53 protein-coding genes and 1 riboswitch (2 of these 54 cut by a window edge) are annotated in these 57,671 nt (G+C 61.3%); of the genes, 24 read left to right on the top strand and 29 right to left on the bottom strand.

Features of this window, described 5'->3' with window-relative positions:
• Positions 1-546 carry the 5' end (the start) of a Rieske (2Fe-2S) protein gene (locus VMA09_09895; protein ID HUA33905.1) on the bottom strand. Its footprint begins 1,212 nt before the window's first position, so 546 of the gene's 1,758 nt are visible here — the first part of the coding sequence; it begins with the start codon at positions 544-546; the stop codon falls past the left edge of the window.
• A 105-nt stretch (positions 547-651) separates the two neighbouring features.
• Here VMA09_09895 and VMA09_09890 point away from each other — a divergent pair, with 105 nt between their 5' ends.
• Positions 652-1,287, top strand: coding sequence for a metalloregulator ArsR/SmtB family transcription factor (locus tag VMA09_09890; GenBank protein ID HUA33904.1), 636 nt, complete (start codon positions 652-654; stop codon positions 1,285-1,287).
• Here the strand turns inward: VMA09_09890 and VMA09_09885 are convergent, their stop codons facing one another.
• Positions 1,288-2,289 (bottom strand): D-2-hydroxyacid dehydrogenase, encoded by a 1,002-nt coding sequence (locus VMA09_09885; protein ID HUA33903.1) that lies wholly within the window; start codon positions 2,287-2,289, stop codon positions 1,288-1,290.
• Positions 2,290-2,389: 100 nt separating this feature from the next.
• Between VMA09_09885 and VMA09_09880 the strand changes: the two genes are divergently transcribed.
• The 7 genes from VMA09_09880 (at position 2,390) to uvrA (ending at position 13,463) form a co-directional block, all read left to right on the top strand.
• Positions 2,390-3,190 carry a PDZ domain-containing protein gene (locus VMA09_09880; GenBank protein ID HUA33902.1) on the top strand — a complete coding sequence of 267 codons (801 nt, stop codon included), beginning with the start codon at positions 2,390-2,392 and terminating at the stop codon, positions 3,188-3,190.
• Positions 3,191-3,298: 108 nt separating this feature from the next.
• Complete coding sequence (locus VMA09_09875; GenBank protein HUA33901.1) at positions 3,299-4,090, top strand: PDZ domain-containing protein; 792 nt, start codon at positions 3,299-3,301, stop codon at positions 4,088-4,090.
• 6 nt (positions 4,091-4,096) lie between these two features.
• On the top strand, positions 4,097-4,879 hold the full coding sequence (locus VMA09_09870; GenBank protein ID HUA33900.1) for a PDZ domain-containing protein: 783 nt from the start codon (positions 4,097-4,099) through the stop codon (positions 4,877-4,879).
• 119 nt (positions 4,880-4,998) lie between these two features.
• The gene (gene mfd, locus VMA09_09865) at positions 4,999-8,577 is read left to right on the top strand and encodes a transcription-repair coupling factor (GenBank protein ID HUA33899.1); all 3,579 of its coding nucleotides are present in this window, start codon (positions 4,999-5,001) and stop codon (positions 8,575-8,577) included.
• 4 nt (positions 8,578-8,581) lie between these two features.
• On the top strand, positions 8,582-9,595 hold the full coding sequence (locus VMA09_09860; protein ID HUA33898.1) for a peptidylprolyl isomerase: 1,014 nt from the start codon (positions 8,582-8,584) through the stop codon (positions 9,593-9,595).
• Positions 9,596-9,633: 38 nt separating this feature from the next.
• Complete coding sequence (pdxA, locus tag VMA09_09855; GenBank protein HUA33897.1) at positions 9,634-10,629, top strand: 4-hydroxythreonine-4-phosphate dehydrogenase PdxA; 996 nt, start codon at positions 9,634-9,636, stop codon at positions 10,627-10,629.
• Positions 10,629-13,463: an excinuclease ABC subunit UvrA gene (gene uvrA / locus VMA09_09850; protein ID HUA33896.1), complete on the top strand. Its 2,835-nt coding sequence runs from the start codon at positions 10,629-10,631 to the stop codon at positions 13,461-13,463. The genes pdxA and uvrA overlap by 1 nt, the downstream gene beginning before the upstream one ends.
• Positions 13,464-13,485: 22 nt before the next feature.
• Here the strand turns inward: uvrA and VMA09_09845 are convergent, their stop codons facing one another.
• From VMA09_09845 to VMA09_09835, 3 genes are read right to left on the bottom strand one after another with little or no spacing between them, the layout of a single operon-like run.
• Positions 13,486-14,007, bottom strand: coding sequence for a DUF488 domain-containing protein (locus VMA09_09845; GenBank protein ID HUA33895.1), 522 nt, complete (start codon positions 14,005-14,007; stop codon positions 13,486-13,488).
• A gap of 55 nt (positions 14,008-14,062) precedes the next feature.
• A complete protein-coding gene (locus VMA09_09840) occupies positions 14,063-15,448 on the bottom strand; it encodes a pitrilysin family protein (protein HUA33894.1) in 1,386 nt (461 codons plus the stop codon).
• Positions 15,445-16,872 (bottom strand): pitrilysin family protein, encoded by a 1,428-nt coding sequence (locus tag VMA09_09835; protein ID HUA33893.1) that lies wholly within the window; start codon positions 16,870-16,872, stop codon positions 15,445-15,447. The genes VMA09_09840 and VMA09_09835 overlap by 4 nt, the downstream gene beginning before the upstream one ends.
• Before the next feature lie 132 nt (positions 16,873-17,004).
• Here VMA09_09835 and VMA09_09830 point away from each other — a divergent pair, with 132 nt between their 5' ends.
• On the top strand, positions 17,005-19,083 hold the full coding sequence (locus VMA09_09830) for a VWA domain-containing protein (protein HUA33892.1): 2,079 nt from the start codon (positions 17,005-17,007) through the stop codon (positions 19,081-19,083).
• A gap of 215 nt (positions 19,084-19,298) precedes the next feature.
• Here VMA09_09830 and gpmI read toward each other — a convergent pair whose 3' ends face one another.
• The 11 genes from gpmI to alr all read right to left on the bottom strand — a co-directional run bounded on the left by gpmI (position 19,299) and on the right by alr (position 32,252).
• Positions 19,299-20,831, bottom strand: coding sequence for a 2,3-bisphosphoglycerate-independent phosphoglycerate mutase (gene gpmI / locus VMA09_09825; protein ID HUA33891.1), 1,533 nt, complete (start codon positions 20,829-20,831; stop codon positions 19,299-19,301).
• Positions 20,831-22,129 carry a phosphopyruvate hydratase gene (eno, locus tag VMA09_09820; GenBank protein HUA33890.1) on the bottom strand — a complete coding sequence of 433 codons (1,299 nt, stop codon included), beginning with the start codon at positions 22,127-22,129 and terminating at the stop codon, positions 20,831-20,833. Before eno ends, gpmI begins: the two co-directional genes overlap by 1 nt.
• Before the next feature lie 159 nt (positions 22,130-22,288).
• A complete protein-coding gene (locus tag VMA09_09815) occupies positions 22,289-23,299 on the bottom strand; it encodes a DUF4331 family protein (protein ID HUA33889.1) in 1,011 nt (336 codons plus the stop codon).
• A 77-nt stretch (positions 23,300-23,376) separates the two neighbouring features.
• Complete coding sequence (locus VMA09_09810) at positions 23,377-24,090, bottom strand: peptidase E (protein ID HUA33888.1); 714 nt, start codon at positions 24,088-24,090, stop codon at positions 23,377-23,379.
• Between the two features lie 99 nt (positions 24,091-24,189).
• On the bottom strand, positions 24,190-25,401 hold the full coding sequence (locus VMA09_09805) for a CoA transferase (protein ID HUA33887.1): 1,212 nt from the start codon (positions 25,399-25,401) through the stop codon (positions 24,190-24,192).
• Positions 25,402-25,599: 198 nt separating this feature from the next.
• Entirely contained in the window at positions 25,600-26,235 is a 636-nt protein-coding gene (locus tag VMA09_09800; protein HUA33886.1) for a histidine phosphatase family protein, read from the bottom strand.
• 4 nt (positions 26,236-26,239) lie between these two features.
• On the bottom strand, positions 26,240-27,526 hold the full coding sequence (locus tag VMA09_09795) for a DUF1015 domain-containing protein (GenBank protein ID HUA33885.1): 1,287 nt from the start codon (positions 27,524-27,526) through the stop codon (positions 26,240-26,242).
• Entirely contained in the window at positions 27,523-28,179 is a 657-nt protein-coding gene (locus VMA09_09790; GenBank protein HUA33884.1) for an L-threonylcarbamoyladenylate synthase, read from the bottom strand. Before VMA09_09790 ends, VMA09_09795 begins: the two co-directional genes overlap by 4 nt.
• Before the next feature lie 25 nt (positions 28,180-28,204).
• The gene (purD, locus tag VMA09_09785) at positions 28,205-29,539 is read right to left on the bottom strand and encodes a phosphoribosylamine--glycine ligase (protein HUA33883.1); all 1,335 of its coding nucleotides are present in this window, start codon (positions 29,537-29,539) and stop codon (positions 28,205-28,207) included.
• A 3-nt stretch (positions 29,540-29,542) separates the two neighbouring features.
• Complete coding sequence (gene purH, locus VMA09_09780; protein ID HUA33882.1) at positions 29,543-31,111, bottom strand: bifunctional phosphoribosylaminoimidazolecarboxamide formyltransferase/IMP cyclohydrolase; 1,569 nt, start codon at positions 31,109-31,111, stop codon at positions 29,543-29,545.
• A 13-nt stretch (positions 31,112-31,124) separates the two neighbouring features.
• Positions 31,125-32,252, bottom strand: a complete 1,128-nt coding sequence (gene alr / locus VMA09_09775; GenBank protein HUA33881.1) for an alanine racemase — start codon at positions 32,250-32,252, stop codon at positions 31,125-31,127.
• A 177-nt stretch (positions 32,253-32,429) separates the two neighbouring features.
• Here alr and VMA09_09770 point away from each other — a divergent pair, with 177 nt between their 5' ends.
• Positions 32,430-33,416 carry an SDR family NAD(P)-dependent oxidoreductase gene (locus VMA09_09770; GenBank protein HUA33880.1) on the top strand — a complete coding sequence of 329 codons (987 nt, stop codon included), beginning with the start codon at positions 32,430-32,432 and terminating at the stop codon, positions 33,414-33,416.
• Positions 33,417-33,456: 40 nt separating this feature from the next.
• Here the strand turns inward: VMA09_09770 and bla are convergent, their stop codons facing one another.
• Positions 33,457-34,326 carry a class A beta-lactamase gene (bla, locus tag VMA09_09765; protein HUA33879.1) on the bottom strand — a complete coding sequence of 290 codons (870 nt, stop codon included), beginning with the start codon at positions 34,324-34,326 and terminating at the stop codon, positions 33,457-33,459.
• A 76-nt stretch (positions 34,327-34,402) separates the two neighbouring features.
• Between bla and VMA09_09760 the strand changes: the two genes are divergently transcribed.
• The 4 genes from VMA09_09760 (at position 34,403) to VMA09_09745 (ending at position 36,561) form a co-directional block, all read left to right on the top strand.
• On the top strand, positions 34,403-34,633 hold the full coding sequence (locus VMA09_09760) for a type II toxin-antitoxin system prevent-host-death family antitoxin (protein ID HUA33878.1): 231 nt from the start codon (positions 34,403-34,405) through the stop codon (positions 34,631-34,633).
• 58 nt (positions 34,634-34,691) lie between these two features.
• A riboswitch (TPP riboswitch) is annotated at positions 34,692-34,798 on the top strand.
• A gap of 60 nt (positions 34,799-34,858) precedes the next feature.
• Positions 34,859-35,077 carry a sulfur carrier protein ThiS gene (gene thiS / locus VMA09_09755; GenBank protein ID HUA33877.1) on the top strand — a complete coding sequence of 73 codons (219 nt, stop codon included), beginning with the start codon at positions 34,859-34,861 and terminating at the stop codon, positions 35,075-35,077.
• Positions 35,078-35,118: 41 nt separating this feature from the next.
• Positions 35,119-35,895: a thiazole synthase gene (locus tag VMA09_09750; GenBank protein HUA33876.1), complete on the top strand. Its 777-nt coding sequence runs from the start codon at positions 35,119-35,121 to the stop codon at positions 35,893-35,895.
• Positions 35,896-35,898: 3 nt separating this feature from the next.
• Positions 35,899-36,561 carry a thiamine phosphate synthase gene (locus VMA09_09745; protein ID HUA33875.1) on the top strand — a complete coding sequence of 221 codons (663 nt, stop codon included), beginning with the start codon at positions 35,899-35,901 and terminating at the stop codon, positions 36,559-36,561.
• Here VMA09_09745 and VMA09_09740 read toward each other — a convergent pair.
• The 8 genes from VMA09_09740 to VMA09_09705 form a co-directional block, all read right to left on the bottom strand.
• The gene (locus VMA09_09740) at positions 36,527-37,354 is read right to left on the bottom strand and encodes a redoxin domain-containing protein (GenBank protein HUA33874.1); all 828 of its coding nucleotides are present in this window, start codon (positions 37,352-37,354) and stop codon (positions 36,527-36,529) included. The two genes, VMA09_09745 and VMA09_09740, sit on opposite strands and share 35 nt — an antisense overlap.
• 65 nt (positions 37,355-37,419) lie before the next feature.
• Positions 37,420-38,058, bottom strand: coding sequence for an isochorismatase family protein (locus tag VMA09_09735; GenBank protein ID HUA33873.1), 639 nt, complete (start codon positions 38,056-38,058; stop codon positions 37,420-37,422).
• Complete coding sequence (locus tag VMA09_09730; protein ID HUA33872.1) at positions 38,058-39,494, bottom strand: RtcB family protein; 1,437 nt, start codon at positions 39,492-39,494, stop codon at positions 38,058-38,060. The genes VMA09_09735 and VMA09_09730 overlap by 1 nt, the downstream gene beginning before the upstream one ends.
• 17 nt (positions 39,495-39,511) lie before the next feature.
• Positions 39,512-39,934 (bottom strand): archease, encoded by a 423-nt coding sequence (locus tag VMA09_09725; GenBank protein ID HUA33871.1) that lies wholly within the window; start codon positions 39,932-39,934, stop codon positions 39,512-39,514.
• Positions 39,935-39,937: 3 nt separating this feature from the next.
• Positions 39,938-40,843: a cation diffusion facilitator family transporter gene (locus tag VMA09_09720; GenBank protein HUA33870.1), complete on the bottom strand. Its 906-nt coding sequence runs from the start codon at positions 40,841-40,843 to the stop codon at positions 39,938-39,940.
• A gap of 77 nt (positions 40,844-40,920) precedes the next feature.
• Positions 40,921-41,442, bottom strand: a complete 522-nt coding sequence (locus VMA09_09715) for an adenine phosphoribosyltransferase (GenBank protein HUA33869.1) — start codon at positions 41,440-41,442, stop codon at positions 40,921-40,923.
• Between the two features lie 82 nt (positions 41,443-41,524).
• A complete protein-coding gene (locus VMA09_09710) occupies positions 41,525-42,244 on the bottom strand; it encodes a M23 family metallopeptidase (protein ID HUA33868.1) in 720 nt (239 codons plus the stop codon).
• Between the two features lie 85 nt (positions 42,245-42,329).
• Positions 42,330-42,977, bottom strand: a complete 648-nt coding sequence (locus VMA09_09705) for a protein-L-isoaspartate(D-aspartate) O-methyltransferase (protein ID HUA33867.1) — start codon at positions 42,975-42,977, stop codon at positions 42,330-42,332.
• 262 nt (positions 42,978-43,239) lie between these two features.
• Here VMA09_09705 and VMA09_09700 point away from each other — a divergent pair, with 262 nt between their 5' ends.
• Both VMA09_09700 and VMA09_09695 read left to right on the top strand, forming a co-directional pair.
• A complete protein-coding gene (locus tag VMA09_09700) occupies positions 43,240-43,560 on the top strand; it encodes a hypothetical protein (GenBank protein HUA33866.1) in 321 nt (106 codons plus the stop codon).
• Positions 43,561-43,609: 49 nt separating this feature from the next.
• Positions 43,610-43,936 carry a hypothetical protein gene (locus VMA09_09695; GenBank protein HUA33865.1) on the top strand — a complete coding sequence of 109 codons (327 nt, stop codon included), beginning with the start codon at positions 43,610-43,612 and terminating at the stop codon, positions 43,934-43,936.
• 362 nt (positions 43,937-44,298) lie between these two features.
• Here VMA09_09695 and VMA09_09690 read toward each other — a convergent pair whose 3' ends face one another.
• Positions 44,299-44,691 carry a nuclear transport factor 2 family protein gene (locus VMA09_09690; protein HUA33864.1) on the bottom strand — a complete coding sequence of 131 codons (393 nt, stop codon included), beginning with the start codon at positions 44,689-44,691 and terminating at the stop codon, positions 44,299-44,301.
• A gap of 309 nt (positions 44,692-45,000) precedes the next feature.
• Between VMA09_09690 and VMA09_09685 the strand changes: the two genes are divergently transcribed.
• The 6 genes from VMA09_09685 (at position 45,001) to VMA09_09660 (ending at position 52,902) form a co-directional block, all read left to right on the top strand.
• Positions 45,001-45,810, top strand: a complete 810-nt coding sequence (locus VMA09_09685) for an FAD binding domain-containing protein (GenBank protein HUA33863.1) — start codon at positions 45,001-45,003, stop codon at positions 45,808-45,810.
• 1 nt (position 45,811) lies between these two features.
• On the top strand, positions 45,812-48,541 hold the full coding sequence (locus tag VMA09_09680; GenBank protein ID HUA33862.1) for a molybdopterin cofactor-binding domain-containing protein: 2,730 nt from the start codon (positions 45,812-45,814) through the stop codon (positions 48,539-48,541).
• Between the two features lie 9 nt (positions 48,542-48,550).
• The gene (locus tag VMA09_09675; GenBank protein ID HUA33861.1) at positions 48,551-49,510 is read left to right on the top strand and encodes an antibiotic biosynthesis monooxygenase; all 960 of its coding nucleotides are present in this window, start codon (positions 48,551-48,553) and stop codon (positions 49,508-49,510) included.
• Positions 49,511-49,541: 31 nt separating this feature from the next.
• Entirely contained in the window at positions 49,542-50,027 is a 486-nt protein-coding gene (locus tag VMA09_09670; GenBank protein ID HUA33860.1) for a nucleoside deaminase, read from the top strand.
• A 167-nt stretch (positions 50,028-50,194) separates the two neighbouring features.
• Positions 50,195-51,901 (top strand): amidohydrolase family protein, encoded by a 1,707-nt coding sequence (locus VMA09_09665; GenBank protein ID HUA33859.1) that lies wholly within the window; start codon positions 50,195-50,197, stop codon positions 51,899-51,901.
• A gap of 101 nt (positions 51,902-52,002) precedes the next feature.
• Positions 52,003-52,902: an alpha/beta hydrolase gene (locus tag VMA09_09660; protein ID HUA33858.1), complete on the top strand. Its 900-nt coding sequence runs from the start codon at positions 52,003-52,005 to the stop codon at positions 52,900-52,902.
• Between the two features lie 99 nt (positions 52,903-53,001).
• Here the strand turns inward: VMA09_09660 and VMA09_09655 are convergent, their stop codons facing one another.
• Both VMA09_09655 and VMA09_09650 read right to left on the bottom strand, forming a co-directional pair.
• On the bottom strand, positions 53,002-54,147 hold the full coding sequence (locus VMA09_09655) for an amidohydrolase family protein (GenBank protein HUA33857.1): 1,146 nt from the start codon (positions 54,145-54,147) through the stop codon (positions 53,002-53,004).
• An 18-nt stretch (positions 54,148-54,165) separates the two neighbouring features.
• Positions 54,166-54,621 (bottom strand): cupin domain-containing protein, encoded by a 456-nt coding sequence (locus tag VMA09_09650; protein ID HUA33856.1) that lies wholly within the window; start codon positions 54,619-54,621, stop codon positions 54,166-54,168.
• Positions 54,622-54,791: 170 nt separating this feature from the next.
• Between VMA09_09650 and VMA09_09645 the strand changes: the two genes are divergently transcribed.
• On the top strand, positions 54,792-55,475 hold the full coding sequence (locus VMA09_09645) for a YafY family protein (protein HUA33855.1): 684 nt from the start codon (positions 54,792-54,794) through the stop codon (positions 55,473-55,475).
• 165 nt (positions 55,476-55,640) lie between these two features.
• Entirely contained in the window at positions 55,641-56,030 is a 390-nt protein-coding gene (locus tag VMA09_09640; protein HUA33854.1) for a cupin domain-containing protein, read from the top strand.
• Here VMA09_09640 and glgB read toward each other — a convergent pair.
• On the bottom strand, positions 56,027-57,671 hold the 3' portion of the coding sequence (gene glgB / locus VMA09_09635) for a 1,4-alpha-glucan branching protein GlgB (GenBank protein HUA33853.1). It continues 593 nt past the right edge of the window; only the last 1,645 of its 2,238 coding nucleotides appear in the window; its start codon lies off the right edge, out of view; the stop codon is at positions 56,027-56,029. The two genes, VMA09_09640 and glgB, sit on opposite strands and share 4 nt — an antisense overlap.

Below are 57,671 nucleotides of genomic sequence, written 5' to 3'. Positions count from 1 at the left end.
CGGCAGCAGGTTCATCATGCAAGTCAGGATCGTGAGCCCGCTGCCCCATCCTGCGCGGCGGTTGCGCGTGCCGAATTGAAGACCGGCGCGAAACGCCTGGCGCGCGCCTGTTTGATCGCGATCGAGCGCGATTACCGACTTCGCGATCACGAGCGGAATGTCGCGCTCGAGGCCGACGCCGAGGCGTGTGAGATGACGCCGGCGGGCGTCGCCGCGCTCGGCCAGGTCGATCCAGATCGCACCATTGCGGACCTCGACCGGATACACGCGGACGTCGTCGGCCCATTGATCGAAGGTGCCGCCGCTGGCGAGGTCGAAGCGCGCGTGATGCCAATGGCAGGTGAGAATACCGTCCTTGACGCTGCCGCGGTCGAGCGGGAACCCCATGTGCGGGCATCGATTATCGACGGCGAAGATTCCGACAATGGTCTGGAACACGACGATCACGCGGCCTTCGAGCGTGATCGTGCGGCAGCCCGCCTCGGGCAGGTCGCTCAGCGCAAAGGCGCGCACGAAACGAGACTCGGCTTTGTCTTCCTGGTTCATCGCCACGGCCTCCCATTGCTCGAATAATTTGTAAAGTACTCGCTTTATTAATTAAGTCAAGCCGACACTTGCGTAATGGCGCCGCGCCGTTCAGATTGATCTTCTGTGAATGAAGACGTGCGCGCCGAAGAGGGCGTTCTCTACCAGCTCAAGACCCGCGGTCCGCAGAGCGCGGCCCAGATCGCCAAGCGCCTCAAAGTAACGCCGATGGCGGTGCGGCAGCATCTGTATCGCCTTGCCGAGCGCGGCGAAGCGTCGTTTGCCGACGAACGGCGCAAGGTCGGACGCCCCGCGCGCATATGGCGGTTGACATCGGCGGCGGCCTCGCGCTTTCCCGATTCGCACGGCGATCTCACCGTCGAGATTATCAGCGCCGTGCGGAGCGCCTTCGGCGAGACGGGGATGGACCGTCTGCTCAGCGAGCGCTCGAAGATTCAGCTCGAGCAATACATGCGTCGAGTGAAGCGCGCCGGCAAGTCGCTATTCGCGCGTACGAAGGCTCTCGCCGAGATTCGGCGCGAACAGGGATACATGGCCGAATGCACGAAGATGGATGACGGCTCGATCCTGCTCGCGGAGAATCACTGCCCGATCTGCGCCGCCGCCACGATGTGCCAGGGGCTCTGCCGCGAGGAGCTCAGTCTCTTCCGCGAGGTGCTGGGCCCGCAGGCCAGGGTTGAGCGTATCGAGCACATCCTCTCCGGCGCGCGCCGCTGCGCGTACCGGATCGAGGGCGTCTGATCAGTATCCCTGTGCCGGATCGACGACGTTGAGCAGCGGCCGATCCGAGCTGAGGCGGCGCAGGTTCTCGGCGAACAGATCGCACGCGAGATCGGTGTAAGCGCGAAAATCGCCTGACACGTGCGGCGTCAGGAGCGCTTCTTCGATATCCCACAGCGCGCTTTCCGCCGGCAGCGGTTCCTTCTCGAAGACATCGAGGCCCGCACCGCCAATTTTTCCGGTCTTCAGCGCTTCGATTAGCGCCTGCTCGTCGATCACCGCGCCGCGCCCGATATTGACGATGTAGGATCCCGGCTTCATCGCGGCGATTTCCTTCGCGCCGACGAACTTCACCGTATGGGCGGTGTTGGGCAGCGTAACTGACACGTAGTCACTCTGGTTCAACATCTCAGCGCATCCCTCGCGCCCGAACCATCGCTCGGGGATGCGGCCCTCGGGATCGCCGAGGCCCTCGGGGCACCATCCGGGATCGCGACGCTCGTCGGGATTGCGCTTGAGCGCGAGCACGCGCATCCCGAACGCCGCGGCGAGGCGGCCGGTCTCGCGGCCGATCGAACCGTAGCCGACGATGCCGATCGTTTTGCCGCGGATCACGTCGAGATTGTTCATGACAGCGCGGCGCGACCATTCGTGCCGCGATTGCGCGCGAATGGTGACGTGAAAGCGCCGCGCCCACGCCAGCATCGACGCGATCGTGTACTCGCCGATGGGAGTGGCATGGATACCGCTCGAAGTTGTGAAGGGAATTCCGGTGCCTTTGAGAGCGGGCAGCGCGTGATCGGCACCGGCGCTGAGCAGCTGAATCCAGCGCAGCGCGGGCGCCTGCTTCGGCAGATCGTTCGGAATGAGAAAGGTGAGCAGCACGTCGCATCCGCCGCTTACCAGCGCGCCCGCTTCTTCGCGCGAGCGGCATTGCCGATCGACAATATCGGCGCCCGGCACGGCCGCCGCGATCTTGCTGCGCTGATAGTCGGTGAGCGGGACTGTGGCTACTATCTTCATGTGATTTTCGGAAACTTTCGCACGATGGTGCGGCGGCATCAAGTTTCGGCTGCCGCTTGAGAGTGTCAAAAGCACGTCCTATCATCATTAGCAGCGAATCGTGTCGAAGCTCGCGAATATAGCCATAAGTGGAGCGCTGGCGATTGGCCTGCTCGTAGCGAACGGTCCTGTATGTGCGCAGGATGACTCCGCTCCCGCGCAGGTGAGTTCTCAGGGCGGGAGCAGTGCGCCGCCCCCCGGCATCAGCGGTCAGGGCCGCGAGGACGATCGCACGCTGGAAATCGCGCCGCAGCCCGGGCTTCAGCAGCCGAGGCCCGCGGTGCAGGAAGTTCCCGATGAGCGCCAGTTTCGTCAAAACGATACTTCATCGGTCGAGCCTAATTTCCAGCCGCGCTCCAATGGGGGCGATTCGTCGCGCCCGCCTCATCGTCCGCTGCTCGGCATAACCGCGAAATACACCACCATGTGTTACAAGGGTTCGGAGGAGCACGGCCTTGAAGTCCTGACCGTCGATCCGAATAGCCCGGCGCAAAAGGCGGGGCTGCGCCCTCCGACTGACGCCACTGGCACGGGAGCCGCGGCGGCGACGATAGCTGGAATGGTTCCGATTTTCGGCACGCTGACGCAGCACTTGCTGGAGAAGAATGGCGACCTTGGCGAAGGCGGTGATCTCATCGTCGCGATCGACGATCGACGCGTGCGCAGCCAGGAAGATCTCGACTACGCGATGAGCCAGCTCAAGCCAGGCGACACGATGTACCTGACGGTGATTCGACCGCTGCCCGGCGGGAACCATCAGACCGAGAAAATCGCGGTCACGCTCGGCGACTCTGGCGTTCCAGTCGCCAGCAACTCCGACCCATACGGCTCTCAGGCCGGCACCGAAAGCTACACGCACTAAGCCGCATTCGTCAGCCGCTCGCGCGAGCTAGGCACTTTTCGACTTGTGACAGGTGAACCTCAATCCTAGGATTGCGGTTGAGCCAGACAGTTCGCGAGGTGATCGGCCATGCACACGCGCCCGAGCCTTCTCGCTTCAATCACGCTCACCGTCATTCCGTTCGCGGTTGCGCGAGCGGCTTTCGCCGAACCGCAGATCAAAGCGGCGACGCCCTCGATCGCGTCGCAAGCCGAGGCCTCGCGCGAGCTGCCGATGATCGCGCCGCAATCGGCGCCGTCGCCAAATGCGATGCTCGAGCTGGAGCCGCAGCCTCGCGAGGCGAAGGCGCCAGAGATAGATCAGCTCCCTGTCGATCGTATCTTCAAGCAGGCGCAGGCCGAGTCCGCGCCCAAGCCTGAGACAGCAGCGCATCAAAGCGGAACGATTCGGCGCCCGTATCTCGGCATCCGGGTGCAGTACACGACCAAGTGCTACCTCGGCATGGAGGAGAACGGGCTCGAAGTGATCAGCGTTTATCCCGGTGGTCCTGGCAGTGTCGGCGGGCTCAAGGGGATGACGCCGGTCAGCCCGCTCGGTGTGGTCGGTGGCGCACTTCTGGGACCGATCGCAGGTCTGCTTGAGCCCACTGGCGCGTTCGGCATGGATGGCGATCTGATCGTCGCGGTGGACGACGAGCGCGTGCGGAGCAAGGACGATCTCGACGCCGCGATGCTCAAGCTCAAGCCCGGCGACACGATGTACCTGACGATCATCCGGCCGCTGCCGGGTGGCAATCACAAAACGATGAAGATCGCGGTGAACATCGGGCGCGAGACGTTTGAAGTCGCGGCGAGTGCGCCGCCGCCTTCAAAAGTGTCCACGCCAGCGCCGGAATCCGAGGCGGAGAACTACGTGTACTGAGCGGCGATGCCAACACGCGGGCAAATCGTGATGAGCTTTGCGATCGCAAGCGTGCTTGCCGCGGCGAGTGGAGCTGCGCGCGGAGGCTCGGCGCAGAATCCCGCGCTGCCATCGATCGCGCCGCAATCGGAAGCCGTTGCGAAGGCGATCGCGCCCGCGCCGCAAGCCTTGGCGACTTCAGCACCGACGCTCGAACTTGAGCCGCAACCCGCGGTCTCTCCAAGGTCCGGAACTCGTGGCGAGCTAGCGGTCGATCGCGCGTTCAAGCAGTCGCAGGAGCGCGCCGCGCTCGATCGCAATTTCCATCCGCATCTCGAAGAACAGTTTGACCGGCAATATCGCGAATCGGCGCCGTACCTCGGTATCGAGGTCCAATACACCGCCAAGTGCTTCCGAGGGATGGAGGAACACGGTCTTGAAGTAATCAAGGTGCAGCCAAACGGTCCGGCAGCACACGCGGGCTTGCAGGCGCAGGATAACCAGCCGAAGATCCCATCGGATGATTTGATTGACCTTCTTCGACATACGATGGGTGGTGCGCAGGAGGGAGATCTAATTGTCGCGGTGGACGACGTGCGAATCCACGGCCGCGAGGATTGGGAAGCAGCGATCAGAAAACTGAGGCCCGGTGATACAGTTTACCTAACAGTGATTCGGCTTGTTCACCCAGGCGATCATCGCACCCTGAAAATCGCGGTGAGAGTGGGACGCACGCGCGTCGCAAAGCCGGTGAAGCCCGATAACCTGGGGCTCGGCAGACTCGCCGAGACTGGAACGTTCTCATACTGAGTCAAGACTCGCGGTCACGATCTTCACCACAACAATCCTGCTACTATGTGGCGTTGCCGCTGGCGATACGTGTCCGCGCGTGTTGCCCGCAGGCGGTTTTGCGTTTGGAGCTCGGAAATTTGCTGCGAAGTTTGAAAGATGCCGCCGGCGAATTAGTCGCTCGCCTCGATTCGAATCGGGAGCGGCGCTTCCCGATCATGGGACTGCGCGGCACGGCCAACGTGCTGATGCTGCGCGAAGCTGCGCTGAAAGTGCAGCGGCCGATCCTCGTCGTGACGTCGCTCGCGCGTGAGGCCGAGGCGCTCGCTGGCGAGGCGGCGCTCTTCCTCGACGAATCGCTGGAGAGCGATGCGGCCACGCGCCGCGTGCATCTGTTGCCGGCGTGGGAAGTGAAGCCATTCGCGCATCTGTCGCCCCCGCCTGACACTCAGGCTGAGCAACTCGCGGCGCTGTACGCCATCCTTCGCACCGAGGCGCCGATCGTGATCACGTCGGCTGAAGCGCTGATGATGCGGACGATGCCGCGCGCGATCTTCAACGACTCCGTGATCAAAGTCGCGGCGGCAGATCGGCTCGACCTCGAGCTGCTGGTCGAGATGCTTGCCAGCGCTGGCTATCAGCGCGTGCCGCAGACCGAGGAGCCGGGCGACTTCAGCGTGCGCGGCGGACTCCTCGATGTGTACTCGCCGCTCTATCGCGATCCGATGCGCATCGAGTTCGAGGATGACATCGTGACCTCGATTCGACATTTCGAGGCTGGCAGTCAGCGCTCTGCCGGCGAAATCAAGGAAGCGATAATCATCCGCGCGCGATTCGTGCCGCAGGCTGTCCTGCGCGATAAGCGTCTGCGCGACGACGTCGCGGTGCGTGCTGCCGATATCGGCATGGTACGCAAGGAAGCCGAGGAGATGGCCGAGACGTTGGAGAACGGGCTTCTCTTCCCAGGCGCGGAGTTCCTGATGCCGTTCGTGTACGGGCGCGCGCTCGACACGATTTTCGACTACCTGCCGCCGTCGACCATCGGATGGCTGATCGATCCCGGCCGCGTGGTCGCCGAAGCTTCGCGCTTCGAGGACACGATTTCCAAAGAAGCAGCGGCGGCGGCGGAGAAACCGCTCTTTCATCCGGCGCCGGAGTCGCTCTTTCTGGACACGGAGGAGATCGAGCATTCGCTTAATCAACTCACGGCGATCGAGGTCGGCTCACTCGTAACGATCATGTCGCCGCGCGAGGGATGGGCGCCGCCGATTGAGATCAGTTCGTCACCGAGCACGAAGCTCGGCAGCAATCATCTGTCCGGATCGCGCGCGCCGATCAGCTTCGAGCCGTTGGCTGATCAGCTCAAGGAAATTCAGCGCGGGCAGGGCAGGGCGCTGATGGTGGTCGAGGGACCGAACCAGGTCGCGCGGCTGCGGCGCCATCTCGAGGCCTACGACATCGCGGTCAACACTGAATGCCGCAGCTTCGCGGCGCTGCTCGAGTGGCCGGATTTTCGTCCGGCGATTTTCGAGGGCGAGATATCCGCAGGCACGGTGCTGCCCGAGGACGGTATCTTCGTCTACAGCGAAGAGGAGATTTTCGGCGAGCCGCGGGTGCGGCGCCGCTCGCGACCCACACCGAAGGCCGCGCTGCTCAACCTTGAAGAGCTGCGGCCCGAAGATTTCGTCGTTCATATCGATCACGGCATCGGGCGCTTCCGCGGCCTGAAGCATTTGAAGGTGGCCGATACCGAAGGCGATTTTCTTAATCTCGAATACGCCGGCAACGACACGATGTATCTGCCGGTCGAGCGCATCAACCTCGTCCAGCGTTACATCGGCTCGGATTCTGAGCCGCCGAAGCTCGATCGCCTGGGCAGCGGTTCGTGGGACAAGGTCAAACGCCGCACCAAGGAAGCAGTGCTCGCGATGGCGTCGGAGCTGCTCGAGGTTTACGCAGCCCGCGAAGTGCTCGAAGGGCACGCCTTTCCGCATCCGGGCCGCGACCTCGACGAGTTCAATGAGCGCTTCGAGTTTGAAGAGACTCCCGATCAACAAGCGGCTATCGACGACGTGCTGCGCGACTTGACGCGCAGCAAGCCGATGGATCGCCTGATTTGCGGCGACGCCGGCTTCGGCAAGACCGAGGTCGCGCTGCGCGCGGCGTTCGTCGCGGTGAACGACGGACGCCAGGTCGCCGTGCTGGTGCCGACGACGATTCTCGCCGAGCAGCACTGGAACACCTTCCGCGAGCGCTTCAAGGATTACCCGGTGCGAGTCGATATGGTCTCGCGCTTTCGCACCAGCAAGGAAATCAAGACGACGATCGAGGACCTCGCGCACGGCAAGGTCGATATCGTCGTCGGAACCCATCGCCTGCTCACGTCCGATGTGCAGTTCCCGCGCCTCGGCCTGCTCATCATCGACGAGGAGCATCGCTTCGGCGTCGCCGACAAGGAGCGGATTCGCAAGCTCAAGAAACTCGTGCCGGTGCTGACGATGACGGCGACGCCGATTCCGCGCACGCTGCACATGGCGATGCTCGGGATCCGCGATCTGTCGGTGATCCAGACGCCGCCGCCAGCGCGCCAGGCGATCCGCACCTTCGTCGCACATTTCGACGATGACACGATTCGCGACGCGATCCTGCGCGAGCTCAACCGCGGCGGACAGGTGTTCTTCGTTCACAATCGCGTCGAGAATATCCAGTACATGGCGCGGCATTTGCGCGCCCTCGTGCCCGAGGCCAAAACCGCCGTGGCGCACGGCCAGATGAAGGAGCGCGAGCTCGAAGACGTGATGCGCGACTTCATCGAGAAGCGCGTCAATGTGCTGGTGTGCTCGGCGATAATCGAATCGGGCCTCGACATTCCCAACGCCAACACGATGATTATCAACCGGGCCGATCATTTTGGGCTCGCGCAGCTCTACCAGTTGCGCGGCCGCGTCGGTCGCGCGCGGCAGAAGGCCTATGCCTACCTGCTGATTCCGGGCGAGCACATCATCACGCGCGACGCCAAGCAGCGGATCGACGCGCTGCGCGAGCTGGTCGAGTCGGAGAACGTCGGCGGAGGATTCAAGCTTGCGATGGCGGACCTCGAGCATCGCGGCGCCGGCAATCTGCTCGGGCGCGAGCAATCGGGGCAAATCGCGGCGGTCGGATTCGAGCTTTACACCGAGATGATGGAGCAGGCGATTGCCGAGTTGCGCGGGCAGCCGCCGCGTCCCGACTTCGAGCCCGAACTTCGGATCGGCGTACCGGCGTACATCCCCGACAGTTACGTCGAGGACGAAAACGAGCGCCTGGTGCTCTATCGGCGGCTCGCGCGCGCCGAAAACGAGACCGATCTCGACGAGCTCAAGGACGAGATGCGCGATCGCTTTGGTCCCGTACCCACACTGGTCGAGAACCTGATCGCGGCGATGAATATCCGGCGCCAGATGAAGCAGCTTCTCATCACGAGCGCGATCGCCAAGGGCAATCAGCTCGACGTGCGGTTCCATCCCGAAGCGCCGCTCGACACCGAGCGGCTGGTGAAGCTGGCGGAGCAGAATCGGCGCACGATGAAGCTGACGCCGACGTTCCAGGTTATCGTGCGAGTCGAACCCGGCGATTACGAGCAAACCTTCGCGCAGATGAACGGTATCTTGCAGGCCCTGGCAGCGTGTGAAAAATTGGAAAACTGGCCGGCGCAGCAATCTGGGCCGGTCCTCAATTGAATCGATGCCGTTAAATCGTAAGTGCTCGAAGCGTTGGTATCGCGCCGCCGTCGGCGTCGCTGCTGTCATTTTCTTTTTGGGTAACTATGCGCCGGTTCGCGCGCAGCAGGTTGTGAACGAGGTCGTCGCTTCGGTCGATGGCGATCCGATCACCGAGCGTGATGTCGAGGAATTCCTTTCCCAGCATGGAGAGTCGGTTGGCACCGATGATTTTCTCGATTCACCGATCGCACGCAAGGCGCTGAAGGCGCTCATTGACGAAAAGCTGCTCGAGGAAGAGCAGAAGAAATACGAGGACAAGGTCGATGAAGCGCAGGTCGATCGTTACATCGATCAGCTGCGGCAGGGGCAGCACATGACCGAGCAGCAGATGCGCGACTCGCTGCAACAGCAGGGCATCAGCTACGAGGATTTTCGCAAGCGCGCGCGCGACAACCTCGTCAAACAGGAGATGATCGAAGGTGAAGTCCGCGAGAAGATCAAGGTGAGCGACGCGGACATCGTGGCTTTCTACAATGAGCACAAGGAAGATGTCACCGTTAAGACCGAGCGCCTGCGGATTGCGCAAATTCTCGTTAGCGTGCCGGCCAACGCGACCGCTCAGCAGGACGCGGCCGCCAAGCGCAAAGCCGACGCAATTCGCGCGCAGATCATGAAGGGGATGGACTTCAACGACCTCGCGCTCAAGTACTCCGACGATGATTCCAAGACCAAGGGCGGCGAGCTCGGATGGTTCGAGCCGGGCGATATCAACGACGCGATCTTTGCCGCCATCAAGAACCTCAAGCCCGGCGACGTGTCGCCCGTGGTCCGCACCAAGTTCGGCTACCACATCATGAAGCTCGAGGCACACGAGATCCCCGGTCCGCGGCCGCTCTCCGAGGTTAAAGACAGTATCCGCGAAGAGCTGCAGAATGAGCGCATGCAGGCGCAACTGCAGAACTGGACCGAGACCGAGCTGATCAAGAAGCATTACGTCGAAACCGTCGACCCCAAACTCTTCGCAACCACCAAGTGAGCCGCGCTCGAAATGCTTCTCCGCTTATCGCGATCAGCATGGGCGATCCGGCGGGGATCGGCGCCGAGGTAATTCTCAAGGCCGCCGCCGCGCTCGAATCGAAACCGGGTGCGCCGCGCCTCGCTGTAATCGGCGATCTCGCGGCTATGCAATCCGCGGCGGAAAAACTGCGCGGCGTTCCCGAGCCGGTGGAAAATCAGAACGGCACGCATAACCAAAAGCATGGTCTGAGCGTTATCCCGATGAGCGAGCTTTCTTCGCGTGCGATGACGCCAGGCATGCCGACTGTTGAAGGCGGGGCGGCTTCGTTCGACTACGTCACGGCGGGAGTGAAGATGGCGCTGCGCGGCGAGGTCGATGCGCTCGTGACCGCGCCGATCAGCAAGGAATGGTGGGATCGCGCGGGGCATCATTATCCCGGTCACTCTGAGCTGCTGGCCGATCTCTCGCGGTCGAAGCGCTGGCGCATGATGTTTGGCGGCGGTCAACTTCGGGTCGCGCTGGTGACGGTGCATATGGGACTCGCCAAGGTTTCGGGGGCGCTGACGCAGAAGGGCGTGGCCGACACGATTCGCCTGCTCGCGGCGCATTTGCAGCATCCGCTCGGGCTCATGGGCCCGCGCATCGGGGTGCTCGGCTTCAATCCGCATGCGGGCGAGAACGGGCTCTTCGGCGACGAGGAAACGCGCATCATCGCACCCGCAATTCACCGCGTTCGGCGCGAAGGAATCGACGCCTTCGGTCCGCTTGCGCCTGACACGGCATTTATCCGGCATCAAGGAAAATTCAGGTTTGACGCGGCTGTGGCCATGTATCACGACCAGGGCTTGATCGCGCTCAAGACCTTGGAGTTTGATCGGGCGGTCAACGTGACGATCGGGTTGCCATTCATTCGCACTTCGCCCGATCATGGCACGGCGTTCGATATCGCTGGAAACGGGCAGGCCGATCCCTCGAGCATGCTCGCGGCGATCGAATACGCCGCGCGGGCTGCCACCAGCGGCGAGGCGCGGCGCGCGATTCAGAGGGCGTGATGGCGGACCGGATCATCATCAAGGGCGCGCGCGAGCACAATCTCAAGAACATCGACCTCGAGATCCCACGCGATAAACTCGTTGTCATTACCGGGCTCTCCGGCTCGGGCAAGTCTTCGCTCGCCTTCGACACCATCTACGCCGAGGGCCAGCGGCGCTACGTCGAATCGCTGTCGGCCTATGCGCGTCAGTTCCTCGAGCAGATGGAGAAGCCCGACGTCGATTCGATCGAGGGACTGTCGCCCGCGATTTCGATTGAGCAGAAGACGACCTCGCGCAACCCGCGCTCCACGGTCGGCACGATCACCGAAATATACGACTACCTGCGGCTCCTGTTCGCCCGCGTCGGTCACGCCTTCTGCTACAACTGCGGGCGCGAGATCACGCAGCAGAGCGTTCAGCAGATCGTCGATCGAATCATGTCGTGGCCCGACGGCGCGCGCCTGCACGTGCTCGCGCCGATCGTGCGCGATCGCAAGGGCGAGTACAAAAAAGAGCTGAGCGAGCTGCGCCGCGCGGGTTTCGTGCGGGTAAAGATCGACGGCAAGCTCACTGAGCTCGGCGAAGAGCCGGCGCTCAACAAGAATCTTCGTCACACGATTGAAGTCGTCGTTGACCGGCTCGCGATCCGATCCGGCATCCAGAAGCGGCTCGCCGATTCACTCGAAGTGGCATTCAAGTACGGACAGGACCTGCTCAAGGTCGAACGGCTCGACGGTCCCAAGAACGAGAGCGAGATCTATTTCAGCCAGCGCTTCGCCTGCGTCGAATGCGGCATCTCGTATCCTGAAATCACGCCGCGAATGTTCTCGTTCAACAGTCCGCACGGCGCATGCACCGAATGCTCCGGCATCGGATCGATCATGTACTTCGATCCCGAGCTCGTCGTGCAGAACGAAGAACTCAGCGTGTCGGACGGCGCGATCGCGCCGTGGGCGACGATGAACTACATGCAGCCGGTGCTTGAGGCGCTCGCCGCGCACTACAAGTTCAGCCTCGACCAGCCGTGGAAAACGATTGCGCCCAAGGTCCGCAAGGCGCTGATGAATGGCTCGGGCAGCGAGGAGATCGAGTTCGCGTACCAGCGCGGACATCATCGCGCCGAATACTCGCGCCCGTTCGAGGGCGTGCTGCAATGGCTCGACCGCCGCTACAAGGAGACGGAGTCCGAAGGTATCCGCGAGGTGCTCGAGGGCTACATGAACATGCGGCCCTGCCCGAGCTGCGGCGGCGCGCGCCTCAAGAAGGAAAGCCTGTTCGTCAGGTTCAATAACAAGTCAATTTCCGAAGTGACTGCGATGTCGATAAAGCTGGCGCTGCAGTTTTTCTTGGAGCCCAAGCTGAGCGCGCAGGAAGCGGAAATCGGCCGGCTAATCCTGAAGGAGATTCGCGAGCGGCTCAATTTTTTGGCTGACGTTGGCCTCGATTACCTGACACTCGATCGCACTTCAGGCAGTCTCTCGGGCGGCGAGGGCCAGCGCATCCGGCTGGCAACGCAGATCGGCTCGTCCCTGGTGGGCGTGCTCTACATTCTCGACGAGCCGTCGATCGGACTTCATCAGCGCGACAATCAGCGCCTGCTCTCGACGCTGAAGCGGCTCAAGCAGCTCGGCAATACGGTGCTGGTGGTCGAACACGATCGCGACACGATGCTCGAGGCGGATCACCTCATCGACATGGGTCCCGGCGCGGGAATCCACGGCGGCTACGTCGTCGCGGAGGGCACGCCCAAAGAAGTGATGCGCAACGCCGATTCGCTCACGGGAAAATATCTAGCGGGCACAGTTGAGATTCCCACGCCGTCGCGCCGCCGCCAGTTATCGTCGCGATGGCTGACAGTTAAGGGCGCGCGCGAAAACAATCTGCGCGATCTCACGGTCTCGGTTCCGCTCGGCGTTTTCACCTGCGTCACCGGAGTTTCGGGCTCGGGCAAATCGACGCTCGTCCTCGACACTATCTATCGCGCGCTCTCGCAGAAGCTGAATCACAGCCGCGAGCGCTCGGGCGCGTTCAAGACGCTCGAGGGTATCGAGCATCTCGACAAGGTGATTCACGTCGATCAGAGCCCGATCGGCCGCACGCCGCGCTCCAATCCTGCGACGTATACCGGCCTTTTCACCCATATCCGCGAGCTGTTTGCGCAACTGCCCGAGGCGCGCATGCGCGGCTACGGTCCCGGGCGTTTTTCGTTCAACGTCAAGGGCGGGCGATGCGAGGCGTGCGAGGGCGACGGCATCATTCGAATCGAGATGCACTTTCTGCCCGACGTTTACGTGACGTGCGAGGTATGTGGCGGCAAGCGCTACAATCGCGACACGCTCGAGATCCAGTACAAGGGCAAGAACATCGCCGAGCTGCTCAATATGACCGTACTCGACGCGGTTGAGTTCCTGGGCTCGGTGCCGCCGATTCGGCAGAAGCTGGAGACGCTGCGCGACGTCGGCCTCGACTACATCCACCTCGGCCAATCGGCGACGACGCTCTCAGGCGGCGAGGCCCAGCGCATCAAGCTCGCCAAAGAGTTGTCGCGCCGCGCCACGGGCCGCACACTCTACATCCTCGACGAGCCGACGACGGGTCTCCATTTCGACGACATCAAGCGCCTGCTCTCGGTGCTTGGCCGCCTCGCCGACACCGGCAACACGATCGTGGTGATCGAGCACAACCTCGATGTCATCAAGACCGCCGATTATGTGATCGACTTGGGCCCCGAAGGCGGCGACCGGGGCGGCACGATCGTGGCGAAGGGCACGCCGGAAGAAATCGCCACAGTGAAGGCCTCGCATACGGGCGAATTCCTGCGCCAGGTACTCAATCACAGAGCTGCGGCATAAGAAAAAGATCACCACGAAGGCACTAAGAAGAACCTTCGTGACTTTGTGTCTTTGTGGTGAGTATCCGCTGACTCGTCTGATCGTAGATAATTTTCTCGCCTACGACGCGTGCGAAGGTTGCCAGCACGTGAGGCTTCAGCTTGCCGTCGGGCAGGATGTGTTCGACGGTCCATCCGCGGATTGACATGTAGTCCGAGATGATTCTGCGGTGGCATCGCCACCACAGGCCTTCCGAGCACATGTATGCGAGGCGAACCTGCGCGGCTTTCTCACGCAGCTCGCTCAGGCCGCCTTCGAAGTCGGGTGTGTCGGCGTAGTCGGCGTACGATCTGAACGCCTCAAGTTCCCATGCGATGTGCGGTGAATCGTCGCGCTTGCTGTGCCGGCGACCGCCGAGCTGCTTCATCCAGACGTATTCGATCTGCGCGCGCGCGAGCGAGGCGGCGAGCTCCGCCTGATTGAACTGCGGCCAGCGGCGCGAGCTTGGATACGAGCGCACGTCTGCGACGCACGCGATGCGATGCTCGCCAAGCAGTTCGAGCAAGCGCTCAATCGGATGCGTCGAGTGACCGACGGTGAAAATCGTGCCGGCCGCTAACTCATTTTTGGGTTGCCGGCGCGTCGACGTTCTCCAGCTTCGCGGCTTTGATATCCGCCTCACTCTGATTCGCGACGACGATCAGATCGGCCGCATCGGGATGCAGATACTTGCGCGCGACATTCTGCACGTCTTCCTTCGTCACACCGCCGATCAACTTCGGATACTGGTCGGCATAGTCGAGGCCAAGGCCGTTCAGCTCGATGCCGAGCATGAAGCCTGTGATCTCGCTCTGGCGATCGATCGAGAGCGGGAAGCTGCCGATAAGAAATTTCTTGGCGTCCTCGAGCTCGGAGTCGCTGACGGGCTTTTCCTGGATCTCGCGCAACTGCTGCAGGATGATGCTGATTGTTTCGGTCGCGGTCTTGTTCTTGGTCTGCACGGAGATTCGGTATGAGCCCGGGAATTTGCCGGCATCGAGGTCGCTGTCGATCCCATACGCGAGGCCGTTTTTGCTGCGGACGATCTTCATCAGGCGCGATGAGAATTCGCCGCCGCCCAGGATGTAGTTCATCACCTTGAGCTTGTAGTAGTCGGGATTGGAGCGCGCGACGCCGTCGAAGCCGAGAATGATTGTGGCCTGCGCGACGTTGCGGTCGATCAGGCTCGGATGCAATCCGGCTGCGATCGGCGGGACGGTTGGCTCGGGCTGCGGCGTGACGGCGCCGGTTGGTCCCGTGAGATCCTTCTCGAGCATTGCCTTGATATCATCGGCAGTCACATCGCCCGTCACTGCAATCACCGCGCTGCCGAGCTTGTAGTGATCGCGATAGAAGCTGCGAACGTCGTCGGGCGTGAGCTTGGAGGCCGATTCCTCGGTGCCGTTGATCGGATGGCCGTAGGGAGTGTTACCGAAGACCGCTTTTTCGAAAGCGACGCTCGCAACGTAGTTAGGCTGCTCCTCGGCGGCGCGAATCTGCGCGACAGTTTCGCCGCGCCGCCGCTCGATATCGGTTTCACGCAGGCCGGGAGTCGCGATGGCTCCCGCGAGCAGTGCGAGGGTTTGGTCGAGGTACTTTTTGAGCGTCGTCATGCCCGCGATCGCATAGTCGCGGTCGGCGCTGATACCGATCGAGCTGCCCATGAAATCGACCTTCTGGTCGAACTGCTCGACGGTAAGATCCTTAGTGCCCTGCGAAAGCGAATGCGCGGTCAAAGCCGCAAGCCCGGCCTTGCCTTCAGGATCGCGCCGTGCGCCGGCGTCGAACGCAATCGAAATCGTCACCATCGGAAGCTGATGCGATTCCGATACGAGCAGCACGGCGCCGTTGCTCAGCGTCATCCGCTTGATTTCGATCGCATCGGCGCGTGCCGACAGCATCAGCAGTGTCAGCGCGGCGAGAGCCGCGAACGTGGTCTTCATCGTAATCGATCGCACGCCGCTCATTGCACCACCTCGCCCGCCGCCACCGGGAAGCCCGGCGCATGACGCAGCTGACCTCCGCTCATTCCTCCGCCACCGTGCGGCAAGATGCCGGTTGGCACGAGTTGACCGTTGGTCCGATTAGTCGCGACGAGGTACTGCTTCACCACGCGTTGAACATCGGCGGCAGTGACCTTGTCGATGCTCGGCAGATACTGATCGATGAGATGATAGTCGCCCATCAACTCGTACCGTCCGAGCAGCATCGCCTCGTTGAGCACGGAGTCCTGTCCGAAGACGAATTCCGCCTGCTCGAGGTTCTTGGCCTTCTGCAGCTCGTCGGCCGCGGGCATTGCCGCCGCCAATGCGCTGAGCTGGTTTTCAGTCTCGGCCATCACGTCATCGAGTTTCACGCCGGGCCGAATCTGCGCGCTGACAACGAAGAGCCCCGGGTCGAGTGACGTCATGTCATAGCCGGCGCCGATATCGACGACCATCCGCTTGTTGATCACGAGGTCCTTGTAGAGCCGCGAGCTCTTGCCGTCGGACAAAATCTCCGACGCGATTTCGAGCGGGAACGAATCCGCGCTCTTGTAGTTGGGGACATGATAGGCCCACTCGAAAGCGGGCAGGTTGGCCGCGTGACGAACGTCGATATGCCGCTCGCCGTCCTGCGGCGGCTCGACCTCGGTGACGGGCGGCGGCTTCGCGCCATTCTTGATACTGCCGAAGGCCTCGCTGATCTGCTTGAGCACCTGGTGCGCGTCGAAATCGCCGACTGCGACGATGATCGCGTTCTGCGGCGAATAGTAGATGCTGTGATAGTTGTAGGCGTCCTGCAGCGTCAGCCCGGAAACATCGTGGAACCATCCGATTACCGGCCAATGGTACGGATGGGCGACGTAGGCCTGCGAGCGCACCATTTCATCGAGGGCATCCTCGGGATTGTCCTCGGTGCGCATCCTGCGCTCTTCGAGCACGACGGCCTTTTCCTGCTCGAACTGCTTGGGCGCGAAATTCGCCATCCGATCAGCCTCGAGCGAGATCGGCACGTCGAAGTGATTCTTGTTGATCATCTCGAAGTAGTCGGTCAGGTCGTATTCGGTGAACGCGTTATCCATCCCGCCGTTGTCCTGGATGATCTGCGAGAACTGCTCGGGCTGAAGCTTCTTGGTGCCCTTGAACATCAGATGCTCGAGCAGATGGGAGAGGCCAGTCTTGCCGAACTGCTCGTTGCGTGAGCCGACGCGATAAAAAATGTTGAGCGTTGCGACGGGCGCCTTGTGATTTTCGAGCACCAGCACTCGCGTGCCGTTGGGCAGCGTCTCGGTTTGAACGGCGTCGGAAATTCCGGCGAAAGCGTTGGCCAAGGGCGCAAGTATCGCGAGCGCCGCCATAACCGCGATCAGCAGGAACCGGCGGTGATTGCCAGATAAAAGGATGTACATGATTTTCCTTAATTGAAGGCCGGAGGCGCTAAGCAAGTCAAGAAAGTTTAGAGCGTTCGATCGCGCGCCACGTTAGTTAAATTGCAAGTTAAATTGCATCGGGACGCTGGTCTTTGTAACGTAATTTTACCCATGGACCAGATTGCCGAGAAGCCACAGGAACTTTACGCGATCAAAGGGATGCTGACGAAGTTCATGCGGATGTTGTTCCCGCTTGAGTTTCGCATCGATTCGGTGCAGAACGCGGCGCCCTCGTTGCCGTTTCATTATCCGCTGATGCCCGGCGAGATGATCTATCTGCCCGAGCGGCTGGAATCGTTCTCTCCCGAGGCGAAGGCTTTCGACTACTACCTCGTCACCAGCGCCCATCTGGCGGCGCGGCACGATTTCGGCACCTTCAAGCTCAAGCTCGCGGATATCAAGGGCTTCGAAGATCGCGGCGAGACAGGAGTCGAGGCGATCGACAGCTTCGTCGCGTCGTTCGACGATCCCGGTCTCGCGGGCGCGCTCATGCGCCTGGCGGAATCGGCGCGAATCGACGCGGAGCTCTCGCGGCGGTATCGCGGGCTCGCGCCGCGCATCACCAGCTTCAATCGCGCGCTGCTCGGCAGGATGCATCCGGATTCGCTCTCCACGATGCTCGTGCGGGCGTCGCTCGATCTCGCGCGCGAGGACGAGATACCGCATCCGTTCGTGATGATGGCGTCGTCGTACTTCGCTCCCGTGCGCGAGACCGGCGCAGGCGTGATGACCAGCGTTCACCAGGTCGGCGCGATGTACGAATGGCTCCAGGAGCTGATTCGCCAGGCGCAGGAAGCGGGCGACGGCGAAGGCCTCAGCGAAGAAGCCGCGCGCATGCGCAATGATCTGATCAAGGGCATGAAGGGCGCGGAATCCGCCGAGGGTCAGGCCGATTCGGACGGCGATGGCGGTGAAGACGGCGGCGAGCCCGATCAGAATGTCAACATGGAAGCCTCGGGCAAGCAGTCCAAGGGCGGCAAGAGCCGCGCGCTCTCGCCCGAGGAATTGCGCAAGCTGATCGAGTCAGGTGCGGAACTGAAACCCTCGCAAAGCGACGGCAATGCCGAAGGCGAGGGCATGTATCTCACGCAGCTCACCAACAAGCAGATGAGCGAGCTTGAGCAGATGCGCGAGCAGCTCGGCGAGATCGGTCCGATGACGGCGCAAGGCCGCCTGATGATCGCGCGCGGCAAACAGGACTCCTACTACGCCTACGACGAATGGGATTACGTGCTCGGCGACTATCGCCGCAGCTGGTGCCGGCTGCGCGAGATGCAACTCTCCGGCGACGACGGCGATTTTTACGCCAACACGCTGCTCAAGTACTCCGACCTGCTGCCGGTGATCCGCCGCAACTTCCAGCGTATTCGGCCGGCGTCGTACCGCATGGTACGCGGACTCGAAGACGGCGAGGAAATCGATATCGATCGTACCATCGAGTCGCGCGTGGCGCGGCGGATGGGCGAAGTTCCCGACGGGCGCGTATATAAGGCGCGCAAGAAAGAAGCGCGCGACGTCGCGACGCTGTTCCTGCTCGATATGTCGGCCTCGACCGATGAGCCGATCCATCGCGAGCCCCGCAGCTACGCCGAGGATGACGACACCGCCGATGATTGGATGAAAGCGTGGCAGCGCCGGCCGCAGAATTCACAGCGCCCGCGCCGCATCATCGACGTGAACAAGGAAGCGCTCGTGATCATGGCGCAATCGCTCGAGGAGCTCGGCGATTCGTACGCGATCATGGGCTTCTCAGGCCACGGCCGCGACAATGTCGAGTTCTACGTAATTAAGGAATTCGACCAGGAGCTGTCCGACGAAGTGAAGGCCCGAGTCGGCGCTGTCGAGCCGAAGCGCTCGACGCGGATGGGCGCGGCGATTCGCCACGTGCGCGAGAAATTCAAGGATGTTTCATCGCGGGCCAAGCACGTGATCCTGCTGAGCGACGGCTTCCCGCAGGACTTCGACTACGGCCACGATCGACGCTCGAACGCCTACGGCATCCAGGACACGATGGTCGCGCTGAAGGAGCTCGAGCTGGCGGGCGTAATGCCGTTCTGTATCACGGTCGACAAGACCGGCCACGACTACCTGCGCCAGATGTGCCAGTCGTCGCGGTACCTGGTGATCGACGATATCGCCTCGCTGCCGCGCCAATTGCCGAAGGTCTACGAGCAAGTCGTCCGCTGGTAGCAGGTCCTTCGGCACGAACGCTCGCGCGTTAGCAAGGGGATCAGAAAAAAGGAAGGCGCGCAGCGCTTCCTCTTTCCTGATGCGGCGCTCGGCGGTCGACGGACCCTCGATTGACGGAGACCCACAGCCTATCCCGTGTGCGGCTTCCGCCTGCGGCGTCAGCCGCGGGCGAGGTTATTCACGGCTTCGCCGCACAGTGGCAGAGGCTCCGGGGGTTATTCGGTAATCCGCAGATCGTGGCCGGTCATTTCGGATGGCTTCTTAACACCCAACATCGCGAGAAGCGTGGGCGCTACGTCTGACAGGGTGCCGCCGTCCTTGAGGTGTCCTTTGAACTTCGGATCGTAAAGAATCAGCGGAACTGGATTGGTTGTATGCGCAGTATGCGGCTGGCCAGTCGCTGGATCGGCCATGAACTCCGCGTTGCCGTGATCGGCGGTGATCAGCGCTACGCCGCCGCGCTTTTCGAGCGCATCGATCACGATTCCGAGCGCGATGTCGCTGGTCTCGACCGCCTTCACGGTCGCGTCGTACATGCCGGTATGGCCGACCATGTCTGGATTGGCGAAGTTCATGACGACGACGCCGAAGCGTCCCGACGCGATCTCCTCGGCGGCGCGCTTTGCGATTTCGATCGCGCGCATCGTCGGCTCGAGGTCGTAGGTCGCGACCTTCGCTGACGGAATGAGTACGCGCTCTTCGAGCGGAAACGGTTTCTCGACACCGCCGTTCAGAAAATACGTGACGTGAGCGTACTTCTCAGTCTCAGCGACGCGCAGGTTGCTGATCCCGTCGTGTGCGAGAACCTCGGCGAGAGTATTGCGGATATCCTCGGGACCGAACGCGAGCGGCAATCCAAATGATCGGTCATATTCGGTCAGACACACGTAACCGATTTTGGGCACTCGCGAACGCTTGAAGCCCTTGAAGTCGGCGAGCGCAATTGCTGACGTAAGCTCGCGCGCGCGATCGGCGCGGAAGTTGTAGCACACGACCTGATCGCCGTCCTGCATCGGCGACGGCGCGCCGATCACGTGAGGCTCAACGAATTCGTCACCCTTGTCAGCGGCGTATGATTTCTCAACCGCCTCGCGCGCCGACGCCGCCGCGATTCCATCCGCCTCGACGATTGCGCGCCACGCGCGTTCGACGCGATCCCATCGCTTATCGCGATCCATCGCGTAGTAGCGTCCGCTCACCGTCGCGATTCGGCCGCATCCGATTTGCTTCAGCTTGGCCTCGGTCGCGTCGATGAACGGCAGCGCCGAGCGGGGAGGCTTGTCGCGCCCGTCGAGCACTGCGTGAACAGCGATCTTCTGAAGTCCCTCGCGCGCCGCGAGTTCGAGCAGCGCGAACATGTGATCGATATGGCTATGGACGCTGCCGTCGGACAGAAGGCCCCATACGTGGAGCGTCTTGCCGGCGGACTGAGCGGCGCGAATCGCGGCGAGCAAAACCTCGTTGCGCGCGAAGGCTCCCGTCTCGATCGCCTTGGTGATGCGCATCACGTCCTGGTAGATGACGCGGCCCGAGCCGATCGTCAGGTGACCGACTTCGGAGTTGCCCATGATTCCGGGCGGCAGTCCGACCGCCTCGCCCGAGGCGTCGATTCCGCTATGCGCCTGCGTTGCCCACAGGCGATTCATCACGGGCGTTTTCGCATTCGCGATCGCGTTGGACTCGAGCGCATCGCGCAGGCCCCATCCGTCAAAAATGATCAGCGCAGCAACCGGTGGACGCGCGCTCATCAAGCCTTACCGCCGCGCTTGAACACGCTGGTGCCGGGATACTTCGCCTCTGTGCCGAGCTCTTCCTCGATCCGAAGCAGCCGGTTGTACTTCGCGATTCGCTCGCTGCGACTCATTGAGCCGGTCTTGATTTGTCCGACGCCAGTCGCGACGGCGAGGTCGGCGATCGTCGTGTCCTCGGTTTCGCCCGAGCGGTGCGAGATCACCGATGTGTATCCCGCCTTGCGCGCGATCTCGATCGCGGTGAGCGTCTCGCTGAGAGTGCCGATCTGGTTGACCTTGATCAGGATCGAGTTGGCGACATGCTCCTTGATCCCGCGCTCGAGCCGCTTCGGATTGGTGACGAAGATGTCGTCGCCGACCAGTTGCGTCGATGCGCCGAGCGCGCTGGTCAGCTCCTGCCATCCGTCCCAATCGTCCTCGGCGAGACCGTCTTCGATCGAGATGATCGGGTACTTCTTGAGCCACGCCGCATAGAACTCCACCATCTGCGCCGCGTCGTGAGTGCTCTTGTCCGAACGCGAGAAAACGTAGTTGCCGCCGTCGAAGAACTCGGATGACGCCGGGTCAAGCGCGATTGACATGTCGACACCGGGTCTGTAGCCGGCGTTGCCAATCGACTGGAGAATCAGCTCGATCGGCTCCTCGTTGTTCTTGAGGCTGGGAGCATAGCCGCCTTCGTCGCCGACGTTGGTCGAATGCCCGAGTTTTTTCAGCAGGCTGCCGAGCGCGTGGAAAACCTCGGAGCCCATCCTGATTGCCTCGGCGAAAGTCGGCGCGCCATGCGGCACGATCATGTACTCCTGCATATCGACGCTGGAGTCGGCGTGGCTGCCGCCGTTAAGCACGTTCATCATCGGCACGGGCAGGATGTGTCCGCCCGGATTGAGATGACGATAGAGCGGCACGCCTTTCGCCGCCGCAGCCCCATGCGCCGCGGCGAGCGACACACCCAGGATCGCATTGGCACCCAGCTTGGATTTGTTCTCGGTGCCGTCGAGCGCGAGCAGCGTGTTGTCGAGCTCGGCCTGCGCGGCGGCGTCGGCGCCCTTGAGTTTCGGCGCGATGACCGTGTTCACGTTAGCGACGGCCTTGCGCACGCCCTTGCCGCCGTAGCGTTTCTTGTCACCGTCGCGCAGCTCGAGTGCCTCGTGCACTCCGGTCGATGCGCCCGAAGGAACGGCGGCGCGTCCGAGCACGCCGCCGACGAGGAGCACATCAACTTCAATCGTGGGATTACCGCGAGAGTCGAGAATCTCCCGCGCCTTGATTTCGGCAATTTCCGCCTTTGCTGCCATCGATCCGCCTCTTCGAGGGTAAATGAAAAGGGCATTCTAAGGCGAATCGCATATGAAGTCACGGTCGCTGCGGCTTCATGGGCGAAGCATTGCGGCTCGGTGTGGCTTACCTTTCCACCGCCATCGCGCTCCTTGCTGCGGCAAGCTACAGCCGACTCGCTACGGCTTCTGGTGCGGATTCCCGAGGTACGGAAACTGGCGCAGCGTGTCGGTATGCGGCTTGAGACCGGTTGGTGGACATTGGCTCTTGGTTAAAAATGCAATCCGATAGTTAATCACGTCGTCGGTGAACACACGTCCGTTCGGATATTGCGCGGGCTGCGACGGATCGAAAGTGAGGACATCTGGAAGGGTGCCTTCCTTGTCGATCGCCGCGATCGCCTCGTCGCGCGTGTAGTTGCCGGTGTGACCCATCAGATGGACGAACTGATCGAGCCATCGCTTGCGATCATTCACAGGCTCGCTGGCGTTGTACTCTAGCTTGGTATCGTCGGTATTGAAGAAGCTGCTGACACTCGGATGGCCCGCGCGATCGACGTGAAGCAGTTGACCGTTCTGGCGCACGCTGCATCGTCCCCAGATGTGAAGCTTGGCCTTGGCCGCGAGCTCGCTCGTCGGCAGCTCGACCGCAGTCGAGAACACGTTCGCCGTGGTGTTTGAATCGACGCCCGTCCAGGGCGATTTGCCGCCGAGATGAGGCTCGGTGAAATTGCGCTTGCCGCGGGTATCGAACAGGTTCTTGATTCCGTCGAAATCGAAGAAGAACGCGTCACTGCGGCTGCCGGCGAAAAATTTGTAGCCGCCTGCGGTGACGATATTCGGCGGCAGGTTGAAAGAAACCTCGGCGCCGGTCACGACGCGCGTTCCCACCGCTTCCGGCGAGCGCGAGTCGGAACCTTTCGCGACAAAAACGTCGAAAGTCTGGCGCCCCGCGTTAGGTTTCGAAAACACGTAGCTGATGGCGAGGTCTGTGAGATAGTCGCCATCGGTGTCGATATTGACCCGATAGATAGCGTCGGGATGGAGCGCATCGGCGGTTGGATTCGCATTGAGAATTATCGCGGTGCGGTTGGGATCGGTGGGCGACTGGAAGGCGTAGAGGTCGCAGAGATCGAGCCGCTGATCGCCCAGCGGCGGGCCGAGACTTAGTCCGGTAAAATGGTTCGACATGCCCTTGTCTCCCGCGCGGATGTAAATCTGCTCTCAACGTAGCGCGGTGGCGGCTTAGTGCAAAATTGATTTTGCCGTCACGACCACTGGCCGAGATAGCGCACCGGGATCGGCGTTTCGAGGACTTCGGTGCCGCGGCGATGCACTCTGAATGCGCGCGCTTTTGGGCGCGATGAGACGGCTTCTTTTAATCGCGATCCGACGAAATGCAGAGCAACGCCGTCGTCCGCCGCGTAGGTCGATTTGAATCCGCGCGCCACGAGGCGGCGAAGAACGGCTCGGCGCGCTGGCTCGCCATCGTAATGCGGGCAGCATGCGCCGCGGATGAAGCCGAGGCCCTCGTTGAGTGCGCGATAGGGCATGCCGAATGAATCGGTGAGGCCATCCTCGAACCAGCAGATCGCGCCCGCGCTGATTCCGGTCATCACGACGCCGCTGTGCCATGCCGCGCGCAGGATTCGATCGAGGCGGTGCAGACGCCATATCGCGAGCGCATTCGCGGTCGAGCCTCCTCCGACGTAGATGACATCCTGCTCGAGGAGGAAGGCGCGCAGATCGCGGACCGTGCGCTCGAAGAATCGCAGGTGCGTCGCGTCGGCGCGCGAAGGCGAAAACGCCTCGTGGAAGCGGCGCACGTAGGTATCGCTATCGCCGCTGGCGGTGCCGAGAAAGCATACGCGCGGGCGCTTACGCCGCCGCGCCAGGCCGAGGACAAAATCATCCAGGAGCGGATTCTCGGGCTCCATCGAAAACCCGCCACCTCCCATGGCGACAATGTGCGATTCAGGCATGACTAGTAGTTACATAATCGACGACCATTCTGGAATCCCTCTCCCTGGTCAGGGATAGGGACTCCAGAAGACCGGAGTGTCGTCAAGATACCCTGCGGACTACACTGCGCCTGACTCTCGCAGTTCGCCGATTTCTTCCCAGGAGTAGCCGAGCTCGAGCAGGACCTCCTCTGTGTTCTGACCGTGCTCCGGCGCTGCCTGCGCCTCGGATGGCACTTCACCGTTTACCGTAACAGGAGTGCCGGTCACCAGCACTTTGCCCGCGACCGGATGGTCGAGCGGCAGCAGGTAGCCGTTGGCGCGGGCCTGTTCGCTTTTCAGGATTGACCGGTAGTCAACGACCTCGGTCACGAGGATGTCGGCGTCGTTGAGCTCCTTGAGCCATTCGGCCGTCGTCTTCGTGGGGAAGATTTCGTCGAGCACGGCCTGGATCTTTTCGCCATGAAAATTACGCACGACGTTGTCGCTGTAGGCGGGATCTTTCTCGAGATGCTGGATGCCCATGATTTTGCAGAATGTTGGCCAGCGTTTTTCATCGACGCCCGCGATACAGATGTGCCCGTCCCTGGTGCGATATGCGCCCCATACGCCATGCAGGAACTGATGCCCGCGGCCGGCGCGCTCGGGCTCTTCGCCCGTGATTGACGTGTAGTTAATTTCCATTCCCTGCATCGCGATCATCGTGCCGTAAATCGAGACGTCGACGCGCTGACCCTGTCCGGTGCGCTCGCGCGCAAAGAGTGCGGCGAGGATTCCTGACGCGAGGCTGAGACCGCCCGAATGATCGGCGACGAGGATTCCGGCCGCGAGGGGCGGGTCCGACGGCATCCCGGTTTTCGCCATCAGCCCACTTGCCGCCTGCGCGAGTGTGTCGCGGCTCGGACGTGTGACCCATGGTCCTTTGGGGCCCCACGAGCTGCCCTGCGCATAGACGATTTTGGGATTCAGCTTGCGCGCGTCCTCGTAGCCGAGGCCCAGGCGATCGAGAACGCCGGGACGGTAGTTGGTGACGAGCACGTCGTAGGATTTGATCATACGGCGCACCATCTCGATCGCCGCCGGCTTCTTCAGATCTGCAGTGATACTGCGCTTGCCGCGGTTCATCGCGATGAAGTAGTGCGAAACGGTTGCGTTCTTGACCTCGGGGCCGCCGATCAGCGAGGTGAGCATCCAGCGGCTGAGGTCGCCGGTTTCCTTGTTTTCGACCTTGACGACGTCGGCGCCCATGTCGGCCAGGAACAGCGACGCGAACGGCCCCTGGATTTCCTGTCCGATCTCGACGACCTTGATTCCTTCAAGTGGTTTGCTCATCGGCAGAGTCCCCTAAACGTTCGTTCAATGGCAGTGCGATGCGTGCCGATTATCGTTCTGATCGGCAAAAAATCTCAAGCCCGATCGGCCCTGCGACTGATAACTCATATTCGAACAAGGGCGGATCGGTTCCCCTTCCCGCACGGAAGGGAAGGTTGTGATGCCCCTCGACTGGCTGAATTCGCGAAGCGGTTAGCTTCAAATGAGGTGCTCGATTACGTCGAGGGCGAGCGGATGCCATTGGCCCTCGAATTCGAGGACTTGGATTGACCCTAGTTCGACGTTGGGTTGCGCGCCGGTTAGGCGGCGGACGATTTGTCTGATAACGCCGCGATGCGCGACGACCAGCGCGTGACTGGCTGTGGAGTTCGTTTCCACTCGCCAATGCGCGAGCATCTGATCGACGCCGCGATCGACGCGTTCGGCGAATGCAGTACGGCTTTCACCGCCGGGATACGTGTACGTCGGCGCAAGGCGATCGGCGTTCCATTGTGCGTAGTCTTGGGGATAGCGCTCGCAGATCTCCTCGGCGGTTAGCCCTTCGAACCTGCCGAAGTGGACTTCTGCAAAATCGTTGATCGTGACGATCGTTGCGGGGTCGCCGCCGACGATTCGCGCGCCTTCGATCGCGCGGATAAGGGGGCTTGCGAAAACGTGATCGAACCGCGCGGGGCCGTGGCGGCGGATGATCTCATCGCGGGCGGCGCGCAATTGCTGGCGGCCAAGGTCTGACAATGCGACGTCGGTGCGGCCGTGATAGCGGATGCTCGATTCGCCCTCGGTCTCGCCGTGGCGGACGAGGATTAGCCGCGAGCGCTGCGTGGCCGTGGTCATCGCGTCAGTCGCAAAGCGGATTCATCACGAGCCCGGTGAGCAGCTTGGGAAAAAAGTAGGTCGACTTCTGCGGCATCGTCGCGCCCGCGAGGCTCACCCGCTCGACGTCATCGATGGTCGGCGGATTCATGAGGAACGCGCCGTCGGCGCGACCTTCAGCGACGGCAGCGTATGCGCCCGCGGAATCGATCGTGTACTCGATGTTCCCGCCTTTGCGGACCTCGTCGGCCTTGATGCCGAAAATCCGATCGAACACGAGCGCATGCAGGATCGATACGTCGAGTTCGCGCACCTCGCGCGGAGCATCGGGCAGGGCGGCATCTAGCGCGGCGCGATCGCGAAGGGCGAGAAGAAAATTGCCGGCGCCTTTGAGGGCGACGGCGAGTCCGCCGTGTCCGCGCCGCGCAAGATTCGCGAGCAGCTCGCGAGAGTCGGAGATCCTCGTTACCTCGAAGATCTCTTTCGCGCGTGTTTCGAACGACGCCAGCGCCGATGGATCGAGCGCTTTCACCACGCGATGCGTCGGCAAGATCACGAGCCCCGGGTCGTTGCACGATACTAGCGTCATCAACGTGAAGTCGTAGGGACGCGTTCCGCTCGCCTGCTCGCCAGCACGGCGCGCGCGCTGATAGTTGAGCGCCGTCTCGTAGCGATGGTGCCCGTCGGCGATCAGCACGAGCGGCTTCTCCAGCGCCCGTTGAAGCGTCGCGATCTCAGTGGCGCCATCGATAACGCGCAGCTCGTTGTCGATTCCGAGATCGTCGCGCACCGAAAACAGGGGAGCGCGCGCTTTGACTGATTCGCCGAGCTGCTCCAATTCAGCATGATTTCCCGTGTAGAGCCCGAAAATCGAACTGGTGTTGGTTTCGATCATGGTCAGCAGGCGCAGCCGATCTTCCTTGGCGGCAGGAAACGTCCGCTCATGCGGAAGCACTCGCCCCTGGCCGAATTCCTCGAGGCGAAAGCGCAGCACGTAGCCGGTGCGCGTGAAGCGACCTCCGGCGTGCTCGAAGCGCTGCGTGTACTGGTAAATGGAGGCCCGCTCGGGACGCGACAGCACCCCCGTGCGGATCCATTGGTCGAGGGTCGTCTTCGCGGAGCTATAGCGATCGGCCTCGCGGCCGTATTCGAGCCGGATAATGTTGTAGGGGCTGCGATCGTAGAGCTCGTTCTGCCGCTCGGTGCCGATAAGGTCGTAGGGCGGGGCGACGAGCTTCGTCAGATCGCCGGCAATTTTCGGATTGAAGAGGAAGCCGCGGAAAGGCTCGACGCGGGCTTGAGCCGCGCTCACTTAAGCGCCTCGCCGGCAAGCACCGCGGCGATCTCGGTTTCAGAAATCACGCCCGGTCGCAGAATCTGCCAATCATCTTCGCTCAGCACCACCACCGTGCTCGGCCGCATCGCCATCAACTTTCCACCTTCGAGATAAACTTTAACTTTGTCGCCGAACGCGGCGCGCGCCTCGTCGAGCGTCGTGGCTGGCGTCTGCCCGGAGAGGTTCGCGCTGGTCGCGGTTATCGGATGCCCAAGGCCAGCCGCGAGCGTGCGCGCCACCGGGTTCGGCGAGACGCGGACCGACACGCCTTCCGGACTGCATAGCTCGGGCGCAAAGTCGTCGCGCGGTTGCATCACGATCGTGAGCGGACCCGGCCAGAAAGCATCGGCCAGCCGGCGCGCCAGCGGATGAATCTCGTGAAAGATCGAGAACGCCATCGTGGCGTCCGCCGCGATTAGTCCGACCGGGCGATCCTTGTCGCGGCCCTTTACCTCGAAGAGCCGCCGCAGGCCTTCCTTGGAATACGGATCCGCGCCGAGACCGTAGAATGTTTCGGTGGGATAGACGACCAACTCGCTCGCGTGCAGCGCCGCGATTCCATCATCGAGCGTGAATGGTTGTTGCGAAGCGCCGTCATTCGACGCCGTGTCTTTCAGCCGTTTGGACAAATCTGAAACTTAGACCTCAGGATAATTATACCGATCCTGAAGTCGCAGGCATCCGGGAAAGTGCGCGCCGGGCGATATCGTGGCGAAAGTATCGGCCCTCGAATTCGATCATGTCGGCGGCTTCGTAGGCAGCCGCGACGGCGCTTTTGAGCTCCGGCGCCATCGCGGTCACCGCCAGCACGCGCCCGCCATTGGTCACTAGCACGCCGTCCTTGAGCGCCGTACCTGCGTGAAAGACCTTGACGCGAATCTTGTTCATCGCCCATCGGACTTTGGCATCCGAAGCCGCGATGCCATCGATCTTATCGATACCAACTATAGGCAGGCCCTTCTTGTATTCGCCCGGATAGCCGCCGGAGGCCATCACGATCGTTGCGGCGCTGCGCGGCGACAGGCCCACGTTGGCTTTGCTTACGTTGCCGCCGGCGGCGGCGAGCAGAGCCTGCGCAAGGTCACCCTCGAAACGCATCATGAGCGCCTCGCACTCGGGATCGCCGAAGCGCGCGTTGTACTCGATGACGTTGATTTTATCGCCGTCGATCATGAGGCCGACGAACAGCACGCCACGATACGGCGTGCCGCGCGTTTTCATCTCGGACAGAGTGGGGCGCACGATCTCGCGCATGATGCGCTCTTCCATGTCGGCGCCGAATTGTGGCACGGGCGAGTAAGCGCCCATCCCGCCCGTGTTCGGGCCCTGGTCGTCGTCAAAGATTGGCTTGTGATCCTGCGCCGTGCCGAGCGCGATCGCATTCTCGCCGTCGCACAGCGCGAAGAATGAAAGCTCCTCGCCGGTGAGCAGCTCTTCGATCACGATGCGATCGCCGGCCGCGCCGAACCTGTGTGATTCGATCGCCTCGATGATCGCCGTGTGAGCAGTCTCCACGTCGCGGCATACCGTCACGCCTTTTCCGAGCGCGAGGCCGTCGGCCTTAACGACGATTCGGCCGCCGCGCGCGCTCGCGTAGTCGCGCGCCGCACGCGCATCGTCGAAGACCGCGAAATCGCCGGTCGGAACACCGGCGGCGCGCATCACGGTTTTTGCGAATGACTTGCTGCTCTCGAGCTGCGTGGCGGCGCGCGTCGGGCCGAAGATCTTGAGCCCGGTGCGCGTGAACTCGTCGACGATTCCCGCTGCCAGCGGGTCTTCGGGGCCGACAATCGTGAGATCGACTTTTTTTTCGTTTGCGAACGAAATCAGGGCGGGGATGTCTGTTGGCGCGATTCCGACCGGTTCGGCAATCTGATCGATGCCAGGATTTCCGCTGGCGCAAAAAATCTTCCAGACCGATTCGCTCTGATGGAGCCGCCATACGAGCGCGTGCTCGCGGCCGCCGTTGCCGACTACGAGGACGCGCATGACTCAGTGGCGGAAATGCCGCACGCCCGTGAATACCATCGCAAGGCCATACTTGTCCGCAGCCGCGATTACCTCATCGTCGCGCACGGCACCGCCGGGCTGCGCGATCGCGGTGGCTCCCGCTTCGGCCGCGAGCGTCGGGCCGTCGGGGAAGGGAAACAGCGCCTCGGAAACCAGCACCGAACCTTGAAGTGATACGTGAAGTCTCGCGGCCTTCTCGCGGGCGGCATAGACCGGGTCGATACGCGAGGTCGCGCCGCCGCCGACGCCGAGTGTGCGGTCGGGCGCGGCGAAGACGATCGCGTTGGACTTCACGTGCTTGCAGACCTTGATTCCAAATTCGAGCGCCCGGTACTCGGCCTCGGTCGGCTTGCGCGCGGTGACGACTTTGCCCTGGCGCGGATCCTCGATCGAGAGGTCGGGTGTCTGGACCAACAAACCGCCGACAATTTTTTTGAGATCCAGCTCGCCGCGCGGAACGGCATCGGGATGAAAGCGCATCACGCGGCGATTCTTTTTCTTGCGGAGATATTCGAGCACTTGTTGAGGATACTCGGGGCCGATCAACACCTCGGTGAAGAGCTCGTCAACGGCGCGCGCGAACTCCAAATCCCACGGGCGGTTCGTGATGATAATTCCGCCGAACGGCGAATCGGGATCGGTCGCGTATGCCTTGTCCCAGGCCTCCTTGAGCGTCGCGCCGAGCCCGACGCCGCAGGGCGTGTTGTGCTTCAAAATCGCGACGACGGCCTGCTGCTCGGTGCCAAACTCGAGCATCAGGTTCACAGCCGAGCTGATGTCGAAGACGTTGTTGAACGACAGCTCCTTGCCGTGGAGCTGCTCGGCGATTTTCAGGAAGTTGCCGTAGAGCGCGCCCGCCTGGTGCGGATTCTCGCCGTAACGCAGCGGCTGTTCCCGCTCGAGCGAGAGGCTGAATGTCTCGCCGAGTGCGGAAGGCTCATGAGGATGGGCATGCCTCCCGAGCCAGTTGGAGATCGCCGCGTCATAGGCGGCGACTCGGGAAAATGCCTTTCTCGCGAGGCGCCATCGCGTGGCGTGGCTAATCGAACCGCCGTGCTCGCGGAGCTCCTCGGCGATAACGGCGTAGTCGGCGGGATCGACGACGATCGCTACGTCTTCGTAATTCTTGGCCGCGGCGCGCACCAGCGTCGGACCGCCGATATCGATGTTCTCGATCGCATCTTCAAGCGATACATCAGCTTTCGCGACGGTCTTTTCGAACGGATAAAAGTTCACGACCACGAGGTCGATCGGCTCGATGCCGTGCTGGTTCATCTGACGAGCGTGGCTCTCGAGGTCCCGGCGACCGAGGATTCCGCCGTGAATCTTGGGATGAAGCGTCTTCACGCGGCCGTCGAGCATCTCGGGAAAGCCGGTGAAGTCCTCGACCGATTTTACGACGACGCCGACCGCTTCGAGCGCGGCCTTGGTGCCGCCGGTCGAAAGCATCTCGACGCCGTGATGCGAGAGCTCGCGCGCCAATTCCGCGAGACCATTCTTGTCGGAAACGCCCAGCAGCGCGCGCCTGATTTTTACCCTGTTCGTGCCCATCCTTACCCCGGCCCTATCCCCGGCAGATGCGCGGCACCCGCCTGCCCACCGTGCACAGCATCTCGTAGGAGATCGTCTGCGCGAGGCGCGCGACATCATTGACACTGATCATGGCCTCGCCGGTGCCGCCCCACAAGATGACCTCGTCGCCGACGCTCGCACCCGGCACGTCGGTCAAATCGATCGTGGTCAGATCCATCGAGACCGCTCCCACCACCGGCGCGCGTGTGCCCCGCACCAGGACTTCGCCACCATGCTGGAGGCCGCGCCGGTAGCCGTCGGCATAGCCGACCGGCATCACGCCGATGAGGCTCTCGCGCGGTGCGACGAAGGTGTGGCCGTAACCGACGCCGCTGCCCGCCGGGACGCGCTTGGTCTGCATCACGCGGGTCTTGAACGTCATCACCGGCATCAGCTCGACGCGCTCGCGCACCGCGGCGACGGGCGGCAGGCCATAAATCGCGAGACCCGGACGCGAGAGGTTGTAGTGCGAGTCGTGGCGCAGCACGAGCGCGGCGGAATTATCGACATGAACGATCGGCGGGTTGATTCCCGCTCTTCCGATTGTTTCGAGCGCCTCGCGAAAGACCGTCATCTGCGCGTCGGTAATCGGACTCGAAGGATCGCCGGCATTCGCGAGCAGGGTGCATACGCCTTCGAGGATCAGCGAGTCAGCCGTCGCGAGCGCGTCGAGGGCGGCAGGCAGATCGCCCGGCAGAATACCGAGACGGGTCGCGCCGCTGTCGATTTTGAAGTGAATCGGGAAGCGTGTGCGGCCCATCGCCCGCGCGGCGGAGTTGAGCGGCTCGATCAGCCCCGGATCGAAGACGAAGGGCGTGATATCGAGCGCGACGACCTCGCGCGCCTGTTCGGCGAAGAATCCCGCCTGAAGACAAATTCGCGATTCGACCCCGGCGCTGCGCAGCTCGCGCGCCTCGTCGAGGGTCGCAACGCCGAAATGTTTGCATCCTTCGGCCGCGAGCGTTCGCGAAACGTTGATCGCGCCATGGCCATAAGCGTCGGCCTTGACGACGACCATCAGATCGCCACCCTGCGCGATTCGCTTCAGCGCATGGTAGTTGGACCTCAACGCCCCGAGATCGATCTCGGCTATCGTCGGGCGCTGCTTTTCGAACGTCATCAACCGCCCAGGAACCGCTCTTGATGGGAGCGTGCTCAACTAACCACTCGCGCTTTGGACAGTCAATCAGGGCGCGCTAATCCGAGAAAAAATCCTACTGGGGCATTCGCCATAACTCTGCACGAACGACATCCTGTTTGCCATGTGGGTAACCGGGGTGGGGGCGGAGTGGCGACTATGAAGAGCGTCATTATCACCGGTGGCAACAGCGGCCTCGGCTTCGAGTGCGCACGCGCGCTCGTCGAGACTCGCGAATGGTATGTGATCGTCGCGTGCCGCGATCCGGAGCGCGGTCGCGAGGCGATCAAGCGCCTCTACGCGCGCAGTTGGTACAAGCCGATGGAGGCGATGGTGCTCGATTTGGGGTCGATGGCCTCGATCCGCACCTTCGCCGCGAACTACGCGGCGCGCGGCGATTTGCCGCCGCTGGGCGCGTTGGTGTGCAACGCGGGCACGCAGGTGGTTGCCAAGCGCACCCAAACCGCTGACGGATTCGAAACGACGTTCGGCGTGAATCATCTCGGCCACTTCCTGCTCGCAAATCTGATGCTTCGGCAGATGGAGCCGCAGGCGCGAATTATCTTCGTGAGCAGTGGCACGCACGATCCTTCGCAAACCACCGGGATGCCCGCGCCGCGCCTGCTGACCGCGCGAGAGCTTGCCTACCCGGAACGCAACGCTGAGACGATGCGCGAATCGCCGGGGCAATTCGGACGCCGCGCTTATACAACGTCGAAGCTATGCAACGTGATGTGCACATACGAAATGTCCCGCCGCCTGCGCCTCGAAGAATCGAATCTGCAAGGCATCACCGTCAATGCGTTCGACCCGGGCCTGATGCCGGCGACCGGGCTCGCGCGCGACTACAGCGGCTTCATGCGTTTTGCGTGGAACTACGTGCTGCCGGTGCTGCGGCCATTCGTGCCGCACGTCAACAGCGTGCGCCATTCGGGAAAGGCGCTGGCAAGCCTCGTAACCGATCCGAAGCTTGAGCGCACGACCGCTAAATACTTCCAGGGCTACAAAGAAGAACCGTCATCGACAGAATCCTACGAGCGCGATAGGGCGGCCGCGCTATGGCAGCAGAGCGCTGAGCTGGTGCATCTGACGCGCGAAGAAACCCCGCTGCCGCTACCATCAGACAGCCGCGCTTCCGCCGCGTGAATGGTGCAGAGCTTGGTATAAACCTCCTGACTTGGCACGCTCACTTGCGCACCGAGCTCACTACTAATTTGCCAATTTCGCGGAGCATAGCTGTGCGCTTGGCTTCCGGGCCGGAGCATTGGGTGATGTAGGCCGCGATGACGATGGCCGGCTTGCCGACGGGCCAGAGCACGGCGATATCGTTGCTCGTATGCTGAAGATTCGAGCCGGTTTTGTCTGCTGCACGCCAGCCGTCAGGAAGGTTGGCGCGCAAGCGATCGAGACCGGAGCCATTCTCTTCCATCCAGAACGTCAGTTGGTCGCAAGACGGCTTCGAGAGCACATTGCCAAGCAGCACAGAATTCAGGTCATCCGCCATCGCCGCAGGCGAGGTTGTATCGCGCGGATCACCGGCCAGCGACTCATTGAGTGCCGTCTCCATCCTGTCGAGCCGGGTTACCTTATCCCCAATCGATCGGGAGAAAGTGGTAATGCCGGCCGGCCCGCCGATCGTTTCGAGCAGGAGATTCGCGGCGGTGTTGTCACTCCGAATTAAAGCGGCGTGACAAAGGGCGGCGATCGTCATTGTGCCACCGGCGTGTGACTCCGTTAGCGGCGAATTGAATATCAAAGGCATTGGAGGAATTTTGATGGTGCGGTCGAGCCGCTCTTCGTGGCGATCGACGCGCCGCAAAACTGCGGCCACGAGCAAGAACTTAAACGTGCTGCACATCGGGAATCGCTCGTCCTCGCGATATCCCGCGCGTTCGCCGCTACCGGTATCGAGAACGGCCACGCCGAGATGTCCGCCATTGATCCGCTCGAGTTTTGCTAGCTCCATCGGCAAGTAACCGAACCGTCCGGTAGAGGCACGCAGTACGCTGGGCAATGCCAGCGCGGAAATTACGATGAAACTCCGGCGGCTGAGCATGGGTTCAGGTTGATCGTGACCGACCGGTTGATGGGTTACGGCTGAATGCAAGATAGACTAAGTCTACGATGGATTCATGGGCCAGTTCGTAAACATTCAAGAAGCGACCCGCTTTTCCAATTTACTGAAGCGCGTCGAACTCGGCGAAGAAAGCATAATCGCGAGAGCAGGCAAGCCTGTTGCGCGGCTGGTGCCGTTTGAAAAGCGCTCTACCCGACGAAAACCTGGCTCGGCCAAAGGCCTCATTTTCAGCCACGACGAATTTGACGATCCTCTCCCGCCGGAGATCCAAAAACACTTCGAATAAGCCTTTGAGGGTGGGCAGCCGGGCAATTTTGACTGTCTTGCGGCGCGGCGATATAAAACGATCAGGCTGGGGGTGTGTGCATCGCACACTGAGAGCTCTCGCGCGAGAGGACCCCTCGAACCTGATCCGGGTCATGCCGGCGTAGGGAAGCCGTCGATACCCGCTATGGCGGGACGTTCGCGGTCCCGCTCAACGCCGCTTCCCGGCGCAGGAAGCGGCGTTTCAATGTCTGAAGCATCCGAAATTACGATTACGCTCAATGGCGATCCCTTTAAGCTCGGTGGCGAGGTCTCAGTCGCGCAATTGGTGGAACTCCTCAAGATGAAGCCGAACCGGGTCGCCGTCGAAATCAATCGCGACGTGATTCCCAAGGCGCGCTATGCCGAGACGATCGTTCGCGCCGGCGACATCGTCGAAGTGATAAACTTTGTAGGTGGCGGTTGAACGCCTCGGGCGCGCAAATCGTCAACATCAGTAGGTGAAACATGCAGGACACTCCACTCGAGCTCGGCGGCAAGCAGTTCCGCTCGCGTCTGATCGTCGGTACCGGCAAATACAAGGATTTCGCTGAGACGCGTAGCGCGATCGAGGCCAGCGGAGCCGAGATCGTCACCGTCGCCGTGCGCCGCGTGAACATCACGGATCGCAACAAGGAAAATCTGCTCGACTACCTCGATCCACGCCGCTATCAGATTCTGCCCAACACCGCGGGATGCTACACCGCCGACGAGGCGATTCGGACCTGCCGCCTCGCGCGCGAGGTCGGAGTCGGTGACATGGTGAAGCTCGAAGTTATCGGCGACCAGGCGACGCTGTTTCCCGACGTATCGGCGACGATCGAGGCCGCCAAGGTGCTGGTCAAAGAAGGCTTCAAGGTGATGCCGTATATCACCGACGATCCGGTGACCTGTCTCAAGCTGCAGGAAATCGGATGTATCGCGGTGATGCCGCTGGCGGCGCCGATCGGCTCGGGCCTGGGTATCCGCAATCCCTACAACATCGCGATTATCATCGAACAAGCGAAGGTGCCGGTGATTGTCGATGCGGGCGTGGGCACTGCCTCGGATGCGGCGAAGGCGATGGAGCTCGGATGCGACGGCGTGCTGATGAACTCGGCGATCGCGGGCGCGAAGGATCCGATCGCGATGGCGCGCGCGATGAACCTCGCCATCGAAGCGGGTCGCCTGGCGTACCTCGCGGGCCGCATCGAGCGCCGCCTGTATGCGACCGCCTCGAGCCCGATGACTGGCTTGCTCGAGTGATTCGTGCGCGCAGACTTTCGACTTTACATCATTACCGATCGCAAGCTTGTTCGCGATGGCGATTTGGCCGGCGCTTGCGAAGCCGTGCTGGCGGCGGCCTCTGAGGTTGCGCCGCGCGGAGCGGTTGCGATCCAGCTTCGCGAGAAAGATCTCGACGCGCGGCCACTATACGAACTTGCGATTGCCTTGCGCGCCCTGTGTTCAAGTTATGGCGCGCCGCTTCTGATCAATGAACGAATCGATGTTGCGCTCGCTGCCGATGCCGACGGAGTGCATCTGCCATTCGATTCGGTCGGTGCGAACCAGGCGCGCAAGTTGCTCGGTCCGAATCGATTGATCGGCTCCTCGACGCATTCACCGCCCGATGTCGCTGGCGCGGCGCGCGAGGGCGCTGACTTTGTCGTCTTCGGTCCCGTCTTCGATCCAATTTCGAAAGATATTGCCGCGCCCGCGTGGGGACCCAGCGGACTTCGCGCCGCCTGTGCCGCGGCGCAAGTACCGGTATTTGCTCTCGGCGGAATCACGCCCGAGCGGATCGCCGAACTCTACGCTTCATCGGATGTTTTCGCGTCGCCGGCGGGAGCTGCCGCGATCGGTTCGATCTTTCAGACGAGTGATATCGCTGCCGCAACTACTTCGATGCTGCGGGCGCTGATGCGTTCTTAGCTACGGCACTTGCGGCGTCGAGCAGCACTTCAGGCTTGGGCAGTTCACGATAGTACGGCGAGGTGAATATCCATCGCACGACTGCGTCACGATCGACGATCACAAAAGCCGGAATCGCGTTGTCGGGCTCGCCGTCGCGATGCGTTTGCACGAGGCCGAGCGGTTTGAGAATCGATTCCGACGTGTCGGACAAAAGCGGAATTGAAGTCTTCAGATAGCCGGCGAGATACTTGGATCGTTCGACCGGATCGGCGCTCAACGCGACTGTCGCGACGTGCGTGCGCTCGAAGTCGCTCTGCTTTCGCGTGAGCTGTGCCAGCTCAAAGCGCGAGAACGGACAGAAGTCGCCGCGATATATGTAGATGAGCGTCGCGTCCGCGCCTGGTGCTCCCGGACCTTGAATCGTCTTCCCATTTTGGTCGAGCAATGAAAACGTGGGGAAGCGATGTTCAATCTGCAACGCGAGCTTGAATGGCGGATTCATCGTGCCGCGCAGGAGGTAGCTGATGAATCTGCCGCCGCCCACTCCGACCGCGAGGCAAGTCAGGAACGCGAACATCGCAAAGCCAAGCTTTGCGTGCGGCGAATACATCCCGAGCGCAACCCGCACCGCGATTAATGCGATCACCAGCGCGGCGCCGAGCAGCGCGAAGGCGGGCCACGGAATGCGATCGTAAATTCCCAGCGCGGGCGACGACCAGAACGAGATCAAGACAAATTCGTAAAGCCCGAAACCCGTCGCGATGAGCAAGAGCGCCGCGATCGCCCGCCCGAGCTGGAACGGCGGCGGCAACCAGAACTCTTCCGTCTCGTCCAGCTCATCGGCTTCGGAGCGATCGCGTTCGCGATCCGCTGCGCTTATTGATTCAGCATCAGCGATTTGAGGTCCTCCAGTTCGATCAGATCGACGTCCGCCGCTTTCCACCGGTCGAAAAAATCCACCGTCTTGCCGCTCATCACGGCGATCGCGTCGCTGACCACGTGCAGTTTCGGCCCAAGGCCGACGAGCTCGCGAATCGCCCGATCGACGCAAGTCTCCTGGTAGACGCCGTACACGACGATGTCCTTGAAGGGCTGCAGCACGAGCCGCAGGATCGTGTGTGCGTGAGCATTCGCGGCCAGGGTCTCGAACTTGCGGCGATCGAAAACCAGCTCGCCCTTGTAGTCGAGCAGGGTCTGAATTTCGGCCGGTGACAAATCATGATCGCCAATCGTCAGCGGCTGAAGCGGTCGGGTCGCATCGATCTTTTCTTCGCCGCGCGTGCCCGCGATGCAATGATCGGGCATCGCGCCACCGCCGCTCTTAAGTAACGGATCGCCGGGCACGTGGCGATCGAGCGCACATACGATTCGCGCGCCGATGTCGCGGCCAAGCTCCGTCATTTCTTTCAACTTGGGCACCAGGAGATCGGCGCCCGGCAAATACATAGCGCCGCCTGGGTCGAGGAAATCGCGCTGCGTATCGACGTCGTAAAAGATGGTGCTGTCGGACTTCATCAACCCTTGATTACGAGAAATGGTTTGAGGCGCGCGACGCGGCGGCTGACTCCCGCCGCTTCCATCACCGCCACCACGCCGGCCACGTCCTTGTATGCGGCAGGCATCTCTTCCGCCACTGTACCGCGTCCCTGGTAGCGGATCGTAACGCCGGCCTCGGCGAGCTCTGCGATAAGATCGCGGCCGCGAGCTTCTTTCTTGGCGCGCGCTCGGCTCATCAGGCGCCCCGCGCCGTGACACGTCGAGCCGAAAGTCTCACGCTCGGCCCGCTCCGTTCCGATCAGCACGAATGAGTAACGGCCCATGTCGCCCGGAATGAGAATCGGCTGACCATGAGCGCGCACGGCACTCGGCAGCGCGGGATTGCCGGGGCCGAAGGCGCGCGTCGCGCCCTTGCGATGCACGCAGAGACGGCGCTGGCGATTCTCAACGATATGCTCCTCGAATTTCGCGATATTGTGGCAGACGTCGTACACCAGCGAAAAACCGAGGTCGCGCTCGCTCATCGCGAGCGTATCCATAAACGCGTTCTCCGCCAGATGCATCATCAACTGCCGATTGCACCACGCGAAGTTAGCGGCCGCCGCCATCGCCCCGAGGTACGCGCGTCCCTCTGGCGATTTGATCGGCACCGAAGCGAGCTGCCGATCGGGCAGGCTGATTCCGTATCGCCCCATCGCAGTGCCGACCGTGCGCAGGTAGTCGTCGCAAGTCTGATGCCCCAGCCCGCGCGAGCCGGAATGTATGATGACCGTGACGTGGTTCAGCTCGAGGCCCATCGCCGATGCGGCGTCGTGGTCGTAGATTTCATCGACGCGTCCGACCTCGAGAAAGTGATTGCCCGAGCCGAGCGTGCCGAGTTGCTTGCGCCCGCGCCGGTAAGCTTCGTCGCTGACGGCGTCGGGATCGGCAAGTTGGTAGCATCCATTTTCTTCCGTATGCGCGATATCCGCGTCACTGGCGTAGCCCTGGCCCTTCGCCCACTTGAGGCCGTCGCGCGCGATGCGCTTCAGCTCCGCGGGCGCCAGCGCGGGAATCGCGCCCTCGGATCCCACGCCGCACGGGATCGCATTGAAAAGCGCATCGCCGAGTTTCGCCGCGTGCTTTCCCACCGCGCCGAAATCGAGCTTGGTGCGAATCAGGCGCACGCCGCAGTTGATGTCGTAGCCGACTCCACCTGGTGAGATCACACCCTCGTCGGCATCGACCGCGGCGACACCGCCGATCGGAAAACCATAGCCCCAGTGCACGTCGGGCATCGCCAGCGAGTAACCGACGATACCGGGCAGGCAGGCGACGTTGCGCACCTGCTCGAGGCAGGGATCGTCGCGCACGTCGTCGAGCATCGCGGCGGAGAGATACACGCGTCCCGGCACGCGCATATTGCCGCTGCGCGGAATTTCCCAGAGGTAGTCGCTGACCTTCAGCAATTCCATTGGAGATGTGAAAGCGGTCACACGTCGAACACGATTCGCGCGCGCCAGCGATCGCCTTGGTGCTCGACCGCAAGCTGATGATACGTCACGGCTTTCAGTTCGGTCACCAGTTGATGGCGCTTTGGATCGAACGACTCGCCTTTCAATGTAACCGTCAATTCGCCATTGTTGTCGATAACCGCCGCATCGTTCCAAATGAATCCGTCGGCAAGGAAGATCGTAAGTGCTCGTGACAACGTATCGTGCAGCATTTCGGCGTCGTCTGTTATAGCAACGATAAACGATCGTTCGGCGCGAACACGCACCTCGTTTTGCTCGACCATGAGGTGTGAGAGTGCGATCAATGCGCGAGCGAACAGTTCCTGCCGCGTCGGCGCGTCGAGTTCGATTCCGAGATCACCGGTATGCTCGAACTCGCGAAACAGATCATCATCGCTCATCGACTAAAAGTGGCCGGGTTCCTGCTGACGGCGATTGTCGCGCTCGAGCTGCACCGTCATGTGATGGATGTTGAACTTGTCCTGCAGCATCCGGCACATCTCGTCGAGCACGCGATCCTGGTTGGCTTCCGCCGCGACCACGGCGTGCGCCGAGAGCGCGAATTGCCGCGTCGTCAGGCACCATACGTGGAGATCGTGGACCTCCTCGGTGCCTTCAACGGCGAGCAAGTCGCCGCGCAGCTCCTCGATATCGATATGTGCCGGGACGGACTCCATCAGGATGTCGACGCCGTCGCGAATGAGCCCCCAGGAACTGTAGAGCACGAGAAATCCGATGAAGATGCTGACCACGGAATCGGCCTGATACCATCCAGTGAAATATTCGAGCGCACCCGCGAGCAGTACGCCGAGCGAGCCGATCAAGTCCGCGATCACGTGCAGGAACACCGAGCGAATCGCCATCCCGCGCTCATCGCCGTGCGAAGAAGTCATCCACGCCGAGAAAATGTTGACCAGGAGTCCAATCGTCGCGATTCCCATCACCGCGAGTCCCACTACCGGACGTGGATTGCGCAAGCGCTGGACCGCCTCGATCCACAGGAACACGACCAGCACCCACAGGAAGAGACCGTTGAGCAGCGCGCCAAGAATTTCGGCGCGCAGATAGCCGTACGTTTTCGCCGATGACGCCGGCCGCAACGCGATCCACAGCGTTAGCAGTCCGAGGCACAGCGCCGCGACGTCGGTCAGCATGTGCACCGCATCCGACAGCAACGCGAGGCTGCCCGACATGAAGCCGCCGACCAGCTCGACCACGAAGTAGAACGCGGTGACGCCGAGCACGATGTACATCCGGCGCCGATCTCCGGCGACGGCGTGGCTGTGCTCGTGGGAATGGTCTCCCGACACGGTCATCCTCCGAGATCAGTCTGCACCTATTTTCGGCTTGAATGAATTCATCATCCGGCCCTCACCGGATGACTACATTAATCGTAGCTGATAAGCGCCGTGCAGCTTATCGGCTCGACCAGCCTGCGGCCGCCTAAGGCGCCGAGCTCAACTGCGAATGCGCATGCGACAACCTCGCCGCCGAGACGATTCGCGAGGCGAATCGCCGCACGCGCCGTCCCGCCAGTCGCAAGAAGGTCGTCAACGATCAGTATACGCGTGCCGTGTTTGATCGCATCCTCATGCATCTGCAGCGAGGCCGTGCCGTATTCGAGCTCGTAGGATTCATCGACGGTGCGAAACGGCAACTTGCCGGGCTTGCGCGCGATCGTGAGTCCGACTCCGAGGCGATATGCGACCGGAGCGCCGATTATGAAGCCCCGCGATTCGATGCCGAGGACCGCGTCGACTTTGCCCAGGAACGGCTCGGCGAGTCGATCGACCACCTCCGCAAAACCGCGCGGGTCCGACAGCAGCGGCGTGATGTCTCTGAACAGGATGCCGGCCTTGGGGAAATCAGGAACGTCGCGAATCAGCTTTCTCAGATCGTCCGTACTCATAATTCGTTATGTCACCGGGCGCGCAAAATGCGGCAGCGCTCAACGATACTCGCGGGCAGGATGAAATGCTATTTCGCTCGAGTCAGGAGCCGCCGCCGGCGAATGCGATCCCGGCTGAATCGGTGGGCGGAGGCAGGTAGGCCAGCGGATCGCGCGCGACGTTGTCGCATCGCACTTCGAAATGAAGATTGGCTCCCGTCGCGCGGCCGCTGCGGCCGAGCTCCGCGATCGTCTGACCGCGCGTGACGCGCGCGCCTTCCTGAACGAGATTAACCTGGTTATGTCCATACACAGTGACATAGTCAGTATCATGACGGACGATCACGGTGTTGCCATAACCATGAAGCTGGCCGGAGAAAATCACGATGCCAGAATCCGCGGCATGAATCGGCGTTCCGACCGGCGCCGCGATATCGACGCCGTCGTGCATCGCGCCGTTGCGCATCCCGAATCCCGACGACACCGTTCCCTGCGCCACGGGCCAATCGAACTGCCGGTCGGCACGAGGGCCATAATAGGGATGCACGCCTGCGGAAGATTCGGCGCCGAGCGAGGCTGACTGATATGAACCGGGAATCGTCAGCACCTGGCCGATGCGCAGTTCCCGGGGATCGGTGACGCCGTTGGCCGCCATCAGGCGCCCGACGCTCACGTTGTAGCGCTGCGCGATCTTATAAAAGGTGTCGCCACGAGCGACGATACAGGTGGTACTGCCGCGTGAAGCAGCCGCCGACGAGTTGGAATACGAATAGGTCGGAGCGCTGCTCGCGCATCCTGCGAGCGCGGCCGCTCCCAGAGCCATCAAGGCAACGCTAGCGCGTTTTGCCGTTATCACCGCCTCCTCACCGCATCCTTCTGACTGATCGGCGCCAAGCGCCGCGCCGATGTCAGGTGCTGAAACCGTACTTGCCGGTCATCTTCACGAACCGGCATTCACCGAAATACTCTTCGCTCCAACGTCCCGACGTGCGGCTGATCCGCACCAGGGTTTGCAGTTCATCCTCGCCGATCGGCGCGATAAAGCGCCCGTCCGGTTTGAGCTGGCTGAGCAACGAGCTCGGCACGCCGGGCATCGCTGCAGTCACGACGATCGCGTCGAACGGCGCATGCTCGGGCCATCCTTCGGAGCCGTCGCCGCAGCGCAGGAACACGTTGCTGATGCCGAGCGAGTTGAGCATCACGCGTGATCGATCGTGCAGATGCGCGATGCATTCGACCGAGTAAACTTCGCGCGCGAGCTGCGCCAGCACCGCGGCCTGGTAGCCGCAGCCGGTGCCGATTTCGAGCACGCGCTCGACGCCGGTGAGCTGTGCGACCTCGGCGATCAGCGCGACCATGTAGGGTTGCGAGATAGTCTGTGCCTCGCCGATTGGCAGCGGGCCGTCGTCGTAGGCATGGTCCTGTAGTTCGGAAGGGAGAAAGCGATGCCGCGGTATCGCGCGCATCGCGCTCAGCACACGCTCGTCCTTGATGCCGCGCCGCGAGAGCTGTTCGGCGACCATCTTCTCGCGCGCTTCTGCGAGATCGTCGTCCATATGCGCGGGAATTATACTACGAGGCCCCCTGCCCGGGCGACCCGGCGCGGCTCGACTCCGGGGAACAAGTCCGACCGGTACCGGCAAAATCGCGATCCCTCACCATCCACCCTGGTTCAGCCTCCCAACTCGATTTCATTCTGCCAGTCCTTTCTCTGTGAAACTTCCGTTGGTTCAAAATCAAAACAAATTGTTTGACAATAAATTAAGCCAAATTGTATAGCTCAGGGACCGCTCGAGCGGATCTGAGGAGGACAAAGCTATGAAAAGGAACCTGAAAGTCGCGTTGGGAGTACTGGCCTTTGGCACCATCGCGCTGGCGGCGATGCCGACCGGACGCGCCTTTGCCGCCGCCAAGTTGAGGTGCACCAACCAGCTCAAGGCCGAGTGCATCGATGACGTGGGTCAGGACACAAAGTGCTGCCTGGATCCCAGTGCCAAGGGATGCGAGGAGATGAGGTCGCTTTTCAAAGCGCCCGCCGCTCCGGAATCACCCGAAGCCTGCATCCTGCAGGGACTCCGCGACCTGGCCGATTGCGGCTCTTGCACATTCCCGCCTGAACTTTTCGGTGCGGCACAGTGAACGACTGAGCGAAGAGAACCGTTCCATCTAATTCAAGGGAGAAAAAATTATGAAGAAAAACCTGAAACTCGCTCTGGGAATGTTGGCATTCGGCACCATCGCGCTGGCGACGATGCCGACCGGGCGCGCATTTGCCCAGACCGCCGATCTCAAGGAAGCGTGTACGAACAAACTCAAGGCCGAGTGCATCGATGAAGTCGGACAGGACACGAAATGCTGTCTGGATCCCAGCGCCGAAGGTTGCAGAGTGAAAATCGACGCCGATGCCGAGAGGGCAGCCGCTCCTGAGTCGCCTGAAGCCTGCATACTGGCGGGGCTTCGCGATCTGGCTGACTGCGCCAAATGCGAATTTCCGGACGGAAACGCCGATCAGTGATTGCCTGAAGGTTTAAAGTTTTCGGGATAGACCGGAGAGGGCGGAGCTCGGCTCCGCCTTCTCTTTTCGCGGATCAGTGTTTCATACTCATGCAGGGTTACGAAGCCTTGCGCGTAGTCACGCGGAGCTTGCGTTCTCCTCGTGAAGAATCTTCTTCGCCCGCTCTAGCACTTTCTTTCGCGTGGCCGACAAGTTCTCCCCGCCGCGATTGATAAAATACTGGATCATTCGAACGCAATCGTGCGGGCATCCCTGGTGAACAGTTTTCGGGTGGGAACATCGATTAGGTGGTTACTTTGCGAACCCAATATTCCGGGTTTTTCGATTCGGATGCAGTTTCTTTTTTGCTGCTGATGCCATAGCTACTTCCAGAGATTCGATATCAATTCAGTATCGAGATAGGCGATGCCCTCGATAACCTTGCCGTTCTGAATCTTCATCACCCAGCAATAGGTTTGATAGTAAGGTTTGCCGTTCTTGCCTGAGGTTTGACCCTGCCATTCCAGCACCACGCGATCGTCTTCGGCGGTAAGGGCGCGGAGCGCCGGCTTAATCGCGCCGCTGAGCTTTTCCGTGAGCGGTTTCACGGCGCCATCGAGAAACTCGCGCTTGCTTTGGTACGCGCGCGACACGGGTGTCGATCCGATAACGGTCCACTTCACATCATCGCTGAACAGATCGATTACAGAGCCGTCGCCGCGGACCCACGAATTGAAAGCATCGAGAATCAACTTCTTGTTTTCAGCCGCGCTCATAAACGTTACCTCCGAAGCTTGATGCCGCAGTATATCGCAGGCGCCTCCCGATCTGGCAGCGTCGGTCTCTCCTCCGATGGTTCGGAATTAAAAGCAGCAGAGGCCATGCCAATTGCCGATCGTCTTTCACGCAATCAATACAAGCAAATTCGCGCATGGTTCAGTGCGGAGAAGTAGGCAGGCAACTTTTCCCCGGGTGGCAGCCGATGAGCAGGAGCTCCACGCGATGTCAGGCGAGTTTGTCTTTAGGTCGCAGCGGAAGTACAAGGCTGAGGTGGTGATTCGCTGCTCACTTGGACAATATTGCCAATGGATTTGACGACAATCTCGGAGATCGCTCAGGCGCGAGACCACGACGCGAGCACTTGGCGCGAAGGCGACGCGTGGCTGGCGGGCGGCACGTGGCTCTTCTCCGAGCCGCAACCCCATCTGCGGCGCTTGATCGATCTGCAGAGCATCGGCTGGCGCGCGATCTCGATAACCGCGGAACACCTGCAGATTGCGGCTACCTGCACGATCGCCGAGCTCTATTCGATGCCCACGCCGGCGCAATGGACGGCCGCGCCGCTCATCCGCCAGTGCTGCGATTCGTTCCTGTCGTCGTTCAAGGTCTGGAACAGCGCAACCGTCGGCGGGAACATCTGCATGTCGCTTCCCGCGGGTCCGATGATTTCCCTGGCAGCCGCACTCGAAGGCGTTTGTATAGTCCGCAGAAGGTCCGGCGGTGAATACTCAGTTCCGGTTGAAGACTTCGTAGTTGGTAATCACAGGAATATTCTTAACCTCGGTGACTTATTAACTCGAATAGATATTCCGCTCGCCGCGCTCGGCAGACGATGCGCATTTCGCCGGGTGTCGCTGACGCACTTCGGACGTTCGACGGCGTTGTTGATTGGCACGCGGAATCCAGGTGACGGAACATTCAAGTTGACAATTACGGCTGCCACCGAGCATCCGTATCGATTCAACTTTGAGAAAATACCAGATGCGCAGGAACTCCGCTCGGCATTGCAGCACGGGATCTATTCGTTTTTCGATGACGTACATGGAAGCCCGGATTATCGTGCTCACATGACGTACTATCTTGCCGAAGAGATTCGCCGGGAGTTGGCCGCTTAGCATGAGCTTGGTCGTCAACGGCAAGTCCGTCGCGACGCAGCCGCGGCCGGGGCAATGTCTGCGCACGTTCCTGCGCGAACTAGGATGGTTCGGCGTAAAGAAAGGCTGCGATTCCGGCGACTGCGGTGCGTGCACCGTATGGATCGATGGCAAGCCGGTTCAAAGCTGCATCGTTCCTGCTTTTCGCGCTGAAAACCACGAGGTGACGACAATTGAGGGTCTGGCCCAGGGCGATCGACTGCATCGAACGCAACAGGCCTTCGTCGATGCGGCCGGCTTCCAATGCGGATTCTGCACAGCCGGGGCGATCATGACCGTCGCCGGTATGAGTGAAGCGCAGCTGCAAGATCTGCCGCGCTCACTGAAAGGCACGTTGTGCCGATGCACCGGGTATCACTCAATCGACAATGCAATTCATGGCATCAAGTCGGTTGCCGACGCCCCGCCGGGCGCGGCGATGGGCGTCAACGTCGTTGCGCCCGCGGCCCACGACATCGTGACCGGCAAGGCGCAATACACACTTGATACTCAGATCGATGGCTTGCTGCACCTGAAGATACTGCGCTCGCCGCACGCCCATGCGCGTATAGTATCGATCGATAAGACGCCTGCCCTGGCTATTGATGGAGTAATCGCCGTTTATACCTGGGAAGACGTGCCGCGGAAGCCATACAGTACCGCGACGCACGACGCCGAAAATAGCGACCCGCAAGATACCTATATGCTTGACAACGTCGTGCGTCACGTCGGCCAAAGAGTCGCAGCTGTCGTAGCGAGCACTGAGGCCGCCGCTTTGGAGGCTTGCCGGGAGATTGAGGTTGAGTACGAACCGCTGCCTGCGGTGTTCGATCCCGAAGAGGCGATGCGGCCCGACGCACCGAAGCTCCACGCCGGCAAGCCCAGGGGACTCGGCATTCAGTATCCAGAGCGAAACGTCGTGCTGCACCTTCACGGTGATATTGGCGACGTTGAGGCGGGCTTCTCGCGCGCGGACTTCATTCATGAGGGCGCTTACGAGACGCCGCGCGCTCAGCATGCGCATCTTGAGGCTCACAGTACAATTTCATGGCTCGATGAGAACGGCAGGCTCAACATCCGCACCAGCTCCCAAACACCTTTTCTTACCAGGACGAAACTTTGTTACCTGCTCGGCCTGAGTCCGTCTCAGATCCGAGTAATCTGCGAGCGCGTGGGCGGCGGTTTCGGCGCCAAGCAGGAAGTTATCACCGAAGACATTTGCGCCTTTGCTACTCTTCAGACGGGGCGGCCCGTTCAATTCGAATATACGCGTGAAGAAGAATTTATCGCGAGCACGACGCGTCATCCTGCGAAACTGCATATCAAGGTCGGAGCGACCCGCGACGGCGTGCTCACCGCGATTAAACTTCAATACACACTGAACACCGGCGCCTACGGCGGACATGGCAGCGCGGTCCTGTTTCATTCGACGAGTGAATCGATGGCGCTGTATCGATGCGCGAACAAGAAGCTCGACGCATACTCAGTATATACCAACACGGTTCCGAGCGGAGCCTTTCGCGGCTACGGCCTTTCGCAGACTTTCTTTGCGATCGAGTCCGCGATGGACGAAGTCGCGAAAGGCATCGGGATGGACCCGATCGAGTTCAGGCGCCGCAATGTGATTCGTCCGCTCGACCCGTTCATTTCCTTGCGCGAAGAACCCGATGACCTTGATTACGGCAGCTATGGCCTCGATCAATGCCTCGACCTTGTCGATAGCGCGTTGAAGAAAGGTATTGGCGTCGCCGCGCCCGAAGGTCCGGAGTGGCTAATCGGCCATGGCGCCGCGATTGCGATGATCGCATGCGTGCCGCCGACCGAGCATCGGTCGGAAGCCCGAATTCGCCTCGAAGCTGACGGCCGCTATCGTCTATATATCGGTGCACCGGAGTTCGGTAACGGCTCGACCACTGTGCGCCAGCAGATCGCGGCGACGATACTTGGCTCGCTGCCTTCGCGTATCAGGACGACGCAAGCGGACACGGACAAAACCGGTTATGACACCGGTCCGTTCGGAAGCGCTGGGACAGTTGTCGCAGGAAAAGCCGTGGAGACGGCGGCGCGGGAGCTGCGTGAGCGAATTCTGGCGCTTGCAGCCAGACGTCTCGGCGTACCTTGCGAACGGTGCACGCTGGTCCTCGACGCGGTCGAATGCGATGGGAAGAGCATCTCGCTGAGTGAGTTATGTGTGGCGGCAGAAAAAGCCGGACAACCTCTCGATGTCGTACGCAAGGCTTATGGAACGCCGCGCAGCGTGGCGTTCAACTGCCACGGATTTCGTATCGCTGTGCATAAGGTCACCGGCGAAATAAAGATCCTGCAAAGCGTTCATGCCGTCGATGCCGGCGTGGTTATTAATCCAAACCAGTTGCGTGGACAGATTGAAGGCGCGCTGGCGCAGGGCCTCGGATGGGCGCTTTATGAGAACATGGTGTTCGACGACAAAGGAGCAGTAGTCAATCCGTCGTTCAGGAACTATCGGATTCCCTCGTATGCCGATGTACCGCGAACCGAAATCTATTTTGCAGACACCTTCGACAAGTTTGGTCCGCTCGGCGCCAAGAGCATGAGCGAAGCGCCGATCAATCCGGTCGCGCCGGCGTTGACCAATGCGCTCGCCAATGCGACCGGAATCCGCTTTTCGAGTCTTCCGCTGCGCGCAGATAGAATTTATCGCCGAATCTACGAAACGTTCCGGGAATCTGACTGAGATCAAAATATGAACTCCGCGACGCACGATCGTTCCCCGGTATCTCTTGTCACGACGTTGAAGGTGCGGCCGGATGCGGTTGCCGAATTCTCTTCATGGCACGCTACGATGATGACCGCGGCTGCGGGGCGCGAGGGTTTTATCAGCGCGGAATTGAATGCTGCTGCAGGTTCGACGGGTTCATCGCAGTGGACTTTGAGCCAGCATTTTCGCAGCGCCGTGGCGATGGAAGCATGGCGATCTTCGCCGCGTCATCGCGAGCTCCTCGAAAAAGCGCGAACGCTGGTCGATCAAAACGACGCTGCAGCAATATCCGAGGAACAGATCGCGGGAGATTCCGTTGATGGTCTTGTCACGGAAGTCGTGACAACCTACGTCAGACCCGGCAAGGACAGCGAGTATCAGCGGTGGGCCGAAAAGATTCATCGTGCCGAGGCCGCGTTCCCCGGCTATCGCGGCGGCTTTCTGCAGCCGCCGGCTTCCGATCGCCAGCACTACTGGACGACGCTCGTGCGCTTTACGACGGCCGAGCAGCTCGATGCGTGGCTCGACTCCGACGTCCGCCGCGATCTGCTGCGTGAACACGCCGAACTGGTAAAGACCTGGGAGCATCATCGTATGCCGTCGGCTTTTTCCGGATGGTTTCCGAGCGATCCGGCGTCGGGCAATTCACCGCCGGCGTGGAAGCAGTCGATGCTCGTGTTGCTGATGTTGTTTCCGATCGTCGCGCTCGAAATCCATTACCTGAGGCCGCATCTGACCGCGTTCAACTCTGCCGAGGCGACGTTCATCGGCAACATTATAAGCGTGGTGCTGCTGGCGTGGCCTGCAATGCCGCTGCTCGTCCGCTTCATGCGATGGTGGATATTGCCGGCGGCGGATCGCTCTAAATGGATCGACGGTGCGGGTGCAGCGCTGGTGACAGCGCTCTATGCGATTGAGCTTGTAACATTCTCGTATCTTTTATGAGGCGAGCGATTTCCGCCGTGGGAGTATTGCGATGACAGAGCAGGATAAAAAGTTCATGGCGCGCGCGATCGAGCTTTCCGCCGACACCGCGCTCGTGAAAAAGGCGGGCGGAGTTTTCGGCACCGTGATCGTCGATCCGAACGGCAACATCCTTGCCGAGGGACAAAACCGCGTCGTCGCCGAAAACGATCCGACCTGGCACGGCGAGATGGAAGCGATTCGCAAGGCGTGCAAGAAGGTCGGCCGCTTCAAGCTCACCGGATGCACGCTCTACTCGAGTGCCGAATGCTGTCCGATGTGCGCGGCCGCGGCCTACTGGGCGGGGCTCGCGAAAATCTATTACGCCGCCACAGTCCAAGACGCGCTCGAATACGGAAACTTCGATGACACAATGATCTATGCCGAGCTCAGGCAGCCCACGCTGGAGCGCTCGATGCCTGCCGAGCAGATCATGCGCGAAGAGGCCGTCGAGATCTGGAAAAAGTACAAAAACATGCCGGGCCGCGTTCAATATTGAGCGGCAGGACTCGGGGCGCGGCGAGCTCAAATTTGCGCCCTGGAAAAAGCTTTAACGGGTAAACAAAAGCATACCGATCGGTTTGTTTTTTCTTTGAAGAATAAGTAGAACTGAACTCAATCGTTAAGAATCTGCACGGATCAACTCTCACCATAAGAGGTGTGCTCATGGCGGAATTCGACATCGTCATTAAAAACGGCATGGTGGTGGACGGCACGCGGGCGCCACGCTTTCGCAGCGACATCGGGATCAAAAACGGGCGTATCGCGAAGATCGGCCGCATCGCATCGCATCAGGGCGCGAAGGTGGTCGATGCCGACGGCCAGATCGTCGCCCCCGGCTTCATCGATCTCCACACTCACTACGACGCCCAGATTTTCTGGGATCCTTACCTCACGATTTCCGGCTATCACGGCATCACTTCAGTCGTGATCGGAAACTGCGGCTTCGGCTTCGCTCCCGTGCGGCCCAAGGATGCCGAGCGCGCGATGCTGACAATGGTCCGCACCGAGGCGATTCCGCTGGGCGCGATGCAGGCGGCGATGCCTTTCGATTGGGAAACCTATCCGCAGTTCATGGACAAGCTCGATCAGCTTCCCAAGGGCATTAACCTGCTTCCGTATGTGCCGATGAATCCGGTACTTGGCTACGTCATGGGAATCGAAGAATCGAAGACCGGCAGGATGCCAACGGATAAAGAACATGCCGAGATGCGGCGCATCCTGCACGAGGCGATGGACGCGGGCGCATGTGGATGGTCGGCGCAGCGGCTCATCCCCGGCGGACCGAGCGCTGTGCAGCGCGACTATGACGGCTCGCCGATGAACACCGACGTGATGCACGACGAGACGTGCCTCGAGATGGCGCGCGTGCTCGGCGAGCGCGGCGAGGGTTTCCAGGAACTCACGCTCGCGAGCTGGGATCCGAAGAAGGACGCGGACCATTTCGAGAAGATCGCGGAAGTCAGCGGACGCCCGATCATGTACGAAGCCCTCGTCACCAACGATCGCTTCCCGCATCGCCATCGCAACACGATGAAGTGGCTGGAGCGCTGCCGTCAGAAGGGGCTGCCGGTTTACGGACAGGGCACGACAACCGACGCCGGCCTCACGTTCACCTTCGAAGACTGGAACCTGTTCGACGATTCAGATGCGTGGCGGGATGCGACCACGGGCACCGTCAACGAGCGCACCGAGAAGCTCGGCGATCCTCGCCGCCGTGCAGCGCTCAAGTCGCAGATGCCGCGCGAGAGTCTGATCACGAACTACTTCGACGAGATCATCATCACCGAATGCTCGAAGCCCGAGAATAAGCGTTTCGAAGGAATGACGCTGCGTCTCGCCGCGCAGGATACGGGCAAGGACGTCGTCGACACGATGCTCGATATTGCGGTGTCGGAAAATCTCAAGACGGAGTTCTTCGCGCCCGCGGTGAACTCGTCCGACCTGATGAAGGAGCTGCTCGATTATCCTTACATCACGTTCGGCGTTTCCGACGGCGGTGCGCATACGAAGTTCCTGACCGCGGGACGCTATCCGACCGAGGGTCTTATCCGCTTCGCACGCGAGAAGCAGTGGCTCAGCCTCGAAGACATCCACTGGCGCATGTCGGGCTTGCCCGCGTTCTGCGCCGGGTTCAAGGATCGCGGCTTCCTGCGTGAAGGCGCACCGGCTGATATCGTCGTTTACAACCTCGAGAAGCTGAAGGTGCTGCCGGTTGAAATCGCGCACGATCTGCCGGGCGACGAATGGCGCCGGGTGCAGCGTGCCGAGGGCTACAGCCATGTGATCGTCAACGGACAGATCACGTGGGAAGGCGATCGTTTCACGGGCGCCACGTCGGGCCAGGTGCTGCGCCACGGAGTATCCGCCTAGGTATCGAAGCGGTTCATAGTCAGTAAGAAACGCGGCGGGTACCATCGGTATCCGCCGCGTTGTATTTGTCGGACATCGGATCGACGCAGGAGGAATGCGAAATGACTCACGCCGAAGAACTCGAGATGTTCCGCACCGCGCTTCGAATCGCCGATCTCAACCCATCCGAAGTCGCGCTGCCAACGGATCACCAAATGATCGTCGGCGCGATGCGGTTTCACTACCTCGACTGGGGCGGCTCGGGGACGCCGATTCTTTTCCTGCACGGCGGCGGCCTGACGGCACATACGTGGGACTGCGTCGCGCTGATGCTGCGCGATCGTTACCGATGCATCGCGCTCGATCAACGTGGGCATGGTGACAGCGAGTGGTCGCCCGCGGTCGATTACCGAATCGCGTCGCATCTGGGCGATATCGAAGGATTCGTCGCGGCGCTGGGATTACAGCGGCCGATCCTCGTTGGGCAATCGATGGGTGGGCTCAACTCGATTGCCTATGCGACTCGTTACAGCGACGCGATGCGTGCGATGGTGATCGTCGATGTCGGTCCCGAGGTGAGCGCCGCGGGCGCGGAACGCATTCGCGACTTCGCCTCGACGCCCGAGCTCGATTCACCGGATGAGTTCCTGGCGCGCGCCGTAAAATTCAATTCGCTGCGCGATCCCGCCGTGCTCCGCCGCAGCCTCCACTACAATCTGCGGCAAGCGCCGAACGGCAAGTGGGGCTTCAAACACGATCAGCGCCGCCGCTCGGAAGATGCGATGAAAAGGTTCGGTGAAGAGCGCGCATCCCTCGCATCGGAAATATCAAAGATCAAATGCCCGACGCTGATAGTGCGCGGCGCCAGGAGCGACGTCCTGAGCGACGAATCGGCAGCTCGCTTTGCCAAGTCGCTGCCGAATGGCCGGACGATAACGATCGAAAACGCAGGCCACAACGTGCAAGGCGACAATCCCCGCGCGCTCCTGGAGGCAGTGCTGCGATTCTTCGCCGAATGCTGACGCGCAGATAACCTCGCCAGCGGCTGACGCCGCAGGTGGAAGCCGCAAACCGGGAGAGGCTATACAACAGCGATTCGCGTCGATCCCTTGCTGGATGCGTCAATTCGTCGCGAAGCCGTACAGCTTGGCGGCGTTGCCGCACACGATCTTGTGTCGTGTTGCGGCCGGCAGGTGGCCGAGCTCGCGCGCGATGAACTCCTGCGAATCGGGCCAGATGCCGTCGGGATGCGGGAAGTCCGAGCCCCACATGATGTTATCTTCGCCGATCTCGTCGAGCAGCTTGATGCCGATACGATCGCTCTGGTAGGTCGCGTAGCATTGACGGTGCCAGTACTCGCTCGGCTTGAACTTCAGATCGAGGTCGTGGAACTGGTCGTCCCATTCGAGGTCCATGTGATCGAGCACGTACGGAATCCATCCGATGCCGCTCTCGCCGATGACGACCTTGAGCCCCGGGTGATGCTCCAGCGCGCCGCTGAAGATTATGCCCATCAGCGGAATCGCCATGTACATCTGGAAGCTGCTGATCATCGCGGCGAATGCGGCGCGTGCGACCTTGGGTGCGAGCTTGCTCAGATCGGGCAGCGTGCTGCCGATGGTATGCAGATGAATCGGCAGCTTCGCCTCCTCGGCGGCGCTCCATAGCGGCTCCCAGCACGGATCCCAGAAGGGCGTGATGTCGGGGCGATTGGCGATATCGAGGCCGCGCAGCACGCTCGCCTTGGCGACGCGCTTCACTTCTTCGACCGCGGCCTCGATGCTGTGACTTGGAATCGATGCGAGGCCCGCGTAACGATCGGGATGCGCGCGGCAGAAGTCCGCGAGCCATTCATTGTAAACGCGCAGCATCTCGGTCGCCGCTTCATCGTCGTTGAGACGCATGCTCGCACCGAGCACGCCGTACAGCACCTCGGCCTGAACGCCGTCGCGCTCCTGGTCCTTGAGCCGCAGCTCTGTATCGGTCAGTCGGCGGATGCCTTTGCGGCCGTCATCGTATAGTCCCGTCGATGCCATCCGATCGGATCGATGAATCTGCCCCGGCACGTATTCGCGTCCCGCCGAGCCCATCCCGTTCATCAGGCCGAACCTGGCGCCGTTGTCCGCGACCCACATCTTGCCGCGCCGCGTATCGACTACGTGCGGCATGCGGGACCTCAAATCCGCACGCGCGTTTGACGTGAACAGATCGGGAGGCAGCCAGATCAAATCGATGTGGCAATCGGCCGAGATGAAATCGTACTTCATCGCAAACTCCGCGCGATGCTATGCGGCTTTTTTTGCTGCGTCGAAATTCGCCTGGATGCGGCGCAACTCTTCCCAGCTCAGGTACGAGGTGAAGCCATCGTCGTCGAAGAACAGCACCGCGCCATTGCAGATGAACAGGTAAACGGTGTCTTCGAGCGCGGTCGTCGCGCCGTGGACCATGCCGTTGGCCTCGTAAACGTAGTCGCCGGCATTCAGGGTTCCGGTGCGGACCTGCAACTTGCCCGACAGTATAAAAGTGTGCGACGGGCTCAGATGCTTGTGCTGCGGAGCGACGTAGCCCTTGAGCCACTTGAGCAGGACCGCCCACGTGCCGGACTCCGAGCCGGTCCAGAGAATCTTCATGAACGCGCGCTTGGGATCGTCGGCGGACGGAATCCAGTCCATCTTCGATGCTTCCACCAGCGTATCCATCAACTCGGAATTGAAGGGGCTTATGTCTTGCGGGAGCGCCATGGTTTTTCTCCTTGCCGGCGTTTGCCTCTGAACGCGTCGGTATTTTCTCGTTAGTCCGAAAAGTCGCTGTGATCAAGTGAGGGTTGAACTGCGTCGATGGCCCGGTAAGCTAGGTTCGCGATCTCGATTGCTCGCGCCGAGCCGAGCATCATCCGGGAGCATGTGACGCGATGCGCCGCGCCGATCGACTCTTCGAAATCATCCAGCGCCTGCGCCGTAATCAGGTTGTTACCGCGCGCTCGCTCGCCGATCACTTCAGCGTCAGCGAGCGCACGATCTATCGCGATATCGGCGACCTGATCGCGAGCAAGGTCCCGATCGAAGGCGCGGCCGGAATCGGATACTCGCTGCGCAAGGGCTACGATCTGCCGCCGCTGATGTTCAGCGCGGGCGAGCTCGAGGCACTCGTCTTCGGCGCGCGGATGGTGCAGAGCTGGAGCGATCCTGAGCTGGGGCGTTCGGCCGACGCGGCGCTGGCGAAGATCGAGAGCGTGCTGCCGGCGCATCTGCGCGGCATCATCGAAGATAAATCGCTGTGGGCTCCGGTCGATGTACACCGAATTCAGGTAACGTTCGATTTCGCCGCACTGCGCTCGGCGATTCACTCGCGCCGTAAGATCCGTTTCAAATATCAGGACGAAAAGGGCACCGAGACGACGCGCACGGTGCGTCCGCTCACGCTGTGGTTTTATCCACCGATCTGGCTCGCCGGATCGTGGTGCGAGTTGCGCAGCGACTTCCGCTTCTTCCGCCTCGATCGAATGGTGGAGGTCGAGTTTCTCGATCAGATCTTCGATTCCGAACCCGGCCGGTCGGCCGACGATCTCTTTCGCCAGCTTCTTCGAAAAGCCTGACCCACAAATCGCTCCTGACGGATCGGTGTCAGGATCTTCGAGTCATCGAGTAGTGGGCTGGCAGTCTCCTGACAGTAGCTTGTCAGCATCGGTGCGCGTTTCGCGTCAAGCGGATTGGTAAAGTGCCTCGTGTCCAAGGTCGCAACCTTTCAACAGGAGAAGATCATGACCACGGAGCTGTTGGAACGTCCGCAACACAAGGATCAGGTAATCGTGCTCGTCTCGGCCGAGCAGTCCGAGGGCGAGTTCTTCCGGATGGAATATCTCGCGCGCGAGGTCACGATCGCGCCGCGCGATCACATCCACACCGAACAAGAGGAGCGGGTCGAAGTCCTGGCGGGAACGCTGCGATGCCGAATCGCTGGTGTCGAGCGCCTCCTTCGCGCGGGCGACAAAGTGACGATTCCGATCGGCACGCCGCACGCCGTTTGGAGCGACGATCCCGCGGGCTCGCGCTCCATCGGCGAGTATCGTCCCGCAATGAATGCCGAGGCGATGTTCCGCGGAATCATCGTTAAGGGCGCTTCGCGGCGCGGGCGCGACTCGCGCGACTAGGATGGAACCTCGAGCCAAAGCGTCGCGAGGGGCGGCAGTGTCAGTGAGACCGAGTATGGAAACAGGTGCCATGCTCGATCTTCGGCTGTCACTGCGCCCGCGTTGCCCTGGTTGCTTCCTCCATAGATCGCAGAGTCAGTATTGAGCAGTTCCTTGTACATTCCACGATGGGGCACGCCGATTCGATAGGCGTACCTGACGACAGGCGAAAAGTTGCATATGCATATAACTTGGCGTCCCGAGGGCGGCGCCTTGCGAATAAAAGCGATCACGTTCTCGTCCGAATTGTTTGCGTCGATCCATTGAAATCCGTGGGGATCGTGATCAGCTTCCCACAGCGCTGGCTGAGCGCGGTAGGTGCGATTCAAATCGCGAACCAGAGCGCGCAACTGGCGATGATCGGCTTCGGCCAGGAGATGCCAGTCGAGGCTCGCATCGTGATTCCATTCGCGCCATTGCCCGAACTCGCCGCCCATGAATAGCAACTTCTTGCCCGAGCGCGCCCACATATAGCCATACAGCGAACGCAGGTTGGCGAATTTCTGCCAGCGATCGCCCGGCATCTTGTCGATTAGCGAGCGCTTTCCATACACGACTTCGTCATGCGACAGGGGCAGGACGAAATTCTCGAACCAGGAGTACATCAGGCCGAACGTAAGATCGCGATGATGAAACCGCCGATGAATCGGATCTTTGGAGAAGTACTCGAGCGTGTCGTGCATCCAGCCCATATCCCATTTGAACCCGAACCCCAGTCCACCGACGTAGAGTGGCCGGCTCACACCCGGCCACGAGGTGGATTCCTCGGCGCACATGATGATACCCGGGAATTGCGCGTGTAATTTTTCGTTCAGCTCGCGGATAAATGCGATCGCCTCAAGGTTCTCATTCCCACCGCGGCTATTGCGTATCCAGTCATTTCCATTTCGTCCATAGTCGAGATACAGCATCGACGAGACGGCATCCACGCGGAGTCCGTCGGCATGGAACTCGGATAGCCAGTACTCCGCGCTTCCGAGCAAAAAACTGCGCACCTCATTCCTGCCGAAATTGAAAATGTAGGTATTCCATTCAGGATGGAATCCCTGACGCGGATCGATATGCTCGTAAAGCGCCGTTCCGTCAAAACGACCGAGCGAAAAAGAATCGGTTGGAAAGTGCGCCGGCACCCAATCGAGAATGACGCCGATTCCGCGCTGATGAAGACGATCGACCAGGTAGCGAAAATCATCGGGACTGCCGTAGCGCGCGGTTGGCGCGTAATAGCCAGTGGTCTCGTAGCCCCACGAGCCGGCGAACGGATGCTCCATTACCGGCAACAGCTCGACATGGGTAAACCCCATGTCATCGATATAATCGGGCAGATGCTCAGCCAGTTCCGCATAGGTTAGAGGCCGGTTGGACTCCTCGGGCACTCGCCGCCAAGAGCCGAGATGCATTTCGTAGATCGAGATCGGCTTGCGGAGCGGATCGCCACTTCGCCGCGTCTCAATCCAGGTTTCGTCGTTGAACTTGTAGTTAGAAGAATATATGCGCGAAGCGGATGCCGGCGGACATTCGGTGGCTTCGGCAAAGGGATCAGCCTTAAGCAGTGGCGGACCCTCTTTCGGATGTATCTCGAATTTATAAGCACCGCCCGGA

The organism is Candidatus Binataceae bacterium, assembly GCA_035508495.1.
GTDB lineage: Bacteria > Desulfobacterota > Binatia > Binatales > Binataceae > JASHPB01.
The sequence above is the reverse complement of the archived record's forward strand: the minus strand, read 5'-3'. Positions and strand labels throughout refer to the sequence as shown.

Bases quoted from the DNA above. Each gene is read 5' to 3' on its own strand.
- VMA09_09885 (HUA33903.1), bottom strand. From the start codon at position 2,289: ATGAAGATAGTAGCCACAGTCCCGCTCACCGACTATCAGCGCAGCAAG.
- VMA09_09875 (HUA33901.1), top strand. From the start codon at position 3,299: ATGCACACGCGCCCGAGCCTTCTCGCTTCAATCACGCTCACCGTCATT.
- VMA09_09870 (HUA33900.1), top strand. From the start codon at position 4,097: ATGCCAACACGCGGGCAAATCGTGATGAGCTTTGCGATCGCAAGCGTG.
- VMA09_09860 (HUA33898.1), top strand. From the start codon at position 8,582: ATGCCGTTAAATCGTAAGTGCTCGAAGCGTTGGTATCGCGCCGCCGTC.
- pdxA (HUA33897.1), top strand. From the start codon at position 9,634: ATGGGCGATCCGGCGGGGATCGGCGCCGAGGTAATTCTCAAGGCCGCC.
- uvrA (HUA33896.1), top strand. From the start codon at position 10,629: ATGGCGGACCGGATCATCATCAAGGGCGCGCGCGAGCACAATCTCAAG.
- VMA09_09840 (HUA33894.1), bottom strand. From the start codon at position 15,448: ATGAGCGGCGTGCGATCGATTACGATGAAGACCACGTTCGCGGCTCTC.
- VMA09_09835 (HUA33893.1), bottom strand. From the start codon at position 16,872: ATGTACATCCTTTTATCTGGCAATCACCGCCGGTTCCTGCTGATCGCG.
- VMA09_09830 (HUA33892.1), top strand. From the start codon at position 17,005: ATGGACCAGATTGCCGAGAAGCCACAGGAACTTTACGCGATCAAAGGG.
- gpmI (HUA33891.1), bottom strand. From the start codon at position 20,831: ATGAGCGCGCGTCCACCGGTTGCTGCGCTGATCATTTTTGACGGATGG.
- eno (HUA33890.1), bottom strand. From the start codon at position 22,129: ATGGCAGCAAAGGCGGAAATTGCCGAAATCAAGGCGCGGGAGATTCTC.
- VMA09_09815 (HUA33889.1), bottom strand. From the start codon at position 23,299: ATGTCGAACCATTTTACCGGACTAAGTCTCGGCCCGCCGCTGGGCGAT.
- VMA09_09810 (HUA33888.1), bottom strand. From the start codon at position 24,090: ATGCCTGAATCGCACATTGTCGCCATGGGAGGTGGCGGGTTTTCGATG.
- VMA09_09805 (HUA33887.1), bottom strand. From the start codon at position 25,401: ATGAGCAAACCACTTGAAGGAATCAAGGTCGTCGAGATCGGACAGGAA.
- VMA09_09800 (HUA33886.1), bottom strand. From the start codon at position 26,235: ATGACCACGGCCACGCAGCGCTCGCGGCTAATCCTCGTCCGCCACGGC.
- purD (HUA33883.1), bottom strand. From the start codon at position 29,539: ATGCGCGTCCTCGTAGTCGGCAACGGCGGCCGCGAGCACGCGCTCGTA.
- purH (HUA33882.1), bottom strand. From the start codon at position 31,111: ATGGGCACGAACAGGGTAAAAATCAGGCGCGCGCTGCTGGGCGTTTCC.
- alr (HUA33881.1), bottom strand. From the start codon at position 32,252: ATGACGTTCGAAAAGCAGCGCCCGACGATAGCCGAGATCGATCTCGGG.
- VMA09_09770 (HUA33880.1), top strand. From the start codon at position 32,430: ATGAAGAGCGTCATTATCACCGGTGGCAACAGCGGCCTCGGCTTCGAG.
- bla (HUA33879.1), bottom strand. From the start codon at position 34,326: ATGCTCAGCCGCCGGAGTTTCATCGTAATTTCCGCGCTGGCATTGCCC.
- VMA09_09760 (HUA33878.1), top strand. From the start codon at position 34,403: ATGGGCCAGTTCGTAAACATTCAAGAAGCGACCCGCTTTTCCAATTTA.
- thiS (HUA33877.1), top strand. From the start codon at position 34,859: ATGTCTGAAGCATCCGAAATTACGATTACGCTCAATGGCGATCCCTTT.
- VMA09_09750 (HUA33876.1), top strand. From the start codon at position 35,119: ATGCAGGACACTCCACTCGAGCTCGGCGGCAAGCAGTTCCGCTCGCGT.
- VMA09_09735 (HUA33873.1), bottom strand. From the start codon at position 38,058: ATGAAGTCCGACAGCACCATCTTTTACGACGTCGATACGCAGCGCGAT.
- VMA09_09730 (HUA33872.1), bottom strand. From the start codon at position 39,494: ATGGAATTGCTGAAGGTCAGCGACTACCTCTGGGAAATTCCGCGCAGC.
- VMA09_09725 (HUA33871.1), bottom strand. From the start codon at position 39,934: ATGAGCGATGATGATCTGTTTCGCGAGTTCGAGCATACCGGTGATCTC.
- VMA09_09715 (HUA33869.1), bottom strand. From the start codon at position 41,442: ATGAGTACGGACGATCTGAGAAAGCTGATTCGCGACGTTCCTGATTTC.
- VMA09_09710 (HUA33868.1), bottom strand. From the start codon at position 42,244: ATGGCTCTGGGAGCGGCCGCGCTCGCAGGATGCGCGAGCAGCGCTCCG.
- VMA09_09705 (HUA33867.1), bottom strand. From the start codon at position 42,977: ATGGACGACGATCTCGCAGAAGCGCGCGAGAAGATGGTCGCCGAACAG.
- VMA09_09700 (HUA33866.1), top strand. From the start codon at position 43,240: ATGAAAAGGAACCTGAAAGTCGCGTTGGGAGTACTGGCCTTTGGCACC.
- VMA09_09695 (HUA33865.1), top strand. From the start codon at position 43,610: ATGAAGAAAAACCTGAAACTCGCTCTGGGAATGTTGGCATTCGGCACC.
- VMA09_09690 (HUA33864.1), bottom strand. From the start codon at position 44,691: ATGAGCGCGGCTGAAAACAAGAAGTTGATTCTCGATGCTTTCAATTCG.
- VMA09_09685 (HUA33863.1), top strand. From the start codon at position 45,001: ATGGATTTGACGACAATCTCGGAGATCGCTCAGGCGCGAGACCACGAC.
- VMA09_09680 (HUA33862.1), top strand. From the start codon at position 45,812: ATGAGCTTGGTCGTCAACGGCAAGTCCGTCGCGACGCAGCCGCGGCCG.
- VMA09_09675 (HUA33861.1), top strand. From the start codon at position 48,551: ATGAACTCCGCGACGCACGATCGTTCCCCGGTATCTCTTGTCACGACG.
- VMA09_09670 (HUA33860.1), top strand. From the start codon at position 49,542: ATGACAGAGCAGGATAAAAAGTTCATGGCGCGCGCGATCGAGCTTTCC.
- VMA09_09665 (HUA33859.1), top strand. From the start codon at position 50,195: ATGGCGGAATTCGACATCGTCATTAAAAACGGCATGGTGGTGGACGGC.
- VMA09_09660 (HUA33858.1), top strand. From the start codon at position 52,003: ATGACTCACGCCGAAGAACTCGAGATGTTCCGCACCGCGCTTCGAATC.
- VMA09_09655 (HUA33857.1), bottom strand. From the start codon at position 54,147: ATGAAGTACGATTTCATCTCGGCCGATTGCCACATCGATTTGATCTGG.
- VMA09_09650 (HUA33856.1), bottom strand. From the start codon at position 54,621: ATGGCGCTCCCGCAAGACATAAGCCCCTTCAATTCCGAGTTGATGGAT.
- VMA09_09645 (HUA33855.1), top strand. From the start codon at position 54,792: ATGCGCCGCGCCGATCGACTCTTCGAAATCATCCAGCGCCTGCGCCGT.
- VMA09_09640 (HUA33854.1), top strand. From the start codon at position 55,641: ATGACCACGGAGCTGTTGGAACGTCCGCAACACAAGGATCAGGTAATC.